The sequence below is a fragment of the Microvirgula curvata genome, assembly GCF_054781615.1.
This window is the reverse complement of sequence record NZ_BAAGUB010000035.1, coordinates 338,265-395,157: the sequence shown is the minus strand read 5'-3', so window position 1 is coordinate 395,157 and position 56,893 is coordinate 338,265. Positions and strand designations below refer to the sequence as shown.

Here is a 56,893-nt window from a genome sequence, read left to right as displayed (position 1 = left end):
GCCCGCCGCGCGCACAACGCGCCGGTACTGACCGGCACCGGCACGCTGACCCGCGCCTTTCTGGCGCAGCTGCCGTTCTCGCTGACGCGGGCCCAGGCGCGGGTCATGGCCGAGATCAGCCATGATCTGGCCGAATCCCATCCGATGCACCGGCTGCTGCAGGGCGATGTCGGCAGCGGCAAGACCGTGGTCGCCGCACTGGCGGCACTGACCGCGATCGAGGCCGGTTACCAGGCCGCCCTGATGGCACCGACCGAAATTCTGGCCGAGCAGCATCATCTGAAGCTGGCCGCCTGGCTGGAACCGCTGGGCGTACACGTCACCTGGCTGACCGGCAGTCTGAAAAAGTCGCACAAGCAGGCCGCCATCGCCGATATCGCCGCCGGCGTCACCCGGCTGGCGGTCGGCACCCATGCGCTGTTCCAGGACGATGTCGCCTTCGAGCGCCTCGGTCTGGCCATCATCGACGAGCAGCATCGTTTCGGCGTCGGCCAGCGGCTGGCGCTGACCGACAAGGGCGCCGCACCGCACCAGTTGACCATGTCGGCGACGCCGATCCCGCGCACGCTGGCCATGAGCTATTACGCCGACCTCGACGTGTCGGTCATCGACGAACTGCCGCCCGGCCGTACGCCGATCACCACCAAGCTGATTTCGACCGCGCGCCGGGGCGAGGTGGTCGGCGCCATCCGCGCCGAGATCGCCCAGGGCCGACAGGCGTACTGGGTCTGCCCGCTGATCGAGGAATCGGAGACGCTGGAACTGCAGAATGCAGTCGCGACCTTCGAGGCCCTGCAGCAGACCCTGCCCGAGCTGCGGGTCGGCCTGGTGCACGGACGGATGAAGGCGGACGACAAGGCCGCGATGATGGCGGCCTTCCAGGCCAACGAGGTCCAGTTGCTGGTGGCGACCACGGTGATCGAGGTGGGTGTCGACGTCCCCAATGCCACGCTGATGGTCATCGAACACGCCGAGCGCATGGGACTGGCCCAGTTGCACCAGTTGCGCGGCCGCGTCGGCCGCGGCGCGCATGCCAGCCGCTGCGTGCTGCTGTTCGAGGAGCCGTTGTCCGAACTGGCCAAGGCGCGGCTGAAAGTGATCTACCAGCACACCGACGGTTTCGAGATTTCCCGCCAGGACCTGCTGATCCGCGGCCCCGGCGAGTTTCTCGGCGCCCGCCAGTCCGGTGCGCCGCTGCTGCGCTTTGCCGATCCGGAGCAGGACGATGCACTGCTGGAAGCGGCCAAGGACTGGGCGCCCCGCTTGCTGTCGGACTACCCCGAATACGCCGAGCGCCACCTGGCGCGCTGGCTGTCAGGGCGCGAGCAGTTCCTCAAGGCCTAGGCGCCGCTGAATACCTGCCACAGCAGCACCATGTTCAGCGTAACGATCACGCCGGCAATCAGCCACGCCAGCCACTGCAATGGCCCGCTCAGCCGCCACTGCCCCATCAGTCCGGCACTGGAGGCAAAGCGGACCAGCGGGATCACGGCAAACGGCAGTTGCAGGCTGAGGATGACCTGACTCAGTACCAGCAGCGACGTCGTCTCGCTGTCGCCGCCGAGAATGGCCACTGCCATTGCCGGGATGATGGCCAGGCTGCGGGTCAGCAGTGCCCGCTGCCACGGCTTGATGCGCAGGTTCAGGAAGCCTTCCATCACCGCCTGCCCGGCCAGCGTCGCGGTAATGGTCGAACTCAGACCGCAGGCAAGCAGCGCGCCGGCAAACAGCAGGCCGGCCCAGTGGTTGCCGAGCAGGGGCGACAGCAGCCGGTGAGCGTCGCCCAGCGACTCGACGTCGGCATAGCCGTGATGGTGAAAGACGGCGGCGGCAAGAATCAGCAGCGACGCATTCAGGCAGAACGCGAAAGCCAGCGACAGCGAGGTATCCCAGTGCGTGGCCCGCAGCGCCTGCTTCATGTGCTCGACCGTACGCGAGGCCATGGCCTGCCCGCGCGTGCGCAGCAGGTTCGAGTGCAGATACAGATTGTGCGGCATCACCGTCGCGCCGAGGATGCCGCAGGCAATCCACAGCAGGCCGGCATTGGCGATGATTTCACTGCGCGGCACCAGCCCCTGCGACGCCGCATGCCAGTCCGGATTGGCCATCGCCAGCTGGGCGATGAAGCAGCCGCCGGCGAACAGGATCATCGCGGCGACGACGCTTTCCAGGCTGCGCTGGCCAATCAGCTGGATGGCGAGCATCGCGAACGCCAGTGCACTGGCCAGCAGCACCCCGACCGGCAGCGACACGCCGAACAGCAATTGCAGTGCGACCGCGCTGCCGATGATCTCGGCCAGGTCGGTCGCAACGATCGCCACCTCGCACAGCAGCCACAGCGCCAGCGAAGTGCGCCGACCGTAGCGGGCACGGCACAGCTGGGCCAGATCCTGGCCGCTGACCAGCCCGACCCGGGCGGCAATCCACTGCAGGAACAGCGCCATCACGCTCGACAGCAGCACCACGCTGAGCAGCGTATAGCCGTAGCGCGCCCCGCCGGCGATGGCGGTCGCCCAGTTGCCCGGATCGGTATAACCCACCGCAACCAGGCAGCCGGCGCCGACAAAGCCGAACCAGCGTCGTGGACGACGGCCCGGTTTCGGGGGATCCGCCATTTTGGCGGCGGTCATTTCGGCGGACAGGCTGGACATGATGGCTCCTGCAACAGTAAGGCGATCAGTTCATGATAATCATTCTCATTTGATGTTTACAATGGAATTTTGTCATCCCGACGATTGGGCGACGCAATCGCTAACGGCTACGCCGCTGCCCGCAATCGCATCCCGTCATAAGCAAGTTCCACCCCCGGCGGGCACAGCGCATTGGTTGCGTGGTATTCCAGTTCGTGCGTCATGTGGATCAGCACCGTACGCCGTGCGCCGATGCGTGCGGCGGCTTCCAGCGCCTGGTGGAAACCGAAGTGACTCGGATACGGCGCCATTTTCAGGCAGTCCAGCAACAGCAGGTCCAGTCCGTCCAGCAGGCCGTAGCTGTCGTCGGGAATAGTCGACACATCGGTCAGATAGGCGAAGCGGCCGACGCGCCAGCCGAGGATCGGCCAGCGGCCATGAATCAGTGGTACCGGCGTGACCTCGATGCCGGCAATCGCGACCGGCACGCCGGCCTCGACCGTATTCGGCACCAGCACCGGCTTGTCCCAGAACGCGCCCGGCGGCAGCAGGCAGTAGCCGAAGCGCTCTTCGATATTGCGCATCATGAACGCATTCCCGTACAGCGGGATCGGCCCCTGCCGGACGTAGCAGAAGGCGCGCAGATCGTCGATGCCGTTCAGGTGGTCGGCATGCGGGTGGGTGTACAGCACGGCATCGACATTGCTGATGCCTTCGCGCAGCGCCTGCTGGCGCAGGTCCGGCCCGGTATCGATCAGCAGCGTCTTGCCGCCCACCTGCAGCAGCGAGCTGGCGCGGGTGCGGTGATTGCGCGGGTCTGTCGAGCTGCAGGTGGCGCAATGGCAGCCGATCGCCGGCGTGCCCGAGCTCGATCCGCAGCCAAGAACGGTGACATCAATGTGCATGCCGTGCCTTTGCAAACAGGCGGTAGAAGTTCTCCGTGGTCGCCTCGGCCAGCGCTGCCAGCGTCATGCCCCGCAGCTCGGCAATGTGCTCGGCCACGTGGCGCACATAGGCCGGTTCGTTCTGCTTGCCGCGATACGGCACCGGCGCCAGATACGGCGAGTCGGTTTCCACCAGCAGCCGGTCGAGCGGGCATTTCTGCGCGACGTCCTTCACCTGCTGCGCATTCTTGAAAGTGACGATGCCGGAGAACGACAGGTAAAAGCCGAGGTCCAGCGCCTGACGGCCGATCTCCCAGCTTTCGGTAAAGCAGTGCATGACGCCGCCCGGCTGGTCGGCGTGGTCTTCGCGCATCACGCGGACGGTATCCTCGGCCGACTCGCGGGTATGAATCACCAGCGGCACCCGGGCACGGGTGGCGGCACGGATATGTCGCCGGAAGCGTTCACGCTGCCATTCGAGATCGCCCTTGCACCAATGGTAGTCGAGGCCGGTCTCGCCGATACCGATGATTTTCGGGTGCGCGGCCTCGGCGACCAGAAAGTCCTCGTCCATGTCCGGCCCGTCCTCGACATCGGGGTGGACGCCGACCGTGGCCCAGAACATGTCATGTTCCAGCGCCAGCGCCCTGACCGCCGGGTAGTCGGGGACATTGACGGAAATCACCAGCGCCCGGTCGATGCCGTTGGCGAGCATATTGGCCTTGACCTCGTCGATGCGGCTGGCGAGGTCGGGAAAATTGATGTGGCAGTGCGAATCGATCAGCATGTTGGCCTGCGCGGCGCCAGTGGCCGCGTGATGTTCGGTTTCAGGGTGGTTCAGCGCGTGCCGGCAAACAGCTGCTGGTAGTCGAACAGCAGCTTTTCCACCTGCAGGCGCACATTCAGCGTGTGCTGCCCGTACGGTGCCAGCGCCACGATCTCGTGGTCGAAGCGGGCAAAGCGCACGGCCGGTGCACGGTGCGACAGGCGCTCGATGGCCGCCGCATGATCCGGATAATAGCGGACCGGCGACGCGGTGCCGGCGGCCAGCAGGTCGTGCAGCCATTTGCGCAGCCAGTCCAGCGGCTCGGCCAGCGCCAGTTTGGCACGATCGAGTTCGCCGGACAGGGCCAGGATGGCCTGCGCGTCGGGATGGGCCAGCACGGCGGCAAATTTCTCCCGCAGCGGCACCCGCGCTCCGTCGGTCAGCGCGAACGGCGCGCCGCCGGCCCGGGCCAGCTCGATTTCCGGGTTGTCGACACCGGCCGTTTCCAGCCATGCCAGCGCCACGTCGGCCGCCGGCGGTGTCAGCGGGAAGGCGCGGCAGCGGCTGAGGATGGTCGGCAGCAGTCGGCGCGGACGGTGTGCCACCAGCACGAAGTGCACCCCTTCCGGCGGTTCTTCGAGGATTTTCAGCAGTGCGTTGGCCGAGGCCAGGTTCAGGGTTTCGGCCGGTTCGACCAGCACCACGCGCCGGCCGCCACGGTGGGCCGACAATTGCGCGAACTCGATGATGTCGCGTACGGCCTCGACCTTGATCAGCAGCAGCTTGCGTGCCGGCTTGTCGTCATCGCGTTCGTCGTCCGGTGCCAGCAGGCGGTAATCCGGGTGGTTGCCGGCCAGGAACCAGCGGCAGGCCTCGCACTGTCCGCACGCGGCGTGGTCAGCCGCCGGTGCCTCGCACAGCAGCGACTGGGCGACAAAGCGGGCAAAACGGTCCTTGCCGATACCCTGCGCGCCGGTCAGCAGCAGGGCGCCGGGCAGGCGGTCGAACTGCTGGGCGAGTCGTGCCCAGTCGGCTTGTTGCCACGGCAGCAGCATCAGCGTCGCTCCAGCAGGCGGCCGAGGTCGCGGGCCAGTTCGGCCTGCAGCGTCGCGACCGGCAGTTCGGCATCCAGTACGCGTATCCGGTCGATATCGGCCTCGGCCCGGCTCAGGTAGGCATTGCGCACCCGCTGGTGGAATGCCTCGCGCTCGCGCTCGAACCGGTCCAGTGTTCTCGTGGTCGACATCCGCGCCCGCGCGACGTCGGGCGGGATATCGAACAGGAAGGTCCGGTCCACTCGCAGGTCACGCAGCACCCAGCGCTCCAGCTCGGCGATCCGTTCGAACGGGACGCCCCGGCCGCCGCCCTGGTAGGCGAACGTCGCATCGGTAAAGCGGTCGGACAGCACCCAGCGGCCGGCAGCCAGCGCCGGGCGGATCACGGCGTCGACATGCGCCTGGCGGGCGGCAAACATCAGCAGTGTCTCGGTATCGAGCGAGATGTCCGACTTCACGTCCAGCAGCAGCGCGCGCAAGGCTTCGCCCAGCGGCGTCCCTCCCGGCTCACGGGTGACGACGACGTCGATGCCGCGCGCGGTCAGCCAGTCGCGGATAAAGTCGACGTGGGTGGATTTGCCGGCACCGTCGATGCCTTCAAGCGTCAGGAATTGTCCAGTCACTGCGATTCCGTTCCGGGCGCGGACACGCGCCCAATGCTATTTCTTGCCAAGAATGTATTCATGCACAGCGCTGTTGTGCTCGTCCAGCGTTTCGGAGAAATGCGACGAGCCATCGCCACGGGCGACGAAGTACAGCGCCTTGGTCGCGGCCGGATTGGCTGCGGCCTCCAGCGCCGCCCGGCCTGGCAGGGCGATCGGCGTCGGCGGCAGGCCGGCGCGGGTATAGGTATTGTAGGGGGTGTCGGCCCGCAGTTGCCGCCGGTTCAGCGGCCCGCGAAAGTCCGGACTGACGCCGTACATGACCGACGGGTCGGTCTGCAGACGCATGCCGATGCGCAGCCGGTTGATGAACACGCCGGCGATCTGCGGCCGGTCCTCGACATGGCCGGTTTCCTTCTCGACCAGGCTGGCCAGGATCAGCATTTCGTACGGCGACTGGTATGGCAGGTCGCCGGCACGGATCTGCCAGCTGCGTTCCAGTTCGGACTGCATCTTGTCATGGGCGCGCTTCAGCACGTCCAGGTCGCTGGCCCCCTTCAGGAAATAATAGGTGTCGGGGAAGAACAGCCCTTCGGCGTGGCTGCCGTCCGCGCCCAGCTTCTGCAGGATGCGTTTTTCCGACCAGCCGGCGGTGTCATGACGCAGGGCCGGGTGCTGCTGCAGCATGGCGCGGAACTGGCCGAAGGTGAAGCCTTCGGGAATCGTCACCACGTACTCGCTCTTCTCGCCCTTGCGCAGCTTGGCCAGCCAGTCGAGCATCGACAGCGGCTTGATCATCCGGTAGTCGCCAGCCTTGATTTCGCTGGCGGCACCGCTGACCTTGGCCAGCAGCAGGAACAGCGTACCTGAGCGAACCGCACCGGCACGGTCCAGCGATGCCGCAACGGTGGACAGCGACTGGTTCGGCGCAACTTCGACCGTGACCGGCAACTGCGCCGGCCGGTACGGTGCGACGATCAGGCCGGCCAGCACGGCAATGGCGACGAGCGCCAGCAACACGAGCGTACGCAGGCGGTGGCGGGACGCGGAAGGTTTCTTGGGCATGGGGGAGAAGGCGCGGAAAAATCGTCAGATGATAACGGCGCACCGGGTGCACCGCGTAGCGAAAACGACAAAAAGCCGCCTGCTGGCGGCTTTTCTTCGGAGAGAGCGAACGGAATCAGGCTTCCGGGCTCACCACGATCTGGACTTCGACCAGCACGTCGTGATGCAGCGCCACTTCGACGCTGTATTCACCGATGGCCTTCAGCGGGCCATTCGGCAGACGCACTTCAGCCTTGACCACTTCGACGCCATGGCCGGCCTTGATCGCGTCAGCGATGTCGGCGTTGGTCACGGAACCGAACAGACGACCGTCAACGCCGGCCTTCTGCGAGATGGCGATCACGGCACCCGTCAGCTTCTCGGCGCGAACTTGCGCGTCGGCGAAGATCTCGGCCTGCTTCGCTTCCAGCTCGGCGCGGCGGACTTCGAATTCCTTCAGGTTGACTTCCGTCGCGCGCTTGGCTTTGCCTTGCGGGATCAGGAAGTTGCGGGCGTAGCCGTCCTTGACCTTGACGACGTCACCCAGTTGACCCAGGTTGGCCACTTTTTCCAGCAGAATGATTTGCATGATTTGGCGGCTCCCGAATTAATGCTGGTCGGTGTACGGCATCAGGGCCAGGAAGCGAGCGCGCTTGATGGCGGTCGACAGTTGGCGCTGATAGCGGGCTTTGGTACCGGTGATGCGTGCCGGGATGATCTTGCCGTTTTCGGCAACGAAATCCTTCAGCAGATCAACAGCCTTGTAATCGACGACCTTGATGCCTTCGGCAGTAAAGCGGCAGAACTTGCGACGCTTGAACAGTTGGCGTGCCATGTTTAAACCTTTATCAATTCAACGTGTTGCACATGCAGGACCAGGCGGGGATTGCGCAGGCTTTTCGCGGCGAGGAAACCGTCGACGCAGACGGTGTTACCTTCGAGCTGCGGGGCCGTTTGCGGGGCTTCGGTTCCGACCATCTGCGCACTGATGACACAGCGCACGGCGCGTTCGAAACCACCGGCCTGCTGTTTCGATTCGTGTTCGAGCTCGAACGACAGAACCGGAATGCCGGCCGGGGTGTAGCGCACTGGTTCGACCCGGCGCGCAACGCCCTCAATCCTTACCTGATTTCGCAATTAGGCAGCGGCGACTTCACCAGCGTCCGATTGCGGGGCGAGCAGGTTTTTGGCCTTCTCTTCCTTCATCATCGGCGACGGTTCGGTCACGGCTTCATCCATCTTGACGGTCAGGTGACGCAGCACGGCGTCGTTGAACTTGAACGCGTGTTCGATTTCTTCCAGCGCTTCCTTGCCGCACTCGATGTTCATCAGAACGTAGTGAGCCTTGTGGATCTTCTGGATCGGGTAAGCCAGTTGACGGCGGCCCCAGTCTTCCAGGCGGTGGATCAGACCTTGCTGGCCCAGAACCATGCCCTTGTAGCGTTCGATCATCGCCGGCACCTGCTCGCTTTGATCAGGATGCACGATGAATACGATTTCGTAATGACGCATGTTGACTCCTTTTGGATGACAGCCTTCCGCCATGCGCTCGCGGGAAGGCAAGGGTTTAAAGGGGGAGGATTATACGGAGAACCGGGGGTGTTGACAAACCCGATTGCACTGCAGAAAAGCGAAAGGCCGGCACTGGCCGGCCTCAGCGGGGAGACATCCCTGCTGGCATTGCTGCCGTCAGGAGTTTTCCCGCCGGTACAGTGACACGATCAGCTCGGCTTCGGCACGAGTCAGCCCGCATCGTCTGGCGACCTCGGCCGCCAGCACGCCCTGGCGCACCAGCTCGATCGCCTGGTTGTACGGCGAGCCGCCGCCGGAGCGGCCGCGGCCCATATTGTTCTCGACTGCCGCGCGCCGCAGCGCCTGCAATTCGGCGGACAGCTGCCGTACCTGCAGCCCGAGCTCCGCCAGCTGCACCCGCAGTGGCGCAAGCTCGTTGCGCGCATCGCGCAGCCGGCGGCGCCAGTCGCGCACCAGCGCAACCAGGACCAGTACGCCTACCAGCGTCACGCTGGACAGGGCCAGCCACAACGTCGGCAGCGTGACCTGTGACGCTCCCATGATCCCCTCTTCTTCCCAATGCCTGCGCATTGCAGTCTAGCCAGCGGCGGTGCATCCCGCCATGCCGGCACGACGGGCGATCAGGTCAGCTGAAATAGGCGCGGTTGATGCGCACCTGCTGACGGCCGCTGGACACCAGTCCATCGATTTCGACCTGTCGCAGCCGCATCAGCGTTTCCAGACGCTGGCTTTGCTGATAGGCCTCGTTCAGTTGCTGGCGCAGCGGTTCCGGCACCGGCGCGGCAAGCTGCCAGGCGGCAACCAGTTCCGGCTCGATCAGGTCACGTCGGGCGATGCACTCGATCAGCGCATCCCAGTCACCGGCATCGGCCAGCGTCAGGCTCTCGGCGGTCAGGCCGCAGTACGCATCGAGTCGGGCAGCCAGCGTCGGCTCAGACGGCGATACCGCCATTGCGCCCCCCGTTGCTCCCCTTGCTGCGCACGTCACGGCCGATGATTTCCCAGGCACCGCGAATCTCGTCCAGCTGGCTGATGACTTCGGTCAGTGCGGCCTGATCGTTGCTCAGACCGGCATCCATCAAGCGCCGCTTCCAGTAGTCGTACAGCGAGGCCAGCTGGCTGGAAATCTGCCCGCCGGCCTGATGGTTCAGCGCCATGTTCAGGCTGCCGATGATGTCGGTCGCCTTGTTCAGCTGCTGGCTCTTGCGGGAGAAATCCCCACTGGCAATGGACAGTGCCGCCTCGTGCAAGGAATCGATCGCCCCCCGGTACATCAGCTCGACCAGCTCGGCCGGATTGGCGCCCAGCACTTTCGCTTCCAGCGCGTCGGACTGATACGCCTTGACGAACTGCTGCATGTTTCTCGACACAGACACGTTACTTCCTTCCGCTACGGCAATGCCGGCGGAAACCGCCGGCACGTCGCCGTCTAGATCAAAAACCGTATGCTATCAGCTAATGCCCAGCATGCTCTTCATGTTGGCCAGAGACGACTGCATTTTGGTCAGCGATGCATCCAGTGCACCGTACTGCGCGCGCAGCCGCGCCTCGGTCTTCACCAGTTGCGCCGACATCAGTTCCTGCTTGCTGGTGTTCGCCTTCACGTTCGCGTCGAGCGTGCTCTTGCGGTTGGTCACCAGCCCCTTGTCCGGGTCGGTCAGGTTGTTGACCGTGCCGGTCACCCCTTCCGCATTGCTGGCGAATGCCGCCTTGACCGCATCGGCATCCTTGCCCAGCGCCTTGGTGAAGTCGCTCTTGTTGAATACCAGGCTGCCGCCGACACCGAGCTTGATGCCAAAATTGGCCAGCGGCGAATAGTCCGCCGGGCCCGGAGCGGTATTGGTCTTGTCGGTCGGCGCGGACACAGCGGCGTACAGCTGATCCTTGACCGAGCGCAGCAGGCTGTCGTTGCCGAACGAACCGCTCTTCATCGATGTCAGTTGCGAGACGACGGCATTGTACGAGGTAACGAAATCGTCGACCTTCTTGGCGATCGCATCATCATCGCGCCCCACCGTCACCGATCCAATGCCTTCTTTTTGCAGGGTGAAGGTCAGACCGCCAATCACGCCCGAAACACTGTTGCTCTGACTGACGGCAGAGATGCCGTTGATGGTGAATTCGGCATTTTTCGGCGCCTTGGAGTCAGCCGCGTTCAATGCGGCACTGCCGCCGGTCAGCGAGGCAAAGCTGGTCGTCCCGATTACACCGTCGATCGCGCCAGTCTTCTGACCGCTGATCACCAGCCGTTGCTGGCCGGTCTTGTCGGTAATCGGCATTGCGGTCGCGCCGACACCGGCGCCATTGATTTTCGCCGCCAGCTCGGCCGGGGTCAGCTTGACCTCGCCAGTGCCGAGATTGACGGTCTTGCCATTGACGGTGATGGTCGCCGGGTCCGTGCCTGCGGTACCGAACGTCAGCTTGCCGTCGGTCATCCCACCCAAGTCGTACACGTCGGCCTGCGCGCTGGCCATCTGCGTCGTCTGGATCGCATAGGTGCCGTTGCTCGCCGTACCATCGGCCTTGACCGTGATTGCGGTCAGGTCACTGCTGGTTGCCGTGTTTGCATCGAGAAAATCGTAGCTGGACAGTTTCTGCGCAGCCGTCTTCAGGCTGGACAGTGCGGACGTCAGCTTGCCAATATCCGACACCTGCGTGTTGTACTTGCTTGCCTGCGTCTGCAGTTTGGTCAGCGGTTGCCGTTCAACCGACATCAGACCACTGACGATGCTTTCGATATTCAGGCCGGAGCCCGCGCCGGCGGCGGTAATGGAAGCCACGTTATTTCCTCTCGACTAGCCGCATGTCGTGCGATATGAACCGGCCGGACCTCGCCGACCGGACAGCCCGACATACGATCGGACCCGGCACGCCTGCATGATGAATGATGATATCCCGGATCAAGCCTTGTCCGAGAGCAGCAGCCCGCGCAGTTCGTCAAACACTTTGGCGAACTGGACGATCTGCTCATTGGGTATCTGGCGAATCACTTCATTGGTTTCGCGATTGACAACCTTGACCAGACGCATCTTGGTGTCTTCATCGACCGAGAACTCGAGATCGCTCTGCATGAGTTGCATGGTCTGATTGAACTGCTGGACCGACTTCTGCAGCGCATCAGACTGCTGCTGGTCCTTGGCGCGAGCGGCATCGGCGTCATTGCGCAAACTCTCGGCACTATGAACAGGCGCAACGGCGGTGCTGGTCAGCACGGGCGTCGCGGGCGCATGGCCGGCAAACTGCGGCAATGTGGACGGTTGTCGCGCATCCGCGACAGCCGGCTGTATGGGTGTTGCCGAGGGGTTGATCTGCATGGATCTCTCCTGACGTCAATAGGCCCCGGACACAGACTGGCTGGCCGGGGCCCCGTTCACGCTACGGGGATCAGATCCCCGTCACCGAAATTACTTCAGCAGGGACAGCGCGGTCTGCGGCAGCTGGTTGGCTTGCGACAGCATGGCGGTACCAGCTTGCTGGATGATCTGGTTACGAGTCATCGTAGCAGTTTCCGAAGCGAAGTCGGCGTCAACGATACGGCTCTTCGAAGCCGAGATGTTTTCAACGTAGTTTTGCAGGTTGCTGACCACGGCGCTGAAGCGGTTTTGCGTGGCACCCAGGTCGGCACGGGCGTTGGCCAGGGTCTTCAGGTCGTTGTCAAACTTGGTCAGCAGGGCGCGAGCGTTGGTGTTGCTGCTAAGGGTGGCAGCGCTAGCAGCTTGCGAGAAGGCCAGTTTGGCGATGGTCACCTTGATCTGGTCGTTGGCCGAGCTGTTGGCACCAACCTGGAAGTTGAAGCTCTTGGCGGAAGCAGAGCTAAACAAGGTCTGGCCGTTGAACTTGGTGCTGGACACCAGACGCTTGTTTTCCGCGCCCAGGGCATCCATTTCCTTCTTGATTTGTTTCAGGTTAGTTGTCGACACGGTGCTGTTCGACGCTTGTACAGTCAATTCGCGCATACGCTGCGTGTTTTCCTGAATTTGCGACAGCGCGCCTTCAGCAGTTTGCGCCAGCGAGATGCCGTCGTTCGCGTTACGGATAGCCTGATTGCTACCGCGAACTTGCGAATCCATGCCCGAAGCGATGGCCAGACCGGCGGCATCGTCCTTGGCGCTGTTGACGCGCAGGCCCGACGACAGGCGTTGCAGCGAGGTAGCCAGTGCGCTGCCCGAAGTGGTCAGGTTGCGTTGGGCATTCAGCGAAGAAATGTTGGTGTTGACATACAGTGCCATGATGATCTCCAAGCAGGCTACGATTGTTCGGTGGGTTGGGTGCCGGTACTTCCTTCCGGGTCACATGCTTTATCGGAGCCAGTTGCGTTGGCTTTAGGGATGTTTTGCAAATTTTCTAGTTGGGCATCAAATTTGATTGCCACAGGCCGATAGAGTGACGGAACATTCGATCGGCACTGTCAGCCGAATCCGCCATAGAATGCCTTCCGGGTGAAACCACCTATATAGGTTTTACGCGCGCACTCCACTCCTGACCGAGAACATGATGTCCAACAGCAAGCCCCCCGTCCCGACAATTTCCGATCTCACCATCCTGAAAACGACCGCCGACCTGGCCGAACAGGGCCAGCTCCCCGAAGCGGAGGCCCTGCTGCACGGGCAGTTGGCACAGGATCCGGCCGACCCGGTGGCCTTGCTCGGGCTGGGGCAACTGGCGGCGCATGCCGGGCTGGTGGATGACGCGCACGTGATTCTGGAAGCCGCGCTGATGGAAACCCGGGCCCGCTGGCCGGATCAGGGCAATGCGCCGCTGCAGGCGGAAATCCAGCGCAGTATCGCCCGCACCCATGACAGTACCGGCCAGATTTACCGTGGCGTATCGCACTGGCTGGACAGCCTGGTCTGCGAAGACACGCCGGAAGCCCGCGAAGCGCTGGCGCGCGCGCGCCAGGTCGACGACTCAAACAAGACCACGCTGTTCAAGGATATTCAGGCACCGGCCGGTCTGCTGGAGCAGGCCGAGCGAGTGTGTGGCGAAGAACTGGCCCGTCAGCCGGACGATGCCGAAGCCAGTTTCCAGCTCGGCAACGTCAAGCTGCTGCAGAAAAAATACGACGAAGCACTGCCGCTGCTCGAACGGGCCAGTCAGCGCCTGTGCGAGCGCGCCGATGTGTTCTACAGTCTGGCACTGACCGCCATGGGCCTCGGCAAGACCGAGGCCGCCCGCACCGCCCTGCTGCGCAGCCATGAGCTGGCGCCCAGCCTGGACACCTGCCTGGAACTCGGCATGTACTATGCGGCCCGTGGCGAACATGTCAAGGCCATCGACATGCTGCGCCTCGGCGCCCAGGACCATCCGGACGGCGCCGCCCTTCTCGCCGGCCTGCTGTCGCGCGAACGCCGCTATGACGAAGCGATTGCGGTGGCGCAATACATCTGCGACAAGTTCCCGACCTCAGCGCGCTGCTGGGTGCTGCTCGGCCGCGCCCATTACACCGCCGGCGATCCCGAGCAGGCGATGTATGCGCTGATGTTCGCCATCCACCTTGCGCCGGACGATGACGACATCCATACCGACCTCGGCTCGCTGCTGAGCAAACTCAACGCCCATACCATGGCCGAAGTCGCCTACCGGCGCGCCATGGCGCTGAATCCGGAAAACCTGTGGGGCTATACCTCGCTGATCGCCTGCCTGTCGCAACAGCAGAAATACGATCAGGCGCACGACGTTTTCGACCAGGCCGAAAGCAAGTGGCCGGACAACCCCGAGCTGTACCTGAACGTGTCGGTGGTCGAGTGCGAACAGGGCGATGTCGAAAAGGCATTCAGCTCGGTCCACCATGCCATCGAACAGAAGCTGATCGAACTGGCGGAACTGCCGCCGGAGCAGATGTTCGAGGAGAAAAAGGAACAGTACATGGTCGTCCATGACGCCCATGTCGCCCTGCTGGCCGCCCACGAGGCACTGACCCGGGCCGGTGTGCCGTTCTTCCTGATCGGCGGCACGCTGCTCGGCATCATCCGCGACGGCGACCTGTTGCCGTTCGACAAGGACATGGACTTTGGCCTGTGGGCGGATGTGTCGCGCGAAGCCATTGTTGGCGCTTTCAACGATGCCCCCGATTTCATGGTGCCGGACACCATGCTCGACCCGAACGCCTGGGTGTCCGCGCTGCATCACAAGCCGACCGACATCATTATTGACATGTTCTTCTTCCACCGCGACGGCGACAGCTGCCTGGAGGGCTTTGACCGGGGAGCAATGAAGCTGCGCTGGCGCTATCGCGGTTTCGAACTGAAGCCCCTGCCCTTCCTCGGCGTCGAATTCCTGGCGCCGGAATCGCCGGAGCGCTTCTTCGAGGACATCTACGGCAGTGAATGGCGGATTCCGGACCCGGGCTTCGATGCGGTGGTCGCCGGCTACTGCCTGACGCCGGAATCGAAGGACCTGTGCAGCTTCTATGGCTATGAACGGCTGTTCTCGGCATTGCGCTCGCGACGCTGGGCCAAGACGATGTCCTACGCGAAACAGATCCGCAAATGGGGGCCCCACCCGATCCTGGACCAGGTCGAGGCCTTTATCCGCGAGCGGGATCTGGCATGAAAACCGTCCTGACCTACGGTACTTTCGATCTGTTCCATATCGGTCACCTGCGCCTGCTGGAACGCCTGAGTTCGCTCGGCGACCGGCTGGTGGTCGGGGTATCGACCGACGAGTTCAACGCGACCAAGGGCAAGGCCACCTTCATTCCCTATGCGGAACGCGCCGAGATCGTCGCCAATATCCGCTGTGTGCACAGCGTCATTCCGGAAAACGACTGGGCGCAGAAGCGCCATGACATCGTCCGGCTGAAGGCGGACGTGCTCGGCATGGGGGACGACTGGGCCGGCAAGTTCGACGAGTTGAAGGACGCATGCGAGGTCATCTACCTGCCGCGTACCGCCGGCATCTCCAGCACCGCGATCAAGGACACGCTGAAAGCGGTCGACAGGGACAACCTGCTCAAGATCAAGGATGCGCTGGGACTGCTGGAAAGCATTGTCAGGAATTTCGAGTAATCCCGCACAAGATACTGTTCAGTGCAGGGAAGTACGCAAAATGTCAAATCCAAGGTAGAGCTATGCAGTTGAATGTTCTGGAGTATCTGGAAGAGGGCGCCCTCAAGCACTCTCCTGACCGGATTGCGGTCATTGATAATGCGCGAGAGTATACATTCCGTGAGCTAGAGCAACGGGCCAAGAGCTGCGCATGTCAGATTATGCAAACCGCAAACCAGATCGGGCGTCCCATTGCGGTATTCCTGCCCAAAGGGGCCGGCACGATCATTGCCAATCTGGGCATTCTCTACAGTGGTCATTGCTATACCAACCTCGACAGCAAGTCTCCAGTTCAACGACTGGAGAAATTACTGGCCAACATTGATCCGGTATTGATCATCACGGATGCCAGCATGGCGGCGGCCCTGCTGGCCATTGGCATCGACAAGCAGAAACTGATTTTCATTGATGAAATATTGACGTCTGCCCCCCACCATGACGCAGAACAGCTAACGGCTCGACGTCATGCCGTCATTGATACGGACCCGGTTTGCATCATCAATACATCGGGCTCAACAGGCACCCCAAAAAGCGTAGTGATGCACCATCGCAGCATCATTGACTTCATCGACTGGTGCCTGACACGTTTTGAATTCAGTTCATCCGATATTATCGGGAGCCTCTCTCCGTTTTATTTCGACATTTATTCCCTGGAACTGTACGTTAGCTTGGCACGGGGTTGCACCATCGCCATCATCCCGGAGCATTTGGCAGCTTTTCCGGCCAAGCTGGCACAATTTCTGGAAGACCAACAAACTACGTTTTTGTTCTGGGTACCCACCATCATGGTGACCATGGCGAATATGAACTTGCTGGAAAATCGAAATTTGAACTGCTTGCGGCGCATATTTTTTGCTGGAGAAGTTTTCCCGACGAAGCATTTGAACTACTGGCGAGAAAAACTGGTCAACACCGAGTTCGTGAATCTTTATGGCCCGATCGAAATCACAGTCGATTGCACGTATTTTGTTGTTGATCGTGACTTTTCTGACGACGAGTCAATCCCGATTGGTTTGCCTTGCCGGAATTCCGACATTCTGATCATCAAGGAAAACGATACTCTCGCCACAGGTAATGAGCAGGGTGAGCTTTGTGTGCGTGGCAGCTCCCTGGCGCTAGGCTATTACAACAATCCGGAACAGACGGCAAGAGCTTTCACACAAAATCCGTTAAATCCGCATTATCCAGAACGTATTTATCGAACCGGAGACCTGGTTTATAAAAACGAGCATGGCGAGATTATTTTTGCGGGCCGCAAGGACTACCAGATAAAGCACCTGGGCTACCGCATCGAACTTGCAGAAACAGAATCTGCAGCACTCGCCATTACAGAAATAAAAAATGGCTGTGTGCTATACAATGCGCCAAAAAAAGAAATTACTCTGTTTTTTGAGTCTGACACCGATCTCTCCCCGGCTCAAATACGTACCAAACTTTTAGCACGCCTGCCCAAATACATGCTACCAACTGCATTCCATCAACTCGGTGCACTGCCTATGAATCCGAACGGAAAAATTGATAGAAAAAAACTGGCTGACTTGTACTTTGGTGAATGATGAAATTACTTACCACCCCGCAGGAAGTTCAGCTGATTATCAGTGAGGGCAAGCGGTCGGCCACTCGCTACATAACGAATTTTTTCCCGTCACGGGAAAAGCTGGACATGTGGCTGAAAAACGAAGAACTCTTTGAAGCTTTGCGGGGACCTGCCACTCTCATTCTGAGAAAAAGCGACGATTTCTTCCATGTGCATTTTTCAGCCGGTGCACCGACAGAGTTACAGGCAGCGTTGCAGAATTTGCCGGCAGAGAATTTTCTGGTGTGCGACCTTGTTGGGTCCAGCGAGGTCACCACAGAACTGGTCAGCGTCTTTGAGCAGGCAGGTTTTTATAAATACAGAAGTCTGCGCCGATTAGCGCGGACAAACAGCACGTCAACGCCATTCACCAGAGACCAAGCCGTTGCAGCCGCTCGCGAGGATGAAGCGAATGCCATTCATGCCATTTTGCAGCATTCATTTGACCGGCATAGCGAGCAAATTCCCTCCTTTGATGAATTACAGGCCGCAGCACGACAAGGGCAGATTTTTGTTGTTAGAAAGGACCACGGCCTCGCTGGCTTTCTTTATTTCCAGCAACAAGGCGTGACTGCAACTGTTCGGTATTGGTTTGTGGACGAAAAATACAGAAACGAAGGCATTGGTTCAAAATTGATGCATGCATTTTTTTACTACACTGCCACGGCCAAAAGAATTTTATTATGGGTTGTCGAGGACAATGAAAATGCAATTGCCAAATATGAGCACTACGGCTTTGCCCCCGACAACCTGATTGATCAAGTCATGCGCAAGGACGCGGCCAAATGAAAAATCGGATTATTGAAATTCTCATTAGTATCAGACCCGAATCTGACTTTAGCCAGTCGACCGATTACATTTCAGACGGCTTGCTCGATTCGTTTGACATGATCATGCTAGTTTCTGCCCTTGACAAAACCTTTGGCATCTCCATCGATGGTGCAGATATTGTGCCAGAGAATTTTTCCCAAACAGAAGCCATTGAAGCCTTGTTGATCAGAAGCGGGGCCATTTAATGGACTTTAAATACCACGACAAGACCTGCTCCGGCCTGCTGCTCGTTCTTCCCGCGAACGAGCGGACTTTTGTCGATGACATGAAGCAGTTCAATTTCCCTGAGTCGCGTTCCATGAAGCTCAAGGAAGTCATGGGCTATGACCGTCATCGCGTGGTTGATGACAATACTTGCGCATCTGATCTTGCGGTATTTGGCCTTGAGCACCTGTTCAGCAATGGCCTGCTGGGCAAGGAAGATTTCGACGCCATGATCGTCGTGACCCAGTCACCCGACTACCTCATGCCATCAACCAGCAGCGTCATTCAAGGCCGCCTGAAACTCAAGCAGGATCTTTTTTGCCTGGATATCTGCCAAGGATGCGCTGGATTTCTCGTCGGCTTGATGCAGGCTTTCATGATGCTGGAGCAAGACAGCATCCACCGCGTCGTGCTGATAAATGTTGATGTTCTCAGCAGAAAAGTCTCTCCAAAAGACCGCAATAGCTATCCACTTGTTGGCGATGCTGCCTCTATTACCATCGTTGAGAGAGGGGGGCAACAGGATATTTTCGCCAATTTGAAAATGGATGGCACCGGCCGCGAGGCACTAATTATTCCAGCCGGAGGGTTCAGGCTTCCGGCATCCAGTGAAACAGCAACGCTGGAAGATGTCGGCGACAACAATCTTCGCGCCAAAGATCACTTGCGGATGGATGGCAGTGCTGTTTTCAATTTTGTACAGGTAGAAGTCCCTCCAATGATTGAATCGTTGCTGACTTCTGCCAAAGTGTCGCATGATGACATCGATTATTACGCATTCCATCAACCAAACCGCTTCATGCTGGAAAAATTGGCACACAAGATTGGCATCCCGTTTGATAAAATGCCAAGCAATATTGTGGAAAATTTTGGCAATAGCAGCGGCGTGACCATTCCTGCTGTACTGGCTTACAACCTCAAGAACGAGCTAATGAATGGTCAGCTTCGCCTTTGCCTGGCAGGCTTTGGCGTCGGGCTGACATGGGCCTCGATGTACATGCGCATGGGCAACCTTCGTTTCTGCGATACGATTGATTACCGATAAGAAAGATCAAGATGAACACACTTTATGCAAAATTGGCTGAAATTCTTGAAGTCGGCATTGAGGAAGTCAGCGCTGATGCCGTTCTGCGCGATTTCGAACTGTGGGACTCGCTGACAGTGCTTAGCATTCTGGCCATGCTTGACCAAGATTACCATGTCAATATTCTGGCCACTGATCTGGTGCCAGTCATTACGGTTGGTGATCTGGCCGCGCTGGTGCAGAGTCGAGCCAAATAATGGCAAGGGGTGAAGGGGATTTCTGCCTTGTTACCGGAGCCTCATCCGGTATAGGGCGAGCCCTGGCAATGCGCCTGTCAGAGGAACACAGGCTCATTCTCCATGGCCGCAATGTTGCTCAGCTGGAAGAAACGCGGCAGCTTTGTCATGGTAACGGCCATTTGATCTGGACCCATGACCTCAGTCATGCAGATGATCTGGGCCAGAGCCTTTCTGGTTTTCTGGCAGAAAACCAGATCGCGGTAGACTGCTTTGTCCACTGTGCAGGCATCGTAAAGATCTTGCCGGCCCGCAGCCTGACCCATGCTGCAGCTCAGGAAATAATGACAGTCAACTTCACGTCGGCCATGGAAATAACAGGCGTACTGACCAAGAAAAGGGTCAATCAGGGAAAGCTCAGAAACATATTGTTTGTTTCCAGCATATGGAGCCAGTTCGGCGCAAGAGGCTATACGCTTTATTGTGCCAGCAAGGGCGCTCTGGATTCAGCGATGCGCGCACTTGCCGTTGAACTGGCACCAGCCGTCCGAGTCAATTCCATGGTGCTGGGGGCGATTGAAACGCCACTGGCAAAAATAGCATTTTCTGACCCTCAAATCATGGCCAATCTGGCCCAGCAATATCCGCTAGGCAGCGGAAAGCCGGAAGACCCCGCAGCCGCCGCCGCCTTCCTGCTTTCCGATCAGGCGCGCTGGATCACAGGGCAGCAAATTGTAGTGGATGGCGGACGCACTGCAAATATGTCTTTGAAATAACTATTTTAATATGTCCTGGAATAAGTGAATGAAAAGCCAAAGATTATTCAACAGTAATGGCTGCTGGCTAACCCGCGGCGACCTGCTGGAAGCGCTAAAAGCAGTCGGGGCCAGTGACTGCAAGATTCTTTATATGCATTCCGCATTGTCATTCGGCACACCAAACCCGGAATTGAAACGTTCAGCGCTCCTGCAAGCATTATATGAAACCTTGCAAGAACTTGGCGTTGAAACATTATGCGTACCCACGTTCACATTCAGCTTTTGCAATGGCGATGTTTATGATGTCGAGAAAACGCGCTCGCACATGGGCGCTCTCAACGAATATATTCGCCAGCGGCCTGAAGCCATTCGCTCCATCGACCCCTTGATGTCGGTTGCGATGGTAGGACGAGATCGGGATCTGGTAGAAAATCTCGGCCACGACTCTGTCGGCAAAAATTCTACATTCGACAGGTTGTGCAACAAGGATGGTGTCAAATTTCTTTTCCTTGGTGTAGATCTTGGCGACTGCTTTACCTATATGCACTATCTGGAATGGCTTGCCCAGGTCCCATACCGCTACCAGCGGAATTTTACCGGCACCATTATCGAGAACGGCACATCTGTCGAAGATACCTATTCGTTATTTGTACGCTACAACAATGTGACGGCTAACGAGGCAAGCTATACATACGGGAAAATGTTGACAGCCAAGGGTTTGCAGCAAACGGTGCCATTTGGAGACACCACGATTGGTTGTGTCAGCGAACCGGATGCAAAGAAGCTTTACTTGGCGCTACTGAATGACAATCCGGATTATTTCATCCACGAATGTTTTTCTGAAATTGTTCCTGACCCTACATTTTTCCCCCGGAAGATGGTGGCACTCTAATTATGAAAATCGAGCTTATCGACATTGACTCAAAGGTTCTCGGCAGAAATGTACTTTCCCTGCAGGACCTCACAGTTGATGACAATTTTGCCGCAGAAGAAGCAGCTTACCTGGCTCGATTCCAGCCGATCTACGTTTCTTGCCGGGTGGGCATGGAGAATTTACCGCTTATTCATTTACTGGAAAAAAACGGGTTCAATTTTGTCGAGTGCCAGATAAAATCCAGTATCAAGTTCACGCGACAACATGACGTTTCCCGGTTTCCTTATCAATACCAGCGTGTCAAAAACGAGGAAATGTTGTCCTCTGTTCTGGATATTGCGGGTAATACGATCACCCATGACCGGTACACAACGGACGTCAACATGGCCCCGGATGTATCAGGTACCCGCTATCGCGAGTATGTGCTGAAATCTTTCAACAGTGCCAGTGAAGAGGTCTGGCGCCTGTATGATCCATCATCAGGCACCACGCTCGCCTTCAGGACCCACTGCCATACGGCCCCTGGTGAAGTACGCCTGCTACTCGGAGGCGTTCACCCTGATTATAAAACGCTTGGCCTAGGTGTCATCTCGTCTTACTACTGTTTCAATCAGATGCTGGCTGATGGCGTCCGCCGAGCAATTACACATATCTCTGCCATCAATTACGCCGTTTTCAATCTGGAAATTGGAAAATTAGGATTTCGGGTACTGGAAACCTATGCAGTAATGAGAAAACTGTACCAGTAATTTTGGTTGCAACCGTAGCCAGATCAATAATGAGTGGTCATTAAAATGAATAGTGCAAAAATTGAGTTTAACCGTCCTTACATGACAGGCAAGGAATTTGAGTATATCGCTCAGGCCAAGCTCAACAATGCATTATCAGGAGATGGACCATTCACCAAGCGGTGCCATCATTGGATCGAAGAGAATACAGGCTGCAAGAAAGCACTGTTGACCCACTCTTGCACTGCGGCACTGGAGATGTCAGCACTGTTGCTGGACATCCGCCCCGGTGATGAAGTCATCATGCCATCTTATACCTTTGTGTCTACGGCCAATGCATTTGTGCTTCGGGGTGGCGTTCCCGTTTTTGTTGACATCCGGCCAGACACTCAAAATCTGGATGAAAAGCTGATTGAAGGTGCCATCACACCCAAAACCCGGGCCATTGTTGTTGTTCATTATGCAGGGGTTGCTTGCGAGATGGACCGTATCATGGAAATTGCGCGCACTCACAATCTGAAGGTGGTTGAAGATGCCGCACAAGGATTGATGGCGGCCTATAAAGGGAAAGCCCTGGGCAGCATCGGTGATTTTGGCGCCTACAGCTTTCACGAAACGAAGAATGTCATTTCAGGAGAAGGTGGCGCTTTACTGCTAAATGATAGTTCCACGGTCCTTCGCGCGGAAACCATCCGTGAAAAAGGTACGGATCGTAGTCAATTTTTCAGGGGAGAGGTAGACAAATATACCTGGCAGGAAGTCGGCTCCTCTTTCCTGCCCGGCGAGCTTGTTGCCGCTTTTCTGCTGGCGCAACTTGAAGAAGCCCATGCCATCACGGATCATCGGCTTGCCATCTGGGATCGTTACCATGCCGCATTTGAGCACCTTGAATCAAAGGATAGACTGCGCAGGCCCCATATCCCGGAAGCTTGTCAGCACAATGCCCATATGTATTACATATTGCTTGCCCCTGAAATTGACCGGCAGGACGTCATCACGCGGTTAAAGCAGCACAGCATTCACTCGGTTTTCCATTATGTCCCTTTGCACAATTCGCCGGCAGGCAAGCGTTACGGAAAGGTCCATGGAACGCTGGCAGTGACTGACAGCAATGCAGAACGCCTTCTGCGATTGCCTCTATGGGTAGGTCTCAGCGAAGCACAGCAAGAGGTCATTGTGGACGTATTGACTAGCGCGGTAAGCTAATCAAGCAGAAAATCGCGCGCCATCATTTCAGTCAGGAAAATAATGAGCACCTTCAAGAACGATATTGAGTACATGTTGTCCCTTGCTCACAAGGATAATATTGACGCGATCAAGTCTTTATTTTTTACCATTATATCCAGCCCCAATGAATTTTCACTTGATGAAATGGCAAAAATATATTACACAACCTATCGCATATGGTTTTCCCTGAGTCAGGAAAACAGTTTTGACGATCAAAAAATATTGATGTACAAAGCTTATGAAACACTGTTTATCCGGAGTGAACGGCTAGCCTGCAGCGATGCGCCTCCTCCATGCAGGGCTGCAGAAAAGAATACTGCTGATATTGTCGTACTCACGGGCCAGTTCCTTGACTCCCAACATGCCCCGACCATTGCGGCGCTGACTCACTGCATCTATCTGAAAAAACTCGGCTTCAATCCCATTATTATCAATTGCGATACTTATTGCATCCCCTATCCTTTTTTCTCCGGGCTTTTTTATGCCACCAACATTCCGCAATTTTCGAATGCAGGGATAGATATACAGCTGCATACCGGAATGGGCTTTACGCTGCAGGAAAATGGCAGTCAGACAAGCCAGGTTATATTTGAAGAAAACCAGTTTGAATTTTATCAACTGTCAGGAAGTCTGGAAGATAAAATCAGCAACTTCAACGGAATCTTCCAGGATATAATCGCTCAGAATGTTGATATCATTTCTGTTGGTGATGCCAATATATTCGCCGACCTGCTGGCAAGAACCAACAAATGCATTGTGTATCACACCTCCGTAGAAACGCCTGTCGCCTCTGTCCGTGCCCCGGCCATCTTCCCCAAGAAACTGAACAACAATGAGCACGCACTGCTGGAGAAACTTGGTGTAACAGACAATGTCATTGAAGTTGAAATTCCTCTGTTTCATCACATGAAAAATGCCAACCGCAGCAATAATCTTGACATGCAGGAAGACGAAATTGTTTTTGCCATTGTCGGACGACGTTTGTCGCGAGAGGTCAACAAAAACTTTATCCTTCTGATGCGGAATATAAAAAACGCCATCAGCAATGCCCGGTTTGTTTTTGCGGGCGAAGCACTGGATGAGAATATATTGAAATATGCTGACGAGCATGCTCTCCTCGATTGCATGACACAGATCGGCTTCGTACCAGACACCGCCGAGATGTACAGGTCGGCTCACTTTTATGTCAACCCATCCCGGCGAGGAGGCGGCTCTTCTGCGTTTGAGGCGCTCTATCAAGGCGTCCCTGTCATTACCTACTGCTACGGGGACGTCCACAGCATTGTTGGCTCTGATTTCTCATTTGAAAGCGATGAAGATATCCTGGCCTATCTTGATTCATGCATCAATGACCAGGGGTTTTACCTGCAACAAAAGAAGTTGGCAAAAAAAATAGCGGCTGAAAAAGATGGCAGCAATGACGCGTACAGAAAATTTCTCACCGAGATTGGAATCCCTTCTTTAGCCTGATCCCCCCTTGTCTTCCGTACAAGAAAAACCCCGGTCAGCACCATCGCTGACCGGGGTTTTTCATTTACTGCAGATTACTGGTATTCGCTCATCGGCGGGCAGCTGCACACCAGGTTGCGGTCACCGTACACATCATCGATGCGGTTCACGAACGGCCAGAACTTGTTCTCTGCCACATACGGCAGCGGGAACAGGCCCTGTTCGCGCGGGTACGGGCGCGTCCATTCACAGGTCACGTCGGCAATGCTGTGCGGCGCATGCTTGAGCGGGTTGTCATCACGCGGCCATTCGCCGTCGCCGACCTTGCGGATTTCCTCACGGATCGCCAGCAGCGCGTCGATAAAGCGTTCCAGCTCGGCGCGCGATTCGCTTTCGGTCGGCTCGATCATGATGGTGCCGGCCACCGGGAAGCTCATGGTCGGCGCGTGGAAACCGTAGTCCATCAGCCGCTTGGCGACGTCGACTTCAGTGATGCCGGTTTCCGCCTTCAGCGGACGCAGGTCGACGATGCACTCGTGGGCGACACGGCCGTTCGCATCGCGGTACAGGATCGGGTAGGCCCCTTCCAGCCGCCTGGCGACATAGTTCGCACTCAGCAGGGCAACCTGGGTAGCGCGGCGCAGGCCGGCGCCCCCCATCATGCGGATGTACATCCAGCTGATCGGCAGGATCGAGGCGCTGCCGAACGGCGCGGCCGACACCGCACTCTGCCCTTCCGAGCCATTGGCGATCGGCGTCACCGCATGGTTCGGCGTGAACGGCGCCAGATGCGCCTTCATGCCGATCGGGCCCACGCCCGGGCCGCCGCCGCCGTGCGGGATGCAGAAGGTCTTGTGCAGGTTCATGTGCGACACGTCGGCACCGATATCGGCCGGGCGTACCAGACCGACCAGGGCATTCAGGTTGGCGCCGTCGAAATAGACCTGGCCGCCATGCGCATGCACGGTGTCGATAATGTCGCGGATCGCCGCCTCGAACACGCCGTGGGTCGACGGATAGGTCAGCATCAGGCAGGCCAGCGTATCGCGGTACTGTTCAGCCTTGGCCTTCAGATCGGCAACGTCGATGTTGCCGTTGTCGTCGCAGGCGACCGGCACCACTTCCATGCCCATCATCTGCGCACTGGCCGGGTTGGTACCGTGGGCCGAGGTCGGGATCAGGCAGATCCTGCGCGCCTGCTGGCCCTTGCTGTCCAGATAGCGACGGATGCACAGCAGGCCGGCATATTCCCCCTGGGCGCCGGAATTCGGCTGCAGGCTGATGGCGTCGAAACCGGTGATGGCCTTCAGCTGTTCGGACAGGCCTTCGACCAGCTCCAGATAGCCCTGAACCTGGTCGCGCGGGGCGAACGGGTGCACGCCACCGAAGGCAGGCCAGGTGATCGGCGTCATTTCGCTGGCCGCATTCAGCTTCATGGTGCAGCTGCCGAGCGGGATCATGGCGTGATCGAGTGCCAGGTCGCGGTTTTGCAGTTTCTTCAGGTAACGCATCATTTCGGTTTCGCTGTGATGCGAATTGAAGACCGGATGCGTCAGATAGGCCGATTCGCGCTTCAGCGCGGCCGGGAACTGGTCGGCGACGCGGGCGTCCAGCGCGGCCACATCGACCGTCTTGCCGGTGATGAAGCGCACCAGTTCGACCACATCGGCGCCGGTGGCGACTTCGTGGAAGGCGACGGCAACGGTGCCGGCATCGACGCGGCGCAGGTTGTAGCCGGCCGCACGTGCGGTGGCGAGCACCGATTCGGTGGCGGCGCCGGTCTGCACGCGCACGGTGTCGAAGAAGGTCTGGCTGGCGACGTGGCCGCCGCTGGCGCGCACGCCGTCAGCGAACAGGCAGGCCAGGCGGTGCACGCGCGCGGCAATGCGCTTGATGCCGGCCGGACCGTGATAGGTGGCGAAGAAGCCGGCCATATTGGCCAGCAGCACCTGCGAGGTGCAGATATTGGAGTTGGCCTTCTCGCGGCGGATATGCTGCTCGCGGGTCTGCAGTGCCATGCGCAGGGCACGCTTGCCCCTGGCGTCGATCGACACGCCGATCAGGCGCCCCGGGGTCGAACGCTTGTGCGCGTCGCGGCTGGCAAAATAGGCCGCATGCGGGCCGCCGAAGCCCATCGGGATGCCGAAGCGCTGGGTGGTGCCGACGGCGATGTCGGCGCCCATTTCACCCGGCGACTTCAGCAGGGCCAGGGCCAGGATGTCGGCCGCCACGGTGACGATGGCGCCCTTCTGCTGCGCCGCGGCGATATAGGTGCTCAGGTCACTGACTTCACCGTCCGCGCCCGGGTACTGGAACAGCGCGCCGAACAGCTCATGATTGACCGCTTCTTCCGGATGACCGCTGACCAGTTCGAAACCGAATTCGGCCGCGCGCGTTTTCAGCACGTCGAAGGTCTGCGGCAGCACCTGGCTGTCAACGAAGAACACCTGCCCGCGTGCCTTCGACACCCGGCGCGCCATCGCCATCGCTTCGGCGGCGGCCGTGGCTTCGTCGAGCAGCGAGGCATTGGCCAGTTCCAGCCCGGTCATGTCGATGACCATCTGCTGGAAGTTCAGCAGCGCTTCCAGCCGGCCCTGGGCGATTTCGGCCTGGTACGGCGTATAGGCGGTGTACCAGCCGGGGTTTTCCGTCACATTGCGCAGAATCACGTTCGGCGTCAGCGTCGGGTGGTAGCCGAGCCCGATAAAGGACCTGGCCAGGACATTCTTGCCGGCGATGCCGGCCAGCTCGGCGAGGGCGACATGCTCGGGGATGGCGCCGGGCAGCGGCAGCGGATCGGCGCGCAGGATGTCGGCCGGCACGGTCTGGGTAGTCAGCTGGTCCAGCGAATCGAGGCCGAGGACGGCGAGCATGGCGCTCACGTCAGCATCGCTCGGGCCGATATGCCGCGCGACAAAGGCGTCGGTGTGTTCGAGTTGTTGCAGCGTAGTCATGGCGGAAACAGTACGTTCGTGGTCGGGGCAATCGTGCGGGCAACGTGCAACGGGCCGTGCAACAGCACGGCCCGCCAGGCGTTTTAGCCCACTTCCTTCGCGTAAGCGTCGGCGTCGAGCAGCGCGTCGACGTCGGCGGCATTGGCCGGCTTCATCTTGAAGAACCAGCCTTCGCCATACGGGTCGGTGTTGGCGGTGTCCGGCGCGCTTTCCAGCGCGGCGTTCACTTCGATCACTTCACCGGCCAGCGGGCTGTACACATCGCTGGCGGCCTTGACCGATTCGACCACGCCGGCGCCGGCGCCATCGGCCAGCACGCTGCCGACGGCCGGCAGCTCAACGTAGACGATGTCGCCCAGCAGTTCCTGTGCGTGATGGGTGATGCCGATGGTCACGGTGCCGTCGGCTTCGCGACGGATCCACTCGTGACTGGCAACGTACTTCAGATCGGCGGGGATGTGGCTCATGGATAACTCCGTTAGATTCGATTTTCGACCGGCGGGTACTGCCCGCCCGCCATACTGACAAAAAAGGGGGCGCCGTGACAGCAGTCACGGCAGAGACAGCAAAACGGCGCCGTCACCGGCACCGTTTCCGTTTATTCGCAGACTTTCTTGCCGTTGCGGACGAACGGCATTTTCACCACCCGGGCCGGCACGCGCTGGCCACGGATATCGACCGCCACCGTGGCACCGGTCGCGGCCGGCACGCGGGCAATCGCAATCGACTGCTTCAGCGTCGGCGAGAAGGTCCCGCTGGTGATCACGCCCTCGCCGAGGCCGTCGACCAGCACGGTCATGCCTTCGCGCAGCACGCCACGGCCCTCGAGCACCAGGCCGACCTGCTTCAGCTTCGGGCCGGCGGCCTTCAGCGCCTCGACCGGCTTGCGGCCGACAAAGTCGCGCGCCGGGTCTTTCAGGTCCAGCGTCCAGCCCATGCCGGCTTCGAGCGGACTGACGTTGTCGTCCATGTCGTGGCCATACAGGTTCATGCCGGCTTCGAGACGCAGGGTGTCGCGAGCGCCAAGACCGGTCGGCTGCACGCCGGCTGCCAGCAGATCGCGCCACAGGCCGGCGGCTTCGGCCGCCGGCAGGATGATTTCCAGTCCGTCTTCGCCGGTATAACCGGTACGGGCGATAAACCAGCCATCCGCGCCATTGTTGAACGGCAGGCCCTGGAACACGCTCAGCGCGCGGACCCGGTCGGCCATGGCCGGCTGAGCGGCACAGAAGCGGTCGATGGCGGTCGGGCCCTGAACGGCGAGCATGGCCAGGTCCGGGCGTTCGGTCAGCGTGGCGGCATAGCCTTCGATCTGGCGGCGCATCCACGCCAGATCCTTGTCGCGGGTGCCGGCGTTGACGACCACGCGGTAGCCCCAGTCGGTCAGATAGACGATCAGGTCGTCAATCACACCGCCGGCTTCGTTCAGCATGCCGGCGTACAGCGCCTTGCCGACCGGCGCGAGTTTGTCGATGTCGTTGGCGATCAGGTGACGCAGGTAGTCGCGCGCGCCCTCTCCGGTCAGGTCAACCACGGTCATGTGCGATACGTCGAACATGCCGGCATCCTGGCGAACGATCTCGTGCTCCTTGAGTTGCGAGCCGTAATGGATGGGCATGTCCCAGCCGGCGAACGGAACCATTTTGGCGCCGGCTTCGATATGCAGGGCGTGGAACGGGGTGGTGAGGAGCGATGCGGTCATGTCGGGCCAATATCAAAGGGGCAATGGACGATTGACACCCCTCTGTCCCGGCACCTGAGATTTTCCGGCGGGGCGAACCGTTTTCAGGTCCGGCGTCCCGTCGTTAGCCCCTTCGGTGTGCGCCGTGCTGGCGGCGCCGCTCTCCAGAGTGATTGGCACAATGCAGCCGTGCCGTGCATGCAGTCCATTTGCCTGAGCGATTGTGCGGGTGCGCTTGCGCCTTCGGCGGTGGTCGTGTTTCCACGCCACACTCTCCTGCATGCCCGCGCATTATCGGGCCGGTCCGGTCGCGATGCAACCGTCTCAATGCGCAGCGGCGATCTGCTCGAAAAAGTGCTGCATGGCGGCCTGCTGCTGCGCGTATTGCCACGGTCCGAGCTGGCTGGCCAGCACCAGCGCCCGGGCCTCGGACCCGGCCTGATCGGCAACCGAATCACGTATTGCCTCGGCCCAGCGTGTGCTGTCGGCAGCCGGCAGGATGCGCTGCTGCCATTCAGGGGTAGCCGGCAGCAGCTCGGACGCGCCGACATGGTCGCCAAGCAGCACCGGCGTACCGCAGGCCATCGCCTCCAGCGCCACCAGACCGAACTCCTCGATATGGGCCGGCAGCACGAACAGGTCCAGCGCCGGATACAGCATGGCCACATTGTCCATGACCGGCGAGTGGATGACCCGGTTGCCGATGCCGAGCCGCTCCGCCTGCTGGCGGTAGCTGTCGAAGCGGTCCTTGCCGACCACCAGGAAGCGCCAGTCCCGGCCCGGCGCCAGCGCCACCAGTTTCGCCGCTGCGTCGATAAAGCCGGCAACATTGCGCTTGCTGAAGTCACCGGACGTCACCAGCCCGACCAGAGTGGCCGACGGATCGACGCCGACTGCCGCACGCCCGGCCAGACGCCGGGCCGCGCGATCATCGGTGTTGAACTGCCCCGCGTCATAACCGGGGTGGAATACCCGGACCTTGTCGGCGGGGATGCCGTAGCGACGGATGACCTCGTCGCCCATCATCCGCGAATTGACGCCGATAACGTCGAACGCCTGCGCCGACAGGATGCGGTCGTGCAGCAGCGCAACCTCGTGCCCGGCCGGCAGCGGCTTGCCGTGAATCTTCTGCGAGGCCAGATGCACGCAGTTGTGCAGGAACAGCACGTTCGGGGTCTCGGCGTCGCCATGACTGATCAGCAGGTCGGGGTGATGACGGCGGCACCATGCCTGCACGCGCCGATTGAACCACTGGCGGCGAAAGGCACCGCGCAGCGGCCAGCGCCAGAGGCGAACCAGTTCGCAATCGCGCTCGGCCACCAGCGCCTCGTTGGCGCGTTCGGCCAGCAGGGTCACCCGGTAGCCCGCCTGTCGCAGCAGCGCCGCCTGTGAAAAGGCAACCCGGCTGGCGCCGGTGTTCTTCTCCAGCTGGCGAATGGCGATGACGGCGTGTCTGGCGGACATGGTGTGACCCGGTAAAGAGTGGAATGCGGCGGTGATTCTAGCACCCGGGAAACGAAAACCGCGCCAGCAGGCGCGGTAAAGAGGTCAGCCAGGATAGGCCGGAAGGTACTTAGTAATACTCGATGCCGTCGATCTCGGTCGTCACGATGGTGCCGGCCTGACCCTCGACGATCTTCTCGATGTCCTCAAGCGCACCGATAACCGCGCGCTTGCCGGTCATCGTGGCGAACTCGGCGGCGGCTTCGACCTTCGGCCCCATCGAGCCGGCCGCAAAGCCGAGCTTGATCAGCGCGTCCGGGTTCGCACGCTTGATCGCCTTCTGGTCCGGCTTGCCCCAGTTGATGAACACGGCCTTCACGTCGGTTGCGACCACAAAGTAATCGGCCTCGACTTCACGCGCCAGCAGCGACGATGCCAGGTCCTTGTCGATCACCGCTTCGACGCCTTCCAGTTTCTTGCCGCCTTCGTCGTACATGGTCGGAATGCCGCCACCACCGGCCGCGATCACCACCACACCCTTTTCAATCAGCCACTTGATCGGGCGCATTTCGAAAATGCGCTTCGGTTTCGGGCTCGGCACCACGCGACGGAAGTATTCGCCATCGGCCTTGACCGTCCAGCCATTCGCGGCGGCGACCTTGTCCGCTTCTTCCTTCGAGTACACCGGGCCGACGAACTTGGTCGGGTTGGCGAAGGCCGGGTCTTTCGGATCGACCTCGGTCATGGTCAGGATGGTGGCCAGCGGCACTTCGAACGGCAGTTCGTTGCCCAGCTCCTGTTCCATCATGTAGCCGATCATGCCTTCGGTCTGGGCACCGAGCACATCGAGCGGATACGGCGTGACCTTGTCGTCGACGTGACGGGCATAGGCCTCGTTCTGCAGCCCGAGCAGGCCGACCTGCGGCCCGTTGCCGTGGGCCAGGACGAGCTCGTGGTGCTTGGCGACCTGCGCCAGTTGCTTGGCGGCTACTCTGACGTTCTTCCGCTGGTTGTCGGCGGTCATTACCTCACCGCGGCGTTGCAGGGCGTTACCGCCCAGTGCGACCACAACTCTGCTCATGTCCAACTCCTTTGTCGAAGGGCAACGATGCCCACCTGTCCGTCACCGCACCGGCTGGTGCGGGAAAGGCTTGCGGAAACCGGCCCGTCGGCGGTTGTCTGCCATACCCTGAACGCATTCTAGGGGGCGCCGGCCGACTCCCGGCAGGCCGGCCGCGACAATCGCTTGTCCCGGCGCGACACTGGCCGGATCACCGGCGTTCTGCCCCCTCCCGACCGTTTCCGGTCAGGCGCCGAGCGTGGCCACCATGATGGCCTTGATGGTGTGCATGCGGTTCTCGGCCTGCTCGAACGCAATGCACGCCGGGCTTTCGAACACGTCATCGGTCACTTCAATGCCCTTGGCGAACTCCGGGTACTGCTGCTCGATCTGCTTGCCAACCTTGGTCTCGGTGTTGTGGAAGGCCGGCAGGCAGTGCATGAATTTTGTCTGCGGATTGCCGGTCGCTTCCAGCAGTGCCTTGTTGACCTGGAACGGCTTCAGGATCGAGATGCGCTCGCCCCATTTTTCGATCGGCTCGCCCATCGACACCCAGACGTCGGTGTGGATGAAGTCAACGCCCTTGACCGCGGCTTTCGGGTCATCGGTCACCAGCAGGCGCGCGCCGGTTTCCTTGGCGATTTCCCTGGCCCTGACCACCAGTTTTTCGTCCGGCTGCAAATCCTTCGGGCCACCGATGCGCACGTCCATGCCCAGCAGGCAACCGATGATCATCAGCGAATGGCCCATATTGTTGCGGGCATCGCCGACATAGGCGTAAGCGATCTGCGACAGCGGCTTGTCGCTGTGCTCGGTCATGGTCAGCACGTCGGCCAGCATCTGGGTCGGGTGCCATTCGTCGGTCAGGCCGTTGTAGACCGGCACACCGGCATAGTCGGCCAGTTCCTGCACCAGTTCCTGGCTGAAGCCGCGGTACTCGATGGCATCGAACATGCGGCCCAGTACGCGGGCGGTGTCCTTCATCGATTCCTTGTGGCCGATCTGCGAACCGCTCGGTTCGAGATAGGTCACATTGGCGCCCTGGTCATGGGCCGCCACTTCGAACGCGCAGCGGGTGCGGGTCGAGGTCTTTTCAAAGATCAGCGCGATGTTCTTGCCCTTCATGCGCGGCTGCTCGGTGCCGTTGTACTTGGCGCGCTTCAGGTCGCGGGCCAGGTCGAGCAGATAGCGGATTTCACGCGGGGTGAAATCGAGTTCCTTGAGGAAGTGGCGATTGCGCAGATTGAAAGCCATGTTGTTTCTCCAGAATGAGCGGATGGGCGGGATATGCCGCGATGCCGCGGGCAGCGGCAATCGCGGCAGGAGTGCCGGAAATCAGAAGTTGACCGGATCGCGCACGATCGGGCACGTCATGCAGTGGCCACCACCACGGCCGCGGCCGAGCTCGGATGCCGGGATCTCGATCACCTCGACGCCGGCGTCGCGCATCAGCCGGTTGGTATAGGTGTTGCGATCGTAGGCAACCACCACGCCGCGATCCAGTGCCACGACGTTATTGCCGTCGTCCCACTGTTCGCGCTCGCGCTGGAACGCGTCGCCGCCGGTCGCCAGCGTCTTCAGCTTGCCGATGCCGAGCGCACCGGCCACCACGTCGAGGAAGGATTTGCCCTCATGACGTTCGAAACGGATCTCGCCCGGCTTGTCGCCGGCGTACATGCTGGTGCAGACGATTTCGTCGACCACGTCCGGGAACACCGACACGAAATCGTAGTCGAGGAAGCTGAACACGGTATCGAGGTGCATGGCACCGCGGCTCTTGGCCATCTGGCAGGCGATGACGCGGGTCGGGCCTCCGGGCTGGCCCAGTGCATTCTTCGCCACCTGCACCACGGCCTGCGGGCTGGTGCGCTCGCCCATGCCGATCAGGGCGACCCCGTTGCCGATCGGCATCACGTCGCCGCCTTCCAGCGTCGCCGCGCCATGATCCTTGTCGCTGTCGCCCCACCAGATGCGGACCTTGCCGGCGAAGAACGGATGGAACTGGTAGATCGCCTGCATCAGCAGGGTTTCCTGACGGCGGGCCGGCCAGTACATCGGGTTCAGCGTCACGCCTTCGTAGATCCAGCAGCTCGGGTCACGCTGGAACAGGCTGTTCGGCACCGGCGGGAACACAAAGTCGGACTGGTCGAGATAACCGCCGAACAGCCCCTTCGGGTCGAACGGCAATTCGGAACGGGCAATGCCGCCGACCAGGTGTTCGGCCAGTTGCTGGGCCGGCATCTCGTCCAGCCAGCGACGCAGATCGCCGAGCATGCCGACGCCGACATAGTCCGGCTTGATCTTGTGGTCGAGAATCCACCCGCGCGCGGCCCGGTCCTCGAGCAGCTTGGTCAGCAGATCGTGAACCTCCAGCACCTCGATGCCGCGCGACTCCATCTGGCTGACGAAGTAGGCATGGTCCTTCTGGGCGCGCTCGACCCAGATCACATCGTCGAACAGCAGGCTGTCGCAGTTGCCCGGGGTCAGTCGCTTGTGGGCCAGGCCGGGACGGCACACCATCACCGTTCGCAGCTTGCCGCATTCGGAATGAACGCCAAACTGGGACATGGAGAACTCCTTCTCTGAGTGCTTTTCAGCGGGGACAAAAAATAGCGCCGGGGCGGGGACCGCCGACAGCGCTATCTGGTGGACTCATCTCGTTGCCGCACGACGCAGCCAGCCGCCGTGACGCCGTGACACGACGCGGAACGGACGGGGGTGGCGGGCATGTTCCCGCCGGGGCTGGACGTTCTGAATTCTGCTCTCATCACGCCACGGTATAGAACACCCGCCCCGCTCCGTAAAGGGCCATCCATCGCGCGAGCCCCCCGGCAGCAGGACGCAAAACACCCCGGAAAGTTACTTCCCGGGGTGTTTTGTTGACGGCCCTCCCCTTCGCCACGAAGCACGGACGAGCGTAGCGAGGTTTCCCCGCGGCGGCGGGGACGGAAGGGGCAGGATTCAAACAGGCAGACTGCCGTGCTCACGACCGATCCTGTCAGTCGGGCGTGCACCGACGCCACGCTGACCGCCGGTGCCCACCTTTGCAAGCAGTCGACAAAACACCCCGGAAGGATGCCTTCCGGGGTGTTTTGCGCAACCCGCCGCAGGGCGGGTGGCAGACCTTACAGCGACAGTGCGCCGGTGCCCAGTTCGTATGCGGCGTAGGCGCCGAGCACGAGAACGATGGCAGCCAGGATGCCTTCCAGCGACGTGAACGGACGTTCCTTCTGTTCACGACGGGCCCAGAGGTAGAACGGCAGGCCAACCGCGTACAGGATCATCGACAGGAACAGGTACTTCGGACCTGCTGCGTACACCAGCCAGACACCGTAGACGGTAGCGACCAGGCCGATGACGATGTCCTTCAGACGCTTGGAGTCACCCGCCTCATAGCCATCGGACTTCAGCACGATGATCAGTGCATACAGCGCGCACAGGAAGTACGGGATCAGGATCATCGACGTTGCCAGCGACAGCAGCGCCAGATAGCCCGCCGAGTTGAACAGCGTGATGATCAGGAACACCTGGATGCAACCGTTGGTCAGCCACAGGGCATTGGCCGGCGAACCGTTCTTGTTCAGACGACCGAAGGTAGCCGGCATGGTGCCGTCCTTGCCCGCCAGGTAAGCCGCTTCACCTGCCAGCAGCGTCCAGGCCAGCAGCGCGCCACCCACCGAGATCACCAGGCCGATGTTGATCAGCGCAGCACCCCAGTCACCCACAGCAGCCTTCAGCACGCCAGCGGTAGACGGGTTCTTCAGTGCAGCCAGTTCCGGTTGCGTCAGCACGCCCATCGACAGCACCGACACGGCGACCAGCAGTACCATCACCAGCAGGAAACCGATCACGGTTGCCTTGCCGACGTCGGCCATCTTCTCGGCACGGCCGGAGAACATCGACGCGCCTTCGATACCGATGAACACCCACACCGTCACCAGCATGGTGCTCTTGACCTGGTCAACCACGCTGCCCAGCGTCGGCGAGCCCCAGAAACCCAGGTTGAAGGTCTCGACGTTGAACGCGAAGATCACGATGCCGATGAACAGTGCCAGCGGGACCAGCTTGGCCACGGTGGTCACGGTGTTGATGAACGCCGCGCCATGCACGCCACGGCAGACCATGAAGTGCAGTGCCCACAGCAGGATCGATGCGCAGACCACGGCCGGCATGGTGTTGCCGTCACCGAAGAAGCCCAGTGCATCGAACGCGCCCAGCGCCGAGAAGAACACGACGAAGTACGACACGTTGCCGATCCACGCCGAAATCCAGTAGCCCCAGGCCGAGTTGAAGCCGACGTACGGACCGAAACCGGCACGTGCGTACCCGTACACGCCGCCTTCGATTTCCGGCTTGCGGAAGGCCAGCGTCTGGAACACGAACGCCAGGGTCAGCATACCGAAGAAGGTAATGACCCAACCGATAATGATGGCGCCGGCACCTGCACCCGCTGCCATATTCTGCGGCAGCGAGAAGATCCCGCCGCCGATCATGGAGCCGACGACCAGCGCAGTCAGTGCGCCGAGCTTCAGCTTTTGCGAACCAGCTTGAGTCCCGTCAGACATTTTGACTCTCCGTAGGTTAGTTAATTAAGGAATTCTTATTCTTGTTTATCGCAAAACGACAGCCCCTTGTCCAAACCTGCCAGCTGTCGCCTTTGATTCAGATCAAGCAGAAAATCCACAATGAATGTTCCATGCCGCAGGGACTACGTTTTGGGTGAACGGAACGCGAAACCTACCGCGAACCCCGCCTGGCAAATCACGCTGATGCCATTACGGGTTAGCCCACCCTTACGCGTATTGCAACGATAAATGTTCGTATCGTTGTCCTAAAAAAGGCGCCAAAAGCGCCTTTTCCAGGAGTCAAACGATCAATACCACTCGATGCCGCTGGCTTCGGTGCTGATGATGGTGCCGGCTTCGCCTTCGACGATCTTGGCAATATCACCCAGCGCGCCGATCACGGCACGCTTGCCGCTCTTGCGGGCAAACTCGCAGGCTGCTTCGACCTTCGGGCCCATCGAACCGGCTGCGAAGCCGAGTTTTTCGATTTCGTCCGGGTGAGCGCGCTTGATCGCCTTCTGATCCGGCTTGCCCCAGTTGACGAACACGGTCGACACGTCGGTGGCGATGACGAAGTAGTCAGCATCGACTTCGCTGGCCAGCAGCGACGAGGCCAGGTCCTTGTCGATCACGGCTTCGACGCCAACCAGCTTGCCGTCTTCATACATGGTCGGGATGCCACCGCCGCCGGCGGCGATCACAACGGCACCCTTTTCGATCAGCCACTTGATCGGGCGCATTTCGAAAATGCGCTTCGGCTTCGGGCTCGGCACCACGCGGCGGAAGTATTCGCCGTCAGCCTTGACCGTCCAGCCGTTTGCGGCGGCCAGGGTTTCGGCTTCTTCCTTGGTGTACACCGGGCCGACGAACTTGACCGGGTTGGCGAACGCCGGATCCTTCGGATCGACTTCGGTCATGGTCAGAACAGTGGCCAGCGGCACTTCGAACGGCAGCACGTTGCCGAGCTCCTGTTCGATCATGTAGCCGATCATGCCTTCGGTCTGCGCGCCGAGCACGTCGAGCGGGTACGGGGTCACGGCAGCATTGACGTGACGGGCGTAGGCATCGTTCTGCAGGCCGAGCAGGCCGACTTGCGGGCCGTTGCCGTGGCACATGACCAGGTTGTGACCCTTCTTGGTCACTTCCGACAGTTGCGCGGCAGCGATTTTGACGTTGTTACGTTGGTTTTCGGCGGTCATTGCTTCACCGCGACGTTGCAGGGCGTTACCACCCAGGGCGACTACAACACGCATGATCTATTTCCTTCAAGCGGCAGGAATTCGGAAACAAAAGGGGCCGGTCGGTCTTCACAGCCGACCGGCCCCTGAGAGGGGACGCGACGTAACACGTCGCGACGGGCTACTCTTCGAGGCGCAATGCGGCTATCAGGCCAGCGTTGCCACCATGATTGCCTTGATGGTGTGCATGCGGTTTTCCGCTTGCTCGAAGGCCACGTTTGCCGGGCTTTCGAACACTTCTTCCGTCACTTCGATACCGTTGGTGAATTGCGGATACTGTTCCGAAATTTCCTTGCCAACCTTGGTTTCGCTGTTGTGGAAGGCCGGCAGGCAGTGCATGAACTTCACGCTCGGGTTCTTCGCGGCAGCCAGCAGCGCCTTGTTCACCTGGAACGGCGACAGCAGCTTGATGCGTTCTTCCCAGACTTCCTTCGGTTCGCCCATCGACACCCAGACGTCGGTGTGGATGAAGTCGGCGCCGTCAACGGCAACCTTCGGGTCGTCGGTCAGGGTCAGGCGAGCGCCGGTTTCGGCAGCGATCTTCTGGCATTCTGCGACCAGCCATTCTTCCGGCCACAGGTTCTTCGGGCCGCCGATACGGACGTCCATGCCCAGTTTGCAACCCACAACCATCAGCGAGTTGCCCATGTTGTTGCGTGCGTCACCCACGTAGGCGTAGGCGATTTGCGACAGCGGCTTGTCGCTGTGTTCGGTCATGGTCAGCACGTCGGCCAGCATCTGGGTCGGGTGCCATTCGTCGGTCAGGCCGTTGTAGACCGGCACGCCGGCGTAGTCAGCCAGTTCCTGAACGATGTCTTGCTTGAAGCCACGGTATTCGATCGCGTCATACATGCGACCCAGCACGCGGGCGGTGTCCTTCATCGATTCCTTGTGACCGATTTGCGAACCCGACGGCCCGAGGTAGGTCACGTTGGCGCCTTGATCGTGCGCAGCCACTTCGAACGCGCAACGGGTACGGGTCGAGGTCTTTTCGAAGATCAGGGCGATATTCTTGCCGGTCAGGCGTTGCTGTTCGGTGCCGTTGTACTTGGCACGCTTCAGGTCGCGGGACAGGTCGAGCAGGTAACGGATTTCACGCGGGGTGAAGTCGAGGAGCTTCAGATAGTGACGGTTCTTCAGGTTGAAGGCCATGATGTGTTGTCCTTGGTCGTACTTTGCGTAACTTCAGGATGTCCCGGCCAGCTGCTGCCAGCCGGGATGTTCTTTCAATGCGTCAGGTCGATTACAGCTTGACTTCGTCGCGAACGATCGGGCAAGTCATGCAGTGACCACCCCCACGGCCGCGGCCGAGTTCGGATGCCGGGACTTCGATCACTTCCACACCACGGTCACGCATCAGCTTGTTGGTGTAGGTGTTGCGGTCATAGGCAACCACGACACGACGGTCCAGCGCCACGACGTTATTGCCGTCGTCCCACTGTTCGCGTTCACGCTGGAATGCGTCGCCGCCGGTCTTCAGCAGTTCGATGCTCGGCAGGTTCAGTGCCTGGCGCACGACTTCGCTGATATGCACGCCGTCGTGACGTTCGAAGCGGATTTCGCCTTCCTTGTCACCGGCGTACATGCTGGTGCAGACGATTTCGTCGACCACGTCCGGGAACACCGACAGCAGATCGATGTCGAGGAAGCTGAACACGGTATCCAGGTGCATGGCGGCACGCGACTTCGGCATCTGGCAAGCGATAACGCGGTTGGCGCCACCCTTCTTGCCCAGCACGCTCTTGGCCACTTGCACGACAGCTTGCGGGCTGGTGCGTTCGCCCATGCCGATAAGCACGACGCCATTGCCGATCGGCATCACGTCGCCGCCTTCCAGCGTAGCCGGACCGTGGTCCTTGTCGCTGCCACCCCACCAGATGTTGGCCTTGCCGGCGAACGTCGGGTGGAAGCGGTAGATGGCTTCCAGCAGCAGGGTTTCCTGACGGCGAGCCGGCCAGTACATCGGGTTGACGGTCACACCTTCGTAGATCCAGCAGCTCGGGTCACGCTGGAACAGGCTGTTCGGCACCGGCGGCAGCACGAAATCGGACTGGTCGAGGTAGCCACCGAACAGACCCTTCGGGTCGAACGGCAGTTCGGACTTGGCGATACCGCCGAACATGTGTTCGGACAGTTGGGCCGACGGCATTTCTTCCAGCCAGCTGCGCAGATCGCCCAGCATGCCGATACCGACGTTGTCTGCCTTCACCTTGTGGTCCAGCAGCCAGGCACGAGCGGCCTTGTCGTCCAGCACCTTCGCCAGCATGTCATGTGCTTCCAGCACTTCGATGCCGCGAGCGCGCATCTGACTGACGAAGTAGTCATGGTCTTTCTGAGCCCGTTCAACCCAGATCACGTCATCGAACAGCAGGCTGTCGCAGTTTGCCGGGGTCAAGCGCTTGTGAGCCAGACCCGGGCGGCAAACCATCACCGTGCGGAGCTTACCGCACTCAGAATGAACACCAAACGTCGTCATGATGACTTCCTTTCCATAAAGAGACTTGGTCGCACTTGTCAGTGCGCTGCCGAGAAGTGAGAGCAACCCGGCCAGCCGTTAATGAACGCTGATCGCTTTGTGCATCAGCGTTCTTGAGTTGAATTATATTAGCGCACACTCATATTGCAAGCCGCTACTATTCCATCCAGATCAGTATTGGCGCTGCGCCGCCTCGTCATAAAAATTAGAAAACAGTGATAAACCTTTTGGGATCAAGGTCTTAGTCCGCTTTCCCGCCCTGGCGCCCCGCCTCGCACCACGACACGCAAGCCTTTGATTCAAAAGGGTTTGGCTGGGAACCGACACCGATTTATGTAAAACGGCCCGAGGGTCGGAAAGCATCAATCCCGGCCGAAAAGGCCTCAATAAAGAGAAGGCCCGGCATTCGCCGGGCCTTCTTTTCGGGGTGTCTGCGGTCGCAGGCACCCGCTGATCGCCACCGTCAGCCGAAGAAATCCTTCAGCTTGTCCATGAACGACTTCGCCTTCGGGTTGTGCGTACCCGGCGCATCGAGGCTGATCGACTCGAACTCGCGCAGCAGTTCCTTCTGCCGCTCGGTCAGCTTGACCGGCGTCTCGATCAGCACATGGCACATCAGGTCGCCATGCTGGCTGCCGCGCAGCGCCTTGATACCCTTGCCACGCAGGCGGAATACCTGCCCGGACTGGGTTTCCGGCGGAATGCGGATCTTGGCCGCCCCATCCAGCGTCGGGATCTCGATCTCTCCCCCCAGCGCCGCGCTGGTGAACGAGATCGGCATTTCGCAATGCAGGTCGGTGCCGTCACGCTGGAATACCGCATGCTGGCGGATCTGCGTGACCACGTACAGGTCGCCATGCGGGCCGCCATTGGTGCCCGGCTCGCCTTCTCCGGCCAGGCGGATGCGGTCACCATCGTCGACGCCGGCCGGAATCTTCACGTTCAGCGTCTTCTGCTTCTTCACCCGTCCGGCGCCATTGCAGGCACGGCACGGATCGGTAATCTGCTTGCCGCTGCCATGGCAGGTCGGGCAGGTCTGCTGGATCGAGAAGAAGCCCTGCTGCATGCGCACCTGGCCCACGCCGCCGCACGTCGAGCAGGTCTTGGCCTCGGTGCCCGGCTTGGCGCCGCTGCCGTGGCAGACATCGCACTCATCCATGGTCGGAATGCGGATCTGCTTCTCGCAGCCGCGCGCCGCTTCTTCCAGCGTGATTTCCAGGTTGTAGCGCAGGTCGGAGCCGCGGTACACATTGCTGCGCCCGCCGCCACCGCCGCCGGCACGTCCGCCACCGAAGATGTCGCCGAAGATGTCGGCAAAGGCATCGCCAAAGCCACCGAAGCCGGCACCGCCCGCCCCGCCAGCCTGCGGGTCGACCCCGGCGTGGCCATACTGGTCATAGGCCGCGCGTTTCTGTCCGTCGGACAGGATCTCGTACGCTTCCTTGGCTTCCTTGAACTTCTCTTCCGCTTCCTTGCTGTCCGGATTGCGGTCCGGGTGATACTTCATCGCCAGCTTGCGGTAAGACTTCTTGATTTCTTCTTCTGACGCATCCCGGTTCAGGCCCAGTACGTCATAGCAATCTTTTTTCGCCATCGCTTCATTCACCACGGAGTCACGAAGCGCGTGCTGTCGCTCCATGCATGAGATTGACCAACAAAGAAAGGCACAGAGGCCGGGACCAACGACCCCGAGACTCCGTGCCTCTTTGACTCGGACAAGATCAGTTCTTGTCTTTTTTCACTTCTTCGAACTCGGCATCGACCACATTGCCGTCGTCATTGTGACCGGCTTCGGCCTTCTCCGCACCCGGCGCACCGGCGCCTTCGGCCTGGGCCTGGGCGTACATGAGTTCGCCCAGCTTCTGGCTGGCCTTGGCCAGGGCTTCGGTCTTGGCTTCGATCACGTCCTTGTCGTCGCCACCGGCCACGGCTTCGGTTTCCTTCAGCGCGTCCTCGATCTTGGCCTTTTCGTCGGCGGCGATCTTGTCACCGTATTCGGTCAGCGACTTTTTCACGCTGTGGATCAGGGCTTCGGCCTGGTTCCTGGCCTGCACCAGCGCCACCAGCTTCTTGTCTTCCTCGGCGTTGACCTCGGCGTCATTGACCATGCGCTGGATCTCTTCCTCGGACAGACCCGAGCTGGCCTGGATGGTGATCTTGTTTTCCTTGCCGGTCGCCTTGTCCTTGGCCGATACGTGCAGGATGCCGTTGGCGTCAATGTCGAAAGTGACTTCGATCTGCGGCATGCCGCGCGGTGCCGGCGGAATGTCCGACAGATTGAACTGACCCAGCGACTTGTTGGCACCGGCCTTTTCGCGTTCGCCCTGCAGCACGTGGATCGTCACCGCGTTCTGGTTGTCGTCGGCGGTCGAGAACACTTGCGATGCCTTGGTCGGAATCGTGGTGTTCTTCTGGATCAGCTTGGTCATCACGCCGCCCAGCGTCTCGATGCCGAGGCTCAGCGGGGTCACGTCCAGCAGCAGCAGGTCCTTGCGGTCGCCCGACAGCACCGAGCCCTGGATCGACGCGCCAACGGCAACGGCTTCGTCCGGGTTCACGTCACGGCGCGGTGCCTTGCCGAAGAAGGCTTCGACGGCGTCGATCACCTTCGGCATGCGGGTCTGGCCACCGACCAGGATCACGTCGTCGATGTCGCTGACCTTCAGGCCGGCGTCCTTGATGGCCACGCGGCACGGTTCGATCGAGCGTTCGACCAGCTCTTCGACCAGCGATTCGAACTTGGCGCGGGTGATCTTCATCGCCAGGTGCTTCGGACCGCTGGCGTCCATGGTCACGTACGGCAGGTTGATTTCGGTCTGCTGCGAGCTGGACAGTTCGATCTTGGCCTTTTCCGCCGCTTCCTTCAGGCGTTGCAGCGCCATCACGTCCTGCTTCAGGTCGACGCCCTGTTCCTTCTTGAACTCGGTCACGATGTAGTCGATCAGGCGCTGGTCGAAGTCTTCGCCACCGAGGAAGGTGTCACCGTTGGTGGCCAGCACTTCGAACTGCTTTTCACCGTCGACATCGGCGATCTCGATGATCGACACGTCGAAGGTGCCGCCGCCGAGGTCATACACGGCGATCTTGCGGTCGCCCTTCTCGTTCTTGTCCATGCCGAACGCCAGCGCGGCAGCGGTCGGTTCGTTGATGATGCGCTTCACGTCCAGACCGGCGATGCGGCCGGCATCCTTGGTCGCCTGACGCTGGCTGTCGTTGAAGTAGGCCGGCACGGTGATGACCGCTTCGGTGACTTCTTCACCGAGGTAGTCTTCGGCAGTCTTCTTCATCTTGCGCAGCACTTCGGCGCTGATCTGCGGCGGGGCCATCTTCTTGCCGCGCACTTCGACCCAGGCGTCGCCGTTGTCGGCCTTGACGATGGAGAACGGCATCAGGCTGATGTCCTTCTGCACTTCCTTCTCTTCGAACCGGCGGCCGATCAGACGCTTCGACGCGTAGATGGTGTTTCTGGCGTTGGTGACCGCCTGGCGCTTGGCCGGGGCGCCGACCAGGATTTCGCCATCTTCCATGTAGGCGATGACCGACGGCGTGGTGCGTGCACCTTCGGCGTTCTCGATCACCTTCGGCTGGCCGTTTTCGACCACCGACACGCAGGAGTTGGTGGTGCCGAGGTCAATACCGATGATTTTGCCCATTGTTCGATCCTTCCTAGAATTTTGCTTTTGGTACGGCGCCATGCGCGCCGCATCTCATTAACCATGTTCGGGATATGGGGAGGCGATTTGCGCTTTCAAGCCCCCCGCTGGCGGGACATTGCGCCGTTTATGCTTTCGGTCTGGCGACAATGACCATTGCCGGGCGCAGCACGCGGTCGGCGATCAGATAGCCCTTCTGCATCACGCGCACCACGGTGTTCGCATCCTGTTCGCTGTCTTCCATGCTCATCGCCTGGTGACGGTGCGGATCGAGCTTCTCGCCCACTTCCGGGTTGATGTCGATGATCTGCGCCTTGTCGAAGGCCGTGACCAGCTGTTTCAGCGTCATGTCGACGCCCATCTTCATCGCTTCGATATTGCCCGACGTGTCGAGCAGTGCCATTTCCAGGCAGTCCTTTACCGGCAGCAGTTCGACGGCAATCTTGCCGACGGCGTACTTGCCGGCGGCGGCCACGTCCTCGGCGGCGCGGCGGCGCATGTTCTCGGTATCCGCCTTCGCGCGCAGGAACTGGTCCTTCAGCTCGGCGATCTGGGCTTCCAGTTCAGCAATGCGGGCGTCCGGTTGCTGCGTGCCCTCGTCGGCGGCGGTGTTGTCCACGAGTTCTTCCGGCGTCACTTGATCCTGGTTCTGCATGATTCACCTCAAATCGGAAAGTCGCACCCTAAGTAGGGACATCCCCGCCGCTTTCAAGCCCCGCCCGGGCCGCGCACTGCAACAATCGACAGCCGGACAGTCGCCATCCCGCCTGCCGCCGCCCTGGCGGCAGGGTTCGTTTACGACCGCCTGCCCGGCTCCTTTCCGCGCATGACTGGTCGTGAGCAACCCATTAAAAGTCCAAGATTTTTCACTTGCGAACAGAAGGCAAAAAGGGTTTGCTGCATTGCACACAACTATGCTTGAATCGTTTGCACATCCCCACCGGGAGCGTGCCAGCGCCGGCAAAAACGGCCGGTTATGCTCCCACCGGCGCATCGCTATCCGCGGTGCGCCCACCCGCCCCGCCGGAACCGGCGCGGGTGCATGGCGAAGGCCAGGGAGACGGGGTCACCCCGCCGGACGTACAAAACATAATAGAGGTCAAACTGTCATGACGACTCGCGAACAACGCATTGCAGCCATCGAAAAAGAATGGGCCGAAAACCCGCGCTGGAAGGGCATCAAGCGCGGCTACTCCGCCGCCGACGTGGAGCGTCTGCGCGGCTCCTTCCCGATCGAGTACACGCTGGCACGCCGCGGCGCGGAAAAACTCTGGAACCTGGTCCACGACGAACCGTTCATCAACTGCCTCGGCGCCCTGACCGGCGGTCAGGCGATGCAGCAGGTCAAGGCCGGCATCAAGGCCATCTACCTGTCCGGCTGGCAGGTCGCCGCCGACAACAACAGCTACATGTCGATGTACCCGGACCAGTCGCTGTACCCGGTCAATTCGGTACCGGCCGTGGTCGAGCGCATCAACAACACCTTCAAGCGCGCTGACGAGATCCAGCATGCCAAGCAGATCGCCGAAGGCGACAAGGGCTACACCGACTACTTCGCCCCGATCGTGGCCGATGCCGAAGCCGGCTTCGGCGGCGTGCTGAATGCCTACGAACTGATGAAGTCCATGATCAAGGCCGGTGCGGCCGGCGTTCACTTCGAAGACCAGCTCGCCTCGGTGAAGAAGTGTGGCCACATGGGTGGCAAGGTGCTGGTGCCGACGCAGGAAGCCGTGCAGAAGCTGATCGCCGCCCGTCTCGCCGCCGACGTGCTCGGCGTGCCGACACTGATCCTGGCCCGTACCGATGCCGAAGCCGCCGACCTGTGCACCAGCGACGTCGACAGCAACGACAAGCCGTTCATGACCGGCGAGCGCACGGCCGAAGGCTTCTACAAGACCAAGAAGGGTCTGGAACAGGCGATCAGCCGCGGCCTGGCCTATGCCCCGTATGCCGATCTGATCTGGTGCGAAACCGGCACGCCGGACCTCGAGTTCGCCCGTGCCTTCGCCGAAGCGATCCACGCCCAGTTCCCGGGCAAGCTGCTGGCCTACAACTGCTCGCCGTCGTTCAACTGGAAGAAAAACCTCGACGATGCCACCATCGCCAGGTTCCAGCGCGAGCTCGGCGCCATGGGCTACAAGTACCAGTTCATCACCCTCGCTGGCATCCACAGCATGTGGTACAACATGTTCGATCTGGCACAGGACTATGCGCAGCGCGGCATGTCGGCCTATGTCGAGAAGGTGCAGGAGCCGGAATTCGCCGCTCGCGATCGTGGCTACACCTTCGTGTCGCACCAGCAGGAAGTGGGCACCGGTTACTTCGACGACGTGACCACCGTGATTCAGGGCGGCGCCTCCAGCGTGACCGCACTGACCGGTTCCACCGAGGAAGAACAGTTCCATTGAGAGTGGCATAGTTCGGGTACCGGCGGTGCGTGCGCCGCTGGAACACGCCCGACGTAGTGTAAGGGGGCTGCCGGGAACGGTAGTCCCCTGTTTCATTTCAGCCTCTTTGATCACGAAGTTCACATCCTTCGTGTTTTTCATTCGCGCCGGCGCACACCTTCGTCGTGGGAAAGTGACAGCAATACCGATGAAACCTGCTCCGGATAGTCCACGCGTTCCCTCCCCCCGCATCTGGCATCACGCCGGCCAGTGGGAGCTGCGCGATGTCAGCGATTCCGCCGCCTGCTACGCCCCGCATGTGCACGACACGTTCTCGCTGGGACAGATCGTGGCCGGTGCCAGCCAGTGCCTGATCGACGGCCTCGTCCGTCCGATTGCGGCCGGAGCGGCGGTGCTGGTCCGCGCCGGTGACGTGCATGCGTGCAATCCCGATCCGGGCCGGCCGTGGAGCTACCGGATGCTGCATGTCGACCCGGCCTGGCTGGCGCGTCTGGCACTGAACGAACCGGCATCGGCCCTGCAGCCGGACGCGCCCGGCATCCACGATGGCTTCCAGCAACTGGTCGCCGCGCTGGAACGGCAGGACAGCGTGCTGGCCATCGACGAGATCCTGTATCGCCTGCTGCGGCCACTGGCGCCCGCCGTCCCGTCGCGGCCTCGCGACCAGCCGCACCATGTCGGACGCGCGTGTGATTACCTGCACGAACATGCGTGCGATGCGGTCGATCTGGCCACGCTGGCCGATCTCGCCGGCCTGAGCCCGTGGCAGCTGATCCGCGCGATCCGTCGCCAGACCGGGCTGACGCCGCATGCACTGCAACTGAACCTGCGCATCCAGCGCGCCCGGGTCTGGCTGCGCCAGGGCATGGCGCCGGCCGACGCCGCCCAGCAGGCCGGTTTTGCCGACCAGAGCCATTTCACCCGCCAGTTCAAGCGCCAGACCGCCCTGACCCCGGGGGGCTACCGCCAGGCCTTGCGCACGGCCTGAACGCGCAATTTCGTTCAAGACCCGCAGCAGCAGCCATCACACACTGGGCACCCCTTGTCCTTCCGATGGCGGTCCCGATGCATGAATTCCTGTTGATGGCGCTGGCGCACTGGCTGGCACTGCTCAGCCCCGGTCCCGATTTCCTGTTGCTGAGCCGCACCACGCTGCGCCACGGCTTTCGTCCCGGCACCCGGGTCGCCGCCGGCATCGCCGTCGCCAACGGCCTGTGGATCGTGCTGGCGCTGTCCGGCGTCGGCTACCTGCAGCGCTGGCCGGCGGCCACCCGCATCATGCAGACCGGCGGTGCGCTGTTCCTGCTGTATGTCGGCTGGCATTTCCTGCGCGCCCGCCCGGATGGCAGTGACGAGGCCACGCCGCTCGCCGCGCCCGCGTCGCCCGCACCGTTCCTGCTCGGCCTGGCATCCGGTCTCGGCAATCCGAAGAACGGGCTGTTCTACACCGGCCTGTTCTCGATCGGTATTGCCGCCAGTACGCCGTCGTGGCAGCAGGCGCTGTACGGGCTGTGGATGTTCGCACTGGTCTGGGTGTGGGATGTCGGCATGGCGTGGCTGATCGGCCGGCCGGCCAGCCGGCGCGGCCTGCACCGCTGGCAGTGGAAGCTGGAGCGGCTGGCCGGTGCGCTGCTGATGGCGCTCGGCATCGGCCTGCTGCTCGGCTGAGGCAAGAAGCCCTTGCCACCCCCGGCGGGCAGCGGCAATGATGCTGACCTTTCCGCCCCTCTGTCACGGTCTCATGTCCCCGATCCGCAAACCGCTTGATGGCACCGCCATCGGCCTGATGATTCTGCTGTGCGCCTGCTGGGGCATGCAGCAGGTAGCGATCAAGGCCGCCTCCCCATTCCTGCATCCGGTGTTGCAGAACGGGCTGCGCTCGCTGATTGCCGCGCTGCTGATCGTCGGCGTCATGCGCTGGCGACGGCAGGGCTTCTCGTTCCGCGACGGCCGTTTCTGGCCGGGCATTGGCGCCGGGCTGCTGTTCAGCGGCGAGTTTCTGCTGGTCGCGCTCGGTCTGTTGCACACCACGGCCTCGCACATGGTGGTATTTCTCTATACCGCACCGATTTTCACCGCGCTCGGCCTGCACCTGCTGGTGCCCGGAGAGCGGCTGTCGTTCAGCCAGTGGAGTGGCGTGCTGCTGGCTTTCTCCGGCATGGCGCTGGCGTTCTCCAACAGTTTTTCGACCGGCGTCGACCCGGACACGCTGCTCGGCGACGCGTTCGGTGTGGGTGCCGGCATGCTGTGGGCCGGCACTACCGTGCTGATCCGCGCGTCAGTGCTGTCCGAGGCGCCACCGACGCAGACGCTGCTGTACCAGCTCGGCGTCGCGTCGCTGTCACTGCTGGCCACCAGTGCCATCATGGGTTACTGGCGCGGGGCGGACATGAACGGTATCGCCTGGGCCAGCCTGCTGTTCCAGGGCTTCGTCATTGCTTTCGCCAGTTTCCTGGCCTGGTTCTGGCTGCTGCGTCGCTATCTGGCATCCAGACTGTCGGCGTTCTCGTTCCTGACCCCGCTGTTCGGCGTCGCCCTCGGTGTGCTGCTGATGAACGACCCGCTGGACCCGCGCTTTGTCGCCGGCGCGGTACTGGTGTTCGCCGGCATCGTGCTGGTCAATCTGCGCCGCGGTTGAGCGACGGCCATTGCAGCCGTTCGATCAGCGCGGTGGCTGCATCCTCCATGTCCTGCCGGCCGTCACCGACCAGTGTCTGCCGGTCGTCGCTGGACATCGGGCTGGCGCCGCCGGCGGTCACGCGCAGGGTCATCACCCCGACCCGGACCGGCTCGCGATAGTCGCCCGGATAACCGAGACCGGCGCCATAGCCCCAGCCACCTCCGCCACGCCAGCCGCCGTAACCACCGTAGACGGTGGGTGCCGGCACCGAACGCCAGGCGGTTTCGCTCTGCAGACCGAAGCACAGGCTGACTGCCGGATGCGCGTTGTCCTCGCGCCAGCCACGCAGTGCCAGCCGGGTCTTGATCCATTCGCCGAACTGATAGCCGGCCGACGGCGCACAGCGCAGTGCATAAGTCGGTGCCCCGCTGTCGGCAGCGGCCACTCCCGGCAGACCGGCCAGCAGACCCGCCAGCAGCAGCCAGCCATATCGCTTGCTTCCCATGGTTTCAGTCCCAGTAGTCCGGGTCGGCATAGACCGCCCGCAAATGATCGACAAAGGCGCGTACCCGCTGTGGCAGGAATTTGCGCTGCTGTACCACGGCGCAGACCGGATAGTCGGGTGACGAGTAGGCATCGAGTACCGTCATCAACCGCCCATCGGTCAGGTCGTCCTTCACTTCCCACAGCGAACGCCACGCCAGCCCGTAGCCCTTCAGCGCCCAGTCGTGCAGTACCGCGCCATCATTGCATTCGAGCCGCCCCTGAACCCGCCAGTTCACCAGCCGGCCGTCTATCATGAAGGTCCAGCCCCGGGCACGGCTCGAGCCCAGGGTCAGGCAGTCGAACTGGTCGAGATCGGCCGGCGAGGCCGGAATGCCGCGCCGCGACAGATAGGCCGGTGACGCCACCACCACCCGGCGGTTTTCCGCCAGCCGCACCGCGACCAGGCTGGAGTCGGCCAGGTCGCTGATGCGGATGGCGACGTCGACGCGCTCGGCCACCAGGTCGACCAGCCGGTCGGACAGGTCGATGGTCACGCGCACGTCCGGATTCGCCTGCTGAAAGGTAGCCACATGCGGCGCGACATGCCGTCGACCGAACCCGGCCGGCGCGCTGACGCGCAGATGGCCGCGTGCGCGGCTGGAACCGCTGGCGACGGCCGCCTCGGCCGCCGCCAGTTCACCAAGCAGGCGCTGGCAGTCTTCGTGGAAAGCGCCACCTTCCTGCGTCAGGGTGACCCGGCGCGTGGTGCGCACCAGCAACCGGACGCCGAGGCGTTCTTCCAGCGCGTCGATGCGGCGGCCGATGACGGCCGGCACGACGCCCTCGGCCCGCGCCGCCGCGGACAGGCTGCCGAGGTTGACCACGTCGACAAAGGTCTGCATCTGGCGAAAATCACTCATTAGCTACTTAAAAGTAAAAAGTGTGATGCGATTCTAGCCATTTTTCTGTACTCGCCATAGCTATAGACTGCATTCATCGCATCACAGCGCCCCGCACCGACCGTCTGACCGGTTCCCCGCCGCTGTGCATGCGCCAATACGACTACAACAGGAGAAAGTGTCATGTCGCAATTGCCCGCAGGCGTGGAAGTCCTTGCCGAAATCACCCCGGCCTATGCCGAGATCCTGACCCCCGAAGCGCTGGCCTTCATCGCCAGCCTGCATCGCCAGTTCGAAGGCCGTCGCCGCGAACTGATGGCCGCCCGCGATGTGCGCCAGAAGGAACTCGACGCCGGCAAGCTGCCGGACTTCCTGCCGGAAACCGCCGCCGTCCGCGCCGGCGACTGGACCATTGCGCCGCTGCCGCATGACCTGCTCGACCGTCGGGTGGAAATCACCGGCCCGGTCGAACGCAAGATGATGATCAATGCGTTCAACTCCGGCGCCAAGAGCTTCATGGCCGACTTCGAGGACTCGAACTGCCCGAGCTGGGACAACCAGCTGCAAGGCCTGATCAACGTCCGTGATGCGTATCGCAAGACGATTTCCTTCACCTCGCCGGAAGGCAAGGTCTACAAGCTGAACGAGCAGATCGCCACTCTGGTGCTGCGCCCGCGTGGCTGGCACCTGACCGAGAAGCACATCAAGGTCGACGGCGAGATCATCTCCGGTTCGATCTTCGACTTTGCGCTGTCGTTCTTCCACAACATCGACTATCTGGTCGCCAACGGCTCCGCCACTTATTACTACCTGCCGAAGATGGAAAGCCATCTGGAAGCCCGGCTGTGGAACGACATCTTCGTCGCCGCCCAGGACGCGCTCGGCATCAAGCAGGGCACCATCAAGGCCACGGTGCTGATCGAAACCATTCTCGGCGCGTTCGAGATGGACGAAATCCTGTACGAACTGCGCGAACACAGCTCGGGCCTGAACGCCGGCCGCTGGGACTACATTTTCAGCTGCATCAAGAAGTTCCGCACCAACCGCGACTTCTGCCTGGCCGACCGCGCCAGAATCAACATGACCGTGCCGTTCATGCGTGCCTATGCGCTGCTGCTGCTGAAGACCTGCCACAAGCGCAATGCGCCGGCGATCGGCGGCATGGCCGCGCTGATTCCGATCAAGAACGATCCGGTCAAGAACGAAGCCGCCATGGCCGGCATCCGTGCCGACAAGAACCGCGACGCAACCGACGGCTACGATGGCGGCTGGGTTGCCCACCCGGGCCTGGTGCCGGTGGCGATGGCCGAATTCGACGCCGTGCTCGGTGACCGTCCGAACCAGATCGGCAAGCAGCGCGACGACATCAATGTCACCGCCGCCGAACTGCTCGACTTCCGTCCGGAAGCGCCGATCACCGAAGCCGGCCTGCGCATGAACATCAACGTCGGCATCCAGTACATCGGTGCCTGGATCTCGGGCAACGGCTGCGTGCCGATCCACAATCTGATGGAAGATGCGGCCACGGCGGAAATCTCCCGCTCGCAGATCTGGCAGTGGATCCGCTCGCCGAAGGGCAAGCTGGAAGACGGTCGCAAGGTCACCACCGAGCTGTTCCGCGAACTGCTGGCCGATGAAGTGGCCCAGCTGGAAGTCGCTTACGGCGCCAAGTGGACCAAGCAGTACCAGGACGCCGCGCGGATGTTCGACCTGCTGACCACGGCGGATGACTTCGTCGAGTTCCTGACCCTGCCGGGCTACGAATACATCGACTGATACCGCCTAACGGTTCTGGACGACGCCCGCTTGCGCGGGCGTTTTTGCGTCCGCCTTTTCCGCACAATGGCCCCGGCCGTAGGCCAGGTTCCTGATGATCAGCGCCGGCAGCGCCACCACTTCGTCATCGAAACCCGGCTCGACGTCAAACGGACCGGCGTACACGCTGCCAGGCACCCGCCACTGTTTCGCCTCGGACACCGATGCCGCGTCCTTCGGACGCTGCCTGCCGTCACGCCCCCATGCGCCATGCCCGTTCGGGCCATGCGAGATCAGTGCCGCCGCCACCGTGACCGGCGTGTAACTGGCGGGCTCCGGCAGCGGCCGGAACCGGATCGAGGCGGTTGGCTTGCCGTGCAGTCCGCCCGCTTCGGCATACGCCGGACTGACCACATAGCTGTACAGATTGCCATGCCGGTCATGACCATACGGCAGCCCCAGCGTCCTCCACGGCAGGATGCCGATACCGGCGCATTCCCCCTTGTTCTCCATGCCGGCTGCCCCCCCCGCGCGGGCCGGGCACGGCAGCCGGCACGCCTCGATTGCGAACTGCTCCAGTGCAGCCACCGCATCGTCCGCGCGCAGACTGAACGCAGCGGTACCGGTCCGGTGCCGCAGCAGGTTCAGCGCCGGCAGGGCAAACATGCCGAGCAGCAGACCGACGATGGCCAGGCTGATCGCCAGCTCGATCAGCGTGAAGCCGCGCGGGACCGGCTCAGCAGGGCGTGCCATCGTGCCCCAGCCGATAGTTTCCCGCCGCCGGCCCCGACCAGCGCGCCGCCGTGCCGTCCTCCGCCTGCAGCGTATAGCGGCGACGGCAGCCCTTGAAGCGGAAGCCGTCCTGTCCGGCGACCTCCTGCAGCGTGTCCCGCCACGCCAGTGGCCACAGGCAACCGCGCCCCGGCTTGTTGCTCCCCTGTTCCTGATCAGTGCGGCACGACGCTGGCAGCGCGGCCAGCCACGGCTCGCTCCGGTCTCTGGCGACGGCATCAAGCCAGGCGTCATAACCCTGCCCGTCAACGCAGCCGCGCGGCTTGTCCACCTGTTGTGCCGCCCAGTTGCGGCAGGCGACCAGCGCCGCAGCTGCCGCATCGGCCATCGGTGTCAGCGCTGCCAGGTACTCGTGGCGGCGGATCACCGCCCAGCGGCCGGACGGCGGTGCCAGCTTCCTGCCGATCTCCAGCCCTCCAGCCCGACTGGCCCAGTCGGGAATGTCGCGCGCGCCCAGTTTCCGTTCATGAATGCCGGTAGGCTGCTGGTCAATCACCAGTACGACCATGGCGTCATCGATGCCATGGTCGGGCAGTTGCAGGGCCGGTGCCTCTTTCACCGCCTGCGCGGTCAGCACGATGTCACCCGGCGTCCTGACCAGCATGCTCACCGCCGCATACCAGACCGTACGTCCGCTGCCGGGACGGGCAGACGGCGCCAGATCGGCCAGCGGATACAGACCCAGCCCGAACGGGTAAGGCGGCTTGTAGAGATTGTGGCTGCAGTCCTGCCGCGCCCCCGAGACCAGGCAGTTGCCGCCGACATAGGGCCGCCGCAGCCAGCCGGACCAGGTGCGCTTCTCCAGCGTGCTGCCGCCGCGCACCACATCCAGCAGTCGCTGGCGCAACATGCCCAGCAGCCGCGCATCGTGGAGGACCGCCGCCCGGCGCGCCTCGCCGGCAAGCGCGTACAGCCATGATGTCGCCAGCGTGACCAGCAACACGAACAGCATCGGCAGCAGCACCTGTCCGCGCTGCCGCCGGACAGGGTCGACGTGCATGACTGTCTTCCTGGAACGGGACCACACCATCATGCCCGGATGGCGACGACGGCAACGACCCGCCCACGCCGCCGGGCCGCCCGCGTGGGCGAAATACCACAGCCGGCGGGCCTTTCGACCCACTTGCCGGTAGAATGCCGGCCTCATTACTTCGATCCGCCCGGCCAACCCGAAAGGTGGCCGGCGTTGCTTTCTATTTACGGAATCCGTGCATGAACGCCGTTGTCATTGCCGTTGTCGTCATGCTGGCGCTGAGTCTCGCCCGCGTGAATGTCGTTATCTCCCTTATCGTCGGCAGTCTGGTCGGTGGCCTGACCGGTGGCCTGACCATCGCCCGCACGCTGGAAGCCTTCAACGCCGGCATCGGCGGTGGTGCCGGCGTGGCGCTGTCGTATGCGCTGCTCGGCGCGTTTGCCCTGGCGCTGGCACAGTCCGGCCTGCCGCATGCGCTGGCCGACTGGCTGCTGGGCAAGGCTCGCCACGGTCGTGGCAGCGGACTGAAGTGGGGGGTGCTCGGCTCGCTGACCCTGCTGGCGATCTCGTCGCAAAACGTCCTGCCGATCCACATTGCCTTCATTCCGCTGGTGGTGCCGCCGCTGCTGTATGTGTTCGCCCGTCTCCGGCTCGACCGCCGCGCGGTGGCCTGCGTGCTGACCTTCGGTCTGATTACGCCGTACATGGTGCTGCCGGTCGGTTTCGGTGAAATCTTCCTCAAGCAGATCCTGCTCGGCAATGTGGCCAAGTCCGGGCTCGACGTAACCGGGCTCGATGTCAGCCAGGCGATGCTGATCCCGGCGCTCGGCATGCTGGCCGGCCTGCTGATTGCGCTGTTTGTCAGCTACCGCAAGCCGCGCGACTACGACGAGGCGCGCATCCGCGATGTCGAACGCGAAGATATCCGTTACAGCCGCCGCTCGCTGACCGTGTCGCTGCTGGCGGTCGCGGTCGCCTTCGGCGTGCAGTTGTGGGTCGACTCGATGCTGATCGGCGCCCTGGCCGGCTTCCTGGTGTTCGTGCTCGGCGGTGTGGTCAGCTGGCGCGAAGCCGACACGGTGTTTTCCAACGGCATGAAGATGATGGCGACCATCGGTCTGGTGATGATCGCTGCTGCCGGCTTCGCCGAAGTGCTGAAGGCGACCGGCGACATCCAGTTGCTGGTCGAGCAGTCGGTGTCGGTGATCGGAAACAGCCGCGGGCTGGCCGCGCTGCTGATGCTGCTGGTCGGTCTGCTGGTGACGCTGGGCATCGGCTCGTCGTTCTCGACCGTGCCGATTCTGGCCGCGATCTATGTGCCGCTGGCGATGGCACTGGGCTTCTCGCCACTGGCCATCGTCAGTCTGGTCGGCACTGCCGGCGCGCTGGGCGATGCCGGCAGCCCGGCCTCGGACTCGACCCTCGGCCCGACCTCCGGCCTGAATGTCGACGGCCAGCACGACCACATGTGGGACACCGTGGTGCCGACTTTCCTGCACTACAACCTGCCGGTACTGGTGGCTGGCTGGATCGCCGCCATGGTGCTGTAGGCCGGGACGGGCACAGCGCCAGTCCGGCTCAGTCTTTGTCGCGCGGCTGCCAGTAGCGCGGCGCGCGCTGCCGCCAGGCGCTGACCCCGACCTCGCGCCCGAGACGGATGTCGATCGCACCGTGGCGGTCGGTGCGCCAGCGGGTCATGCCGTGATCGGCATAGCGTTGCCAGACAGCGGCCTGCGGATGGCGATAGCGGTTCAGATAGCCGGCGCTGACCACGACATGCTGCGCCGCCACGGCGGCCAGAAAATCGTCGCCGGACGAGGTGCGGCTGCCATGGTGTGGCGAGATCAGCACATCGGCGCGCAGCGGCAGACCGAGCAGCGCCGCCTCGCTGGCGCGACCGATATCGCCGGTCAGCAGTATCGACCGGCCCGCCGCGCCGGTCACTTTCAGTACGCAGCTGGATGCATTGGTTTCCAGCGCCGCCGCGTCGTTCCCCGGCCAGAACACCTCGAAATCGACCCCGTCCCAGTGCCAGCGCTGCCCGGCCCGACATGCGCCGCAGGGCCAGCGCGCGTCCAGCGCTTCCGGCTGGCTGACCTGGCACTGGCTGTGTGGCCAGCGCGGCGCCAGCGCCGGCCAGCCGCCGGCATGGTCGGCATCGGCATGCGACAGCATGACCCGGTCCGGTGCAGTGATCCCGCGTCCGGCCAGATACGGCAGCAGCGTGCTGTCGGCCACATTCCAGTCGGCGTTGCCCGGCCCGACGTCATACACCAGCACATGGTGCCGGGTTTCCACCACCATCGCCAGTCCCTGACCGACATCCAGTACGGTCGCCCACACCTCGCCCGGCGGCGGCCGCTCGGCGCGCGCCAGCAGCAACGGCAGCCAGCACGGCAGCAGCAACAGCCGCAATGGCCACAGCGGCAGCAGCATCAGCAGCGCAGCAATGCCGGCCAGCCAGAGGGTCCAGACCGGCGGCGTCGGCAGTGTCCACGGCGGCCACTGCGCCAGCCAGTCCAGCGGCGACATCGCCAGCCCGATCAGGTCCGCGGCCCAGCGCAGTGGCGGGTCGAACGGCTGGGCGACCGCCAGCAGTGACAGCGGGGTCAGCAGCAGGCCGATCAGCGGCAGCGCCCAGGCATTGGCCAGCGGCGACACCCATGGCAGCTGGCCGAACCAGCCGGCCAGCAGCGGCACCGACAGGACACTGACCGCGCCCTGTGCCTGCAGGTTTCCCGCCAGCCAGCCGGGGCGACACAGGCGGCCGCTGCCGGCCAGCAGCAAGGCCGCAACCAGGCCGAACGACAGCCAGAAACCCGGCAGGGTGACCGCCCACGGGTCGGCCAGCGTGACCAGCGCCAGCGCGCTGAGCCAGATTTTTCGCGCCGGCCAGCGCGACCGCAGCGCCAGCGCCAGCCCGCAGGCAGCCAGCATCAGCAGCGCCCGCTGCGCCGATACGCCAAAGCCGGCCAGCAGCGCATAGGCGCCGGCTGCCGTCAGCCCGGTCGTGCAGGCAAGCAGTCGCGGCGGCCACCGGCCACGACCAAAGCGGCGGGCCAGTCGCAGCGCGGCCCAGGCGGCCAGCGCGGCGACAAAGCCCAGGTGCACGCCGGAGACGCAGACCAGGTGGGTGGTGCCGGTACGGGCGAACACGTCCCACTGTGCACGGTCGATGCCGGTCCGCTCACCGAGCGTCAGTGCCATCAGCACGCCGGCTGCCGGATGGTCGCCCAGCACGCGGTCGAACCGGTCGCGCAGGCGCTCCCGCATCTGCCCGATGCCGGCCTGCAGCGAAGACCGTGCCGGCAGCGCCCGCCGTTGTCTGACGCTGCAGTTCGCCAGCCGCCGCTGGGCGATCAGCCAGCGCTCGGTATCGGCGGCATGCGGATTGGCATACGCATGCAGGCGCTTGCAGCGCAG

At 61.8% G+C, this 56,893-nt stretch carries 54 protein-coding genes and 2 riboswitches (2 of these 56 only partly in view); of the genes, 19 read left to right on the top strand and 35 right to left on the bottom strand.

Annotated elements, in window-relative coordinates; translation table 11 throughout:
• On the top strand, positions 1-1,344 hold the 3' portion of the coding sequence (gene recG, locus ACYVG8_RS16780; RefSeq protein ID WP_107888714.1) for an ATP-dependent DNA helicase RecG. The gene continues 684 nt to the left of window position 1, outside the view; only the last 1,344 of its 2,028 coding nucleotides appear in the window; its start codon lies beyond the left edge, outside the window; the stop codon is at positions 1,342-1,344.
• On the opposite strand, the gene ACYVG8_RS16775 is transcribed toward recG, so the two are convergent.
• The 16 genes from ACYVG8_RS16775 to ACYVG8_RS16700 form a co-directional block, all read right to left on the bottom strand.
• Complete coding sequence (locus ACYVG8_RS16775) at positions 1,341-2,651, bottom strand: Nramp family divalent metal transporter (protein ID WP_112691879.1); 1,311 nt, start codon at positions 2,649-2,651, stop codon at positions 1,341-1,343. The genes recG and ACYVG8_RS16775 overlap by 4 nt on opposite strands.
• 107 nt (positions 2,652-2,758) lie before the next feature.
• Positions 2,759-3,535, bottom strand: coding sequence for an MBL fold metallo-hydrolase (locus ACYVG8_RS16770; protein WP_107888716.1), 777 nt, complete (start codon positions 3,533-3,535; stop codon positions 2,759-2,761).
• Positions 3,525-4,301, bottom strand: a complete 777-nt coding sequence (locus tag ACYVG8_RS16765; protein ID WP_460746369.1) for a TatD family hydrolase — start codon at positions 4,299-4,301, stop codon at positions 3,525-3,527. The genes ACYVG8_RS16770 and ACYVG8_RS16765 overlap by 11 nt, the downstream gene beginning before the upstream one ends.
• A 50-nt stretch (positions 4,302-4,351) precedes the next feature.
• Entirely contained in the window at positions 4,352-5,335 is a 984-nt protein-coding gene (gene holB, locus ACYVG8_RS16760; RefSeq protein WP_107888718.1) for a DNA polymerase III subunit delta', read from the bottom strand.
• The gene (gene tmk / locus ACYVG8_RS16755; RefSeq protein ID WP_107888719.1) at positions 5,335-5,958 is read right to left on the bottom strand and encodes a dTMP kinase; all 624 of its coding nucleotides are present in this window, start codon (positions 5,956-5,958) and stop codon (positions 5,335-5,337) included. Before tmk ends, holB begins: the two co-directional genes overlap by 1 nt.
• Positions 5,959-5,994: 36 nt before the next feature.
• Positions 5,995-7,002, bottom strand: a complete 1,008-nt coding sequence (mltG, locus tag ACYVG8_RS16750) for an endolytic transglycosylase MltG (RefSeq protein ID WP_107888720.1) — start codon at positions 7,000-7,002, stop codon at positions 5,995-5,997.
• 115 nt (positions 7,003-7,117) lie between these two features.
• Entirely contained in the window at positions 7,118-7,570 is a 453-nt protein-coding gene (gene rplI / locus ACYVG8_RS16745; protein WP_107888721.1) for a 50S ribosomal protein L9, read from the bottom strand.
• A gap of 18 nt (positions 7,571-7,588) precedes the next feature.
• Positions 7,589-7,816 (bottom strand): 30S ribosomal protein S18, encoded by a 228-nt coding sequence (gene rpsR, locus ACYVG8_RS16740; RefSeq protein WP_028497873.1) that lies wholly within the window; start codon positions 7,814-7,816, stop codon positions 7,589-7,591.
• A gap of 2 nt (positions 7,817-7,818) precedes the next feature.
• The gene (gene priB / locus ACYVG8_RS16735; RefSeq protein WP_107888722.1) at positions 7,819-8,118 is read right to left on the bottom strand and encodes a primosomal replication protein N; all 300 of its coding nucleotides are present in this window, start codon (positions 8,116-8,118) and stop codon (positions 7,819-7,821) included.
• On the bottom strand, positions 8,119-8,493 hold the full coding sequence (gene rpsF / locus ACYVG8_RS16730; protein WP_028497875.1) for a 30S ribosomal protein S6: 375 nt from the start codon (positions 8,491-8,493) through the stop codon (positions 8,119-8,121).
• Positions 8,494-8,670: 177 nt separating this feature from the next.
• Positions 8,671-9,054 carry a DUF2802 domain-containing protein gene (locus ACYVG8_RS16725; RefSeq protein ID WP_158537374.1) on the bottom strand — a complete coding sequence of 128 codons (384 nt, stop codon included), beginning with the start codon at positions 9,052-9,054 and terminating at the stop codon, positions 8,671-8,673.
• Between the two features lie 85 nt (positions 9,055-9,139).
• On the bottom strand, positions 9,140-9,466 hold the full coding sequence (locus ACYVG8_RS16720; RefSeq protein ID WP_107888724.1) for a flagellar protein FliT: 327 nt from the start codon (positions 9,464-9,466) through the stop codon (positions 9,140-9,142).
• Positions 9,447-9,890, bottom strand: a complete 444-nt coding sequence (gene fliS / locus ACYVG8_RS16715) for a flagellar export chaperone FliS (RefSeq protein WP_146744992.1) — start codon at positions 9,888-9,890, stop codon at positions 9,447-9,449. The genes ACYVG8_RS16720 and fliS overlap by 20 nt, the downstream gene beginning before the upstream one ends.
• 75 nt (positions 9,891-9,965) lie before the next feature.
• Positions 9,966-11,294 carry a flagellar filament capping protein FliD gene (gene fliD / locus ACYVG8_RS16710; protein ID WP_460746364.1) on the bottom strand — a complete coding sequence of 443 codons (1,329 nt, stop codon included), beginning with the start codon at positions 11,292-11,294 and terminating at the stop codon, positions 9,966-9,968.
• A gap of 120 nt (positions 11,295-11,414) precedes the next feature.
• Complete coding sequence (locus tag ACYVG8_RS16705; protein ID WP_281660096.1) at positions 11,415-11,828, bottom strand: flagellar protein FlaG; 414 nt, start codon at positions 11,826-11,828, stop codon at positions 11,415-11,417.
• A gap of 90 nt (positions 11,829-11,918) precedes the next feature.
• Positions 11,919-12,743: a flagellin N-terminal helical domain-containing protein gene (locus ACYVG8_RS16700; protein WP_460746362.1), complete on the bottom strand. Its 825-nt coding sequence runs from the start codon at positions 12,741-12,743 to the stop codon at positions 11,919-11,921.
• Positions 12,744-13,005: 262 nt separating this feature from the next.
• Here ACYVG8_RS16700 and ACYVG8_RS16695 point away from each other — a divergent pair, with 262 nt between their 5' ends.
• The 12 genes from ACYVG8_RS16695 to ACYVG8_RS16640 all read left to right on the top strand — a co-directional run bounded on the left by ACYVG8_RS16695 (position 13,006) and on the right by ACYVG8_RS16640 (position 24,488).
• Positions 13,006-15,066 carry a tetratricopeptide repeat protein gene (locus ACYVG8_RS16695; protein ID WP_460746360.1) on the top strand — a complete coding sequence of 687 codons (2,061 nt, stop codon included), beginning with the start codon at positions 13,006-13,008 and terminating at the stop codon, positions 15,064-15,066.
• Positions 15,063-15,521, top strand: coding sequence for an adenylyltransferase/cytidyltransferase family protein (locus tag ACYVG8_RS16690; RefSeq protein ID WP_460746359.1), 459 nt, complete (start codon positions 15,063-15,065; stop codon positions 15,519-15,521). The genes ACYVG8_RS16695 and ACYVG8_RS16690 overlap by 4 nt, the downstream gene beginning before the upstream one ends.
• A gap of 62 nt (positions 15,522-15,583) precedes the next feature.
• Positions 15,584-17,116, top strand: a complete 1,533-nt coding sequence (locus tag ACYVG8_RS16685) for an amino acid adenylation domain-containing protein (RefSeq protein WP_460746358.1) — start codon at positions 15,584-15,586, stop codon at positions 17,114-17,116.
• Positions 17,116-17,925 carry a GNAT family N-acetyltransferase gene (locus tag ACYVG8_RS16680; RefSeq protein WP_460746356.1) on the top strand — a complete coding sequence of 270 codons (810 nt, stop codon included), beginning with the start codon at positions 17,116-17,118 and terminating at the stop codon, positions 17,923-17,925. The genes ACYVG8_RS16685 and ACYVG8_RS16680 overlap by 1 nt, the downstream gene beginning before the upstream one ends.
• On the top strand, positions 17,922-18,152 hold the full coding sequence (locus tag ACYVG8_RS16675) for a hypothetical protein (RefSeq protein ID WP_460746354.1): 231 nt from the start codon (positions 17,922-17,924) through the stop codon (positions 18,150-18,152). Before ACYVG8_RS16680 ends, ACYVG8_RS16675 begins: the two co-directional genes overlap by 4 nt.
• Entirely contained in the window at positions 18,152-19,216 is a 1,065-nt protein-coding gene (locus tag ACYVG8_RS16670) for a 3-oxoacyl-ACP synthase III family protein (RefSeq protein ID WP_460746352.1), read from the top strand. Before ACYVG8_RS16675 ends, ACYVG8_RS16670 begins: the two co-directional genes overlap by 1 nt.
• Before the next feature lie 11 nt (positions 19,217-19,227).
• On the top strand, positions 19,228-19,452 hold the full coding sequence (locus tag ACYVG8_RS16665) for an acyl carrier protein (RefSeq protein ID WP_028497887.1): 225 nt from the start codon (positions 19,228-19,230) through the stop codon (positions 19,450-19,452).
• On the top strand, positions 19,452-20,207 hold the full coding sequence (locus ACYVG8_RS16660; RefSeq protein ID WP_460746351.1) for an SDR family NAD(P)-dependent oxidoreductase: 756 nt from the start codon (positions 19,452-19,454) through the stop codon (positions 20,205-20,207). Before ACYVG8_RS16665 ends, ACYVG8_RS16660 begins: the two co-directional genes overlap by 1 nt.
• A 28-nt stretch (positions 20,208-20,235) precedes the next feature.
• The gene (locus ACYVG8_RS16655) at positions 20,236-21,081 is read left to right on the top strand and encodes an AAC(3) family N-acetyltransferase (RefSeq protein WP_460746349.1); all 846 of its coding nucleotides are present in this window, start codon (positions 20,236-20,238) and stop codon (positions 21,079-21,081) included.
• Between the two features lie 2 nt (positions 21,082-21,083).
• The gene (locus tag ACYVG8_RS16650; protein WP_460746347.1) at positions 21,084-21,812 is read left to right on the top strand and encodes a hypothetical protein; all 729 of its coding nucleotides are present in this window, start codon (positions 21,084-21,086) and stop codon (positions 21,810-21,812) included.
• A 45-nt stretch (positions 21,813-21,857) separates the two neighbouring features.
• Positions 21,858-22,997, top strand: coding sequence for a dTDP-4-amino-4,6-dideoxygalactose transaminase (rffA, locus tag ACYVG8_RS16645; protein WP_460746346.1), 1,140 nt, complete (start codon positions 21,858-21,860; stop codon positions 22,995-22,997).
• A gap of 42 nt (positions 22,998-23,039) precedes the next feature.
• Positions 23,040-24,488 (top strand): glycosyltransferase, encoded by a 1,449-nt coding sequence (locus ACYVG8_RS16640; RefSeq protein WP_460746345.1) that lies wholly within the window; start codon positions 23,040-23,042, stop codon positions 24,486-24,488.
• A gap of 74 nt (positions 24,489-24,562) precedes the next feature.
• Here the strand turns inward: ACYVG8_RS16640 and gcvP are convergent, their stop codons facing one another.
• From gcvP to grpE, 14 genes are all read right to left on the bottom strand, one after another.
• Positions 24,563-27,421, bottom strand: a complete 2,859-nt coding sequence (gene gcvP / locus ACYVG8_RS16635; protein WP_460746343.1) for an aminomethyl-transferring glycine dehydrogenase — start codon at positions 27,419-27,421, stop codon at positions 24,563-24,565.
• An 83-nt stretch (positions 27,422-27,504) separates the two neighbouring features.
• Entirely contained in the window at positions 27,505-27,888 is a 384-nt protein-coding gene (gcvH, locus tag ACYVG8_RS16630) for a glycine cleavage system protein GcvH (RefSeq protein ID WP_028497894.1), read from the bottom strand.
• 131 nt (positions 27,889-28,019) lie between these two features.
• Positions 28,020-29,123, bottom strand: coding sequence for a glycine cleavage system aminomethyltransferase GcvT (gene gcvT, locus ACYVG8_RS16625; RefSeq protein ID WP_460746342.1), 1,104 nt, complete (start codon positions 29,121-29,123; stop codon positions 28,020-28,022).
• 32 nt (positions 29,124-29,155) lie between these two features.
• Positions 29,156-29,280: riboswitch (glycine riboswitch) on the bottom strand.
• Between the two features lie 13 nt (positions 29,281-29,293).
• A riboswitch (glycine riboswitch) is annotated at positions 29,294-29,391 on the bottom strand.
• A gap of 35 nt (positions 29,392-29,426) precedes the next feature.
• Positions 29,427-30,566 carry a glycosyltransferase family 4 protein gene (locus tag ACYVG8_RS16620; protein WP_460746341.1) on the bottom strand — a complete coding sequence of 380 codons (1,140 nt, stop codon included), beginning with the start codon at positions 30,564-30,566 and terminating at the stop codon, positions 29,427-29,429.
• Between the two features lie 109 nt (positions 30,567-30,675).
• Positions 30,676-31,626 carry a carbamate kinase gene (arcC, locus tag ACYVG8_RS16615; protein WP_036385049.1) on the bottom strand — a complete coding sequence of 317 codons (951 nt, stop codon included), beginning with the start codon at positions 31,624-31,626 and terminating at the stop codon, positions 30,676-30,678.
• Between the two features lie 225 nt (positions 31,627-31,851).
• Complete coding sequence (locus tag ACYVG8_RS16610; RefSeq protein ID WP_028497898.1) at positions 31,852-32,859, bottom strand: ornithine carbamoyltransferase; 1,008 nt, start codon at positions 32,857-32,859, stop codon at positions 31,852-31,854.
• A gap of 81 nt (positions 32,860-32,940) precedes the next feature.
• Entirely contained in the window at positions 32,941-34,173 is a 1,233-nt protein-coding gene (locus ACYVG8_RS16605) for an arginine deiminase (protein WP_460746339.1), read from the bottom strand.
• A 557-nt stretch (positions 34,174-34,730) separates the two neighbouring features.
• Positions 34,731-36,170, bottom strand: a complete 1,440-nt coding sequence (gene arcD / locus ACYVG8_RS16600; RefSeq protein ID WP_028497900.1) for an arginine-ornithine antiporter — start codon at positions 36,168-36,170, stop codon at positions 34,731-34,733.
• Between the two features lie 308 nt (positions 36,171-36,478).
• A complete protein-coding gene (gene arcC / locus ACYVG8_RS16595) occupies positions 36,479-37,423 on the bottom strand; it encodes a carbamate kinase (RefSeq protein WP_028497901.1) in 945 nt (314 codons plus the stop codon).
• Between the two features lie 132 nt (positions 37,424-37,555).
• Positions 37,556-38,560, bottom strand: coding sequence for an ornithine carbamoyltransferase (locus ACYVG8_RS16590; RefSeq protein ID WP_028497902.1), 1,005 nt, complete (start codon positions 38,558-38,560; stop codon positions 37,556-37,558).
• Positions 38,561-38,651: 91 nt separating this feature from the next.
• Positions 38,652-39,884, bottom strand: coding sequence for an arginine deiminase (locus ACYVG8_RS16585; RefSeq protein ID WP_028497903.1), 1,233 nt, complete (start codon positions 39,882-39,884; stop codon positions 38,652-38,654).
• A 463-nt stretch (positions 39,885-40,347) separates the two neighbouring features.
• A complete protein-coding gene (gene dnaJ, locus ACYVG8_RS16580) occupies positions 40,348-41,478 on the bottom strand; it encodes a molecular chaperone DnaJ (protein ID WP_028497904.1) in 1,131 nt (376 codons plus the stop codon).
• 127 nt (positions 41,479-41,605) lie between these two features.
• Complete coding sequence (gene dnaK, locus ACYVG8_RS16575) at positions 41,606-43,537, bottom strand: molecular chaperone DnaK (RefSeq protein WP_028497905.1); 1,932 nt, start codon at positions 43,535-43,537, stop codon at positions 41,606-41,608.
• Positions 43,538-43,664: 127 nt separating this feature from the next.
• Positions 43,665-44,192, bottom strand: coding sequence for a nucleotide exchange factor GrpE (gene grpE / locus ACYVG8_RS16570; protein ID WP_028497906.1), 528 nt, complete (start codon positions 44,190-44,192; stop codon positions 43,665-43,667).
• 454 nt (positions 44,193-44,646) lie between these two features.
• On the opposite strand from grpE, the gene aceA reads away from it, so the two are divergent.
• From aceA to ACYVG8_RS16550, 4 genes are all read left to right on the top strand, one after another.
• Complete coding sequence (aceA, locus tag ACYVG8_RS16565) at positions 44,647-45,945, top strand: isocitrate lyase (protein WP_028497907.1); 1,299 nt, start codon at positions 44,647-44,649, stop codon at positions 45,943-45,945.
• A gap of 187 nt (positions 45,946-46,132) precedes the next feature.
• The gene (locus ACYVG8_RS16560) at positions 46,133-46,933 is read left to right on the top strand and encodes a helix-turn-helix transcriptional regulator (RefSeq protein ID WP_460746336.1); all 801 of its coding nucleotides are present in this window, start codon (positions 46,133-46,135) and stop codon (positions 46,931-46,933) included.
• Between the two features lie 77 nt (positions 46,934-47,010).
• Positions 47,011-47,613, top strand: a complete 603-nt coding sequence (locus ACYVG8_RS16555; protein ID WP_036385137.1) for a LysE family translocator — start codon at positions 47,011-47,013, stop codon at positions 47,611-47,613.
• A gap of 73 nt (positions 47,614-47,686) precedes the next feature.
• Positions 47,687-48,583: a DMT family transporter gene (locus tag ACYVG8_RS16550; RefSeq protein ID WP_460746334.1), complete on the top strand. Its 897-nt coding sequence runs from the start codon at positions 47,687-47,689 to the stop codon at positions 48,581-48,583.
• On the opposite strand, the gene ACYVG8_RS16545 is transcribed toward ACYVG8_RS16550, so the two are convergent.
• Positions 48,564-49,070 (bottom strand): hypothetical protein, encoded by a 507-nt coding sequence (locus tag ACYVG8_RS16545; protein WP_460746333.1) that lies wholly within the window; start codon positions 49,068-49,070, stop codon positions 48,564-48,566. The two genes, ACYVG8_RS16550 and ACYVG8_RS16545, sit on opposite strands and share 20 nt — an antisense overlap.
• Positions 49,071-49,074: 4 nt before the next feature.
• Entirely contained in the window at positions 49,075-49,971 is an 897-nt protein-coding gene (locus ACYVG8_RS16540) for a LysR family transcriptional regulator (protein ID WP_028497912.1), read from the bottom strand.
• A 162-nt stretch (positions 49,972-50,133) separates the two neighbouring features.
• On the opposite strand from ACYVG8_RS16540, the gene aceB reads away from it, so the two are divergent.
• Complete coding sequence (gene aceB / locus ACYVG8_RS16535; RefSeq protein WP_028497913.1) at positions 50,134-51,726, top strand: malate synthase A; 1,593 nt, start codon at positions 50,134-50,136, stop codon at positions 51,724-51,726.
• Positions 51,727-51,732: 6 nt separating this feature from the next.
• On the opposite strand, the gene ACYVG8_RS16530 is transcribed toward aceB, so the two are convergent.
• Together ACYVG8_RS16530 and ACYVG8_RS16525 are read right to left on the bottom strand one after the other, a co-directional pair.
• The gene (locus ACYVG8_RS16530) at positions 51,733-52,458 is read right to left on the bottom strand and encodes a type II secretion system protein (RefSeq protein WP_460746329.1); all 726 of its coding nucleotides are present in this window, start codon (positions 52,456-52,458) and stop codon (positions 51,733-51,735) included.
• Complete coding sequence (locus ACYVG8_RS16525; protein WP_028497914.1) at positions 52,442-53,497, bottom strand: hypothetical protein; 1,056 nt, start codon at positions 53,495-53,497, stop codon at positions 52,442-52,444. The genes ACYVG8_RS16530 and ACYVG8_RS16525 overlap by 17 nt, the downstream gene beginning before the upstream one ends.
• 212 nt (positions 53,498-53,709) lie before the next feature.
• Between ACYVG8_RS16525 and ACYVG8_RS16520 the strand changes: the two genes are divergently transcribed.
• Complete coding sequence (locus tag ACYVG8_RS16520) at positions 53,710-55,020, top strand: Na+/H+ antiporter family protein (protein WP_028497915.1); 1,311 nt, start codon at positions 53,710-53,712, stop codon at positions 55,018-55,020.
• 28 nt (positions 55,021-55,048) lie between these two features.
• Here ACYVG8_RS16520 and ACYVG8_RS16515 read toward each other — a convergent pair whose 3' ends face one another.
• Positions 55,049-56,893, bottom strand: partial view of a DNA internalization-related competence protein ComEC/Rec2 gene (locus tag ACYVG8_RS16515; RefSeq protein ID WP_460746328.1) — the 3' portion only. It continues 399 nt past the right edge of the window; the window shows 1,845 of its 2,244 coding nt (coding positions 400-2,244); the start codon falls outside the window, past its right edge; it ends in the stop codon at positions 55,049-55,051.

Excerpts from the sequence above, each read along its gene's own strand:
- ACYVG8_RS16550 (WP_460746334.1), top strand. The coding sequence starts at position 47,687 with ATGTCCCCGATCCGCAAACCGCTTGATGGCACCGCCATCGGCCTGATG.
- ACYVG8_RS16775 (WP_112691879.1), bottom strand. The coding sequence starts at position 2,651 with ATGTCCAGCCTGTCCGCCGAAATGACCGCCGCCAAAATGGCGGATCCC.
- dnaJ (WP_028497904.1), bottom strand. The coding sequence starts at position 41,478 with ATGGCGAAAAAAGATTGCTATGACGTACTGGGCCTGAACCGGGATGCG.
- dnaK (WP_028497905.1), bottom strand. The coding sequence starts at position 43,537 with ATGGGCAAAATCATCGGTATTGACCTCGGCACCACCAACTCCTGCGTG.
- ACYVG8_RS16770 (WP_107888716.1), bottom strand. The coding sequence starts at position 3,535 with ATGCACATTGATGTCACCGTTCTTGGCTGCGGATCGAGCTCGGGCACG.
- ACYVG8_RS16725 (WP_158537374.1), bottom strand. The coding sequence starts at position 9,054 with ATGGGAGCGTCACAGGTCACGCTGCCGACGTTGTGGCTGGCCCTGTCC.
- ACYVG8_RS16555 (WP_036385137.1), top strand. The coding sequence starts at position 47,011 with ATGCATGAATTCCTGTTGATGGCGCTGGCGCACTGGCTGGCACTGCTC.
- arcD (WP_028497900.1), bottom strand. The coding sequence starts at position 36,170 with ATGTCTGACGGGACTCAAGCTGGTTCGCAAAAGCTGAAGCTCGGCGCA.
- ACYVG8_RS16690 (WP_460746359.1), top strand. The coding sequence starts at position 15,063 with ATGAAAACCGTCCTGACCTACGGTACTTTCGATCTGTTCCATATCGGT.
- ACYVG8_RS16620 (WP_460746341.1), bottom strand. The coding sequence starts at position 30,566 with ATGTCCGCCAGACACGCCGTCATCGCCATTCGCCAGCTGGAGAAGAAC.
- ACYVG8_RS16540 (WP_028497912.1), bottom strand. The coding sequence starts at position 49,971 with ATGAGTGATTTTCGCCAGATGCAGACCTTTGTCGACGTGGTCAACCTC.
- arcC (WP_036385049.1), bottom strand. The coding sequence starts at position 31,626 with ATGAGCAGAGTTGTGGTCGCACTGGGCGGTAACGCCCTGCAACGCCGC.
- rpsF (WP_028497875.1), bottom strand. The coding sequence starts at position 8,493 with ATGCGTCATTACGAAATCGTATTCATCGTGCATCCTGATCAAAGCGAG.
- rpsR (WP_028497873.1), bottom strand. The coding sequence starts at position 7,816 with ATGGCACGCCAACTGTTCAAGCGTCGCAAGTTCTGCCGCTTTACTGCC.
- ACYVG8_RS16520 (WP_028497915.1), top strand. The coding sequence starts at position 53,710 with ATGAACGCCGTTGTCATTGCCGTTGTCGTCATGCTGGCGCTGAGTCTC.
- ACYVG8_RS16685 (WP_460746358.1), top strand. The coding sequence starts at position 15,584 with ATGCAGTTGAATGTTCTGGAGTATCTGGAAGAGGGCGCCCTCAAGCAC.
- rplI (WP_107888721.1), bottom strand. The coding sequence starts at position 7,570 with ATGCAAATCATTCTGCTGGAAAAAGTGGCCAACCTGGGTCAACTGGGT.
- ACYVG8_RS16660 (WP_460746351.1), top strand. The coding sequence starts at position 19,452 with ATGGCAAGGGGTGAAGGGGATTTCTGCCTTGTTACCGGAGCCTCATCC.
- ACYVG8_RS16655 (WP_460746349.1), top strand. The coding sequence starts at position 20,236 with ATGAAAAGCCAAAGATTATTCAACAGTAATGGCTGCTGGCTAACCCGC.
- ACYVG8_RS16585 (WP_028497903.1), bottom strand. The coding sequence starts at position 39,884 with ATGACGACGTTTGGTGTTCATTCTGAGTGCGGTAAGCTCCGCACGGTG.
- ACYVG8_RS16530 (WP_460746329.1), bottom strand. The coding sequence starts at position 52,458 with ATGGCACGCCCTGCTGAGCCGGTCCCGCGCGGCTTCACGCTGATCGAG.
- gcvT (WP_460746342.1), bottom strand. The coding sequence starts at position 29,123 with ATGACCGCATCGCTCCTCACCACCCCGTTCCACGCCCTGCATATCGAA.
- ACYVG8_RS16545 (WP_460746333.1), bottom strand. The coding sequence starts at position 49,070 with ATGGGAAGCAAGCGATATGGCTGGCTGCTGCTGGCGGGTCTGCTGGCC.
- ACYVG8_RS16665 (WP_028497887.1), top strand. The coding sequence starts at position 19,228 with ATGAACACACTTTATGCAAAATTGGCTGAAATTCTTGAAGTCGGCATT.
- ACYVG8_RS16590 (WP_028497902.1), bottom strand. The coding sequence starts at position 38,560 with ATGGCCTTCAACCTGAAGAACCGTCACTATCTGAAGCTCCTCGACTTC.
- gcvH (WP_028497894.1), bottom strand. The coding sequence starts at position 27,888 with ATGAGCCACATCCCCGCCGATCTGAAGTACGTTGCCAGTCACGAGTGG.
- ACYVG8_RS16605 (WP_460746339.1), bottom strand. The coding sequence starts at position 34,173 with ATGTCCCAGTTTGGCGTTCATTCCGAATGCGGCAAGCTGCGAACGGTG.
- aceB (WP_028497913.1), top strand. The coding sequence starts at position 50,134 with ATGTCGCAATTGCCCGCAGGCGTGGAAGTCCTTGCCGAAATCACCCCG.
- ACYVG8_RS16670 (WP_460746352.1), top strand. The coding sequence starts at position 18,152 with ATGGACTTTAAATACCACGACAAGACCTGCTCCGGCCTGCTGCTCGTT.
- ACYVG8_RS16675 (WP_460746354.1), top strand. The coding sequence starts at position 17,922 with ATGAAAAATCGGATTATTGAAATTCTCATTAGTATCAGACCCGAATCT.
- gcvP (WP_460746343.1), bottom strand. The coding sequence starts at position 27,421 with ATGACTACGCTGCAACAACTCGAACACACCGACGCCTTTGTCGCGCGG.
- ACYVG8_RS16680 (WP_460746356.1), top strand. The coding sequence starts at position 17,116 with ATGAAATTACTTACCACCCCGCAGGAAGTTCAGCTGATTATCAGTGAG.
- ACYVG8_RS16560 (WP_460746336.1), top strand. The coding sequence starts at position 46,133 with ATGAAACCTGCTCCGGATAGTCCACGCGTTCCCTCCCCCCGCATCTGG.
- ACYVG8_RS16720 (WP_107888724.1), bottom strand. The coding sequence starts at position 9,466 with ATGGCGGTATCGCCGTCTGAGCCGACGCTGGCTGCCCGACTCGATGCG.
- ACYVG8_RS16700 (WP_460746362.1), bottom strand. The coding sequence starts at position 12,743 with ATGGCACTGTATGTCAACACCAACATTTCTTCGCTGAATGCCCAACGC.
- rffA (WP_460746346.1), top strand. The coding sequence starts at position 21,858 with ATGAATAGTGCAAAAATTGAGTTTAACCGTCCTTACATGACAGGCAAG.
- ACYVG8_RS16610 (WP_028497898.1), bottom strand. The coding sequence starts at position 32,859 with ATGGCTTTCAATCTGCGCAATCGCCACTTCCTCAAGGAACTCGATTTC.
- grpE (WP_028497906.1), bottom strand. The coding sequence starts at position 44,192 with ATGCAGAACCAGGATCAAGTGACGCCGGAAGAACTCGTGGACAACACC.
- ACYVG8_RS16705 (WP_281660096.1), bottom strand. The coding sequence starts at position 11,828 with ATGCAGATCAACCCCTCGGCAACACCCATACAGCCGGCTGTCGCGGAT.
- ACYVG8_RS16525 (WP_028497914.1), bottom strand. The coding sequence starts at position 53,497 with ATGCACGTCGACCCTGTCCGGCGGCAGCGCGGACAGGTGCTGCTGCCG.
- arcC (WP_028497901.1), bottom strand. The coding sequence starts at position 37,423 with ATGCGTGTTGTAGTCGCCCTGGGTGGTAACGCCCTGCAACGTCGCGGT.
- ACYVG8_RS16765 (WP_460746369.1), bottom strand. The coding sequence starts at position 4,301 with ATGCTGATCGATTCGCACTGCCACATCAATTTTCCCGACCTCGCCAGC.
- ACYVG8_RS16640 (WP_460746345.1), top strand. The coding sequence starts at position 23,040 with ATGAGCACCTTCAAGAACGATATTGAGTACATGTTGTCCCTTGCTCAC.
- ACYVG8_RS16695 (WP_460746360.1), top strand. The coding sequence starts at position 13,006 with ATGATGTCCAACAGCAAGCCCCCCGTCCCGACAATTTCCGATCTCACC.
- holB (WP_107888718.1), bottom strand. The coding sequence starts at position 5,335 with ATGCTGCTGCCGTGGCAACAAGCCGACTGGGCACGACTCGCCCAGCAG.
- ACYVG8_RS16650 (WP_460746347.1), top strand. The coding sequence starts at position 21,084 with ATGAAAATCGAGCTTATCGACATTGACTCAAAGGTTCTCGGCAGAAAT.
- mltG (WP_107888720.1), bottom strand. The coding sequence starts at position 7,002 with ATGCCCAAGAAACCTTCCGCGTCCCGCCACCGCCTGCGTACGCTCGTG.
- aceA (WP_028497907.1), top strand. The coding sequence starts at position 44,647 with ATGACGACTCGCGAACAACGCATTGCAGCCATCGAAAAAGAATGGGCC.